The organism is Streptomyces sp. ID05-39B, assembly GCF_033794725.1.
GTDB classification, from domain to species: Bacteria; Actinomycetota; Actinomycetes; order Streptomycetales; family Streptomycetaceae; genus Streptomyces; species Streptomyces bobili.
This window is the reverse complement of the sequence record NZ_JARGEF010000001.1, coordinates 112,309-167,472: the sequence shown is the minus strand read 5'-3', so window position 1 is coordinate 167,472 and position 55,164 is coordinate 112,309. Positions and strand designations below refer to the sequence as shown.

Annotated in this window: 42 protein-coding genes and 5 pseudogenes (1 of these 47 only partly in view); 22 read left to right on the top strand and 25 right to left on the bottom strand. The window is 69.3% G+C overall.

Annotation, left to right across the window (positions count from 1 at the left end; genetic code table 11):
- Positions 1-286: 286 nt before the first annotated feature.
- From P1P75_RS00745 to P1P75_RS00730, 4 genes are all read right to left on the bottom strand, one after another.
- Positions 287-2,248: a beta-L-arabinofuranosidase domain-containing protein gene (locus P1P75_RS00745; RefSeq protein ID WP_319250865.1), complete on the bottom strand. Its 1,962-nt coding sequence runs from the start codon at positions 2,246-2,248 to the stop codon at positions 287-289.
- An 88-nt stretch (positions 2,249-2,336) separates the two neighbouring features.
- A complete protein-coding gene (locus P1P75_RS00740) occupies positions 2,337-3,158 on the bottom strand; it encodes a carbohydrate ABC transporter permease (protein ID WP_319250863.1) in 822 nt (273 codons plus the stop codon).
- A 28-nt stretch (positions 3,159-3,186) separates the two neighbouring features.
- A complete protein-coding gene (locus P1P75_RS00735) occupies positions 3,187-4,149 on the bottom strand; it encodes a sugar ABC transporter permease (RefSeq protein ID WP_319250861.1) in 963 nt (320 codons plus the stop codon).
- Between the two features lie 52 nt (positions 4,150-4,201).
- Positions 4,202-5,518 (bottom strand): sugar ABC transporter substrate-binding protein, encoded by a 1,317-nt coding sequence (locus tag P1P75_RS00730; protein WP_319250859.1) that lies wholly within the window; start codon positions 5,516-5,518, stop codon positions 4,202-4,204.
- A 282-nt stretch (positions 5,519-5,800) separates the two neighbouring features.
- Here P1P75_RS00730 and P1P75_RS00725 point away from each other — a divergent pair, with 282 nt between their 5' ends.
- The 6 genes and pseudogenes from P1P75_RS00725 to P1P75_RS00700 form a co-directional block, all read left to right on the top strand.
- On the top strand, positions 5,801-6,829 hold the full coding sequence (locus tag P1P75_RS00725; protein WP_190047131.1) for a LacI family DNA-binding transcriptional regulator: 1,029 nt from the start codon (positions 5,801-5,803) through the stop codon (positions 6,827-6,829).
- Positions 6,830-7,307: 478 nt separating this feature from the next.
- Entirely contained in the window at positions 7,308-10,577 is a 3,270-nt protein-coding gene (locus tag P1P75_RS00720) for a discoidin domain-containing protein (protein ID WP_319250857.1), read from the top strand.
- A 12-nt stretch (positions 10,578-10,589) separates the two neighbouring features.
- Entirely contained in the window at positions 10,590-12,089 is a 1,500-nt protein-coding gene (locus P1P75_RS00715; protein WP_319250855.1) for a family 43 glycosylhydrolase, read from the top strand.
- A 4-nt stretch (positions 12,090-12,093) separates the two neighbouring features.
- Positions 12,094-13,248: an RICIN domain-containing protein gene (locus P1P75_RS00710; protein WP_319250852.1), complete on the top strand. Its 1,155-nt coding sequence runs from the start codon at positions 12,094-12,096 to the stop codon at positions 13,246-13,248.
- 219 nt (positions 13,249-13,467) lie between these two features.
- A pseudogene (locus P1P75_RS00705) lies at positions 13,468-13,749 on the top strand (transposase family protein); the annotation flags it as partial.
- A 157-nt stretch (positions 13,750-13,906) separates the two neighbouring features.
- Positions 13,907-14,449 (top strand): annotated as a pseudogene (locus P1P75_RS00700) (FAD-dependent monooxygenase); the annotation flags it as partial.
- 92 nt (positions 14,450-14,541) lie between these two features.
- On the opposite strand, the gene P1P75_RS00695 reads toward P1P75_RS00700, so the two are convergent.
- On the bottom strand, positions 14,542-15,414 hold the full coding sequence (locus tag P1P75_RS00695) for a helix-turn-helix transcriptional regulator (protein WP_319250851.1): 873 nt from the start codon (positions 15,412-15,414) through the stop codon (positions 14,542-14,544).
- 333 nt (positions 15,415-15,747) lie between these two features.
- Between P1P75_RS00695 and P1P75_RS00690 the strand changes: the two are divergent.
- From P1P75_RS00690 to P1P75_RS00675, 4 genes and pseudogenes are all read left to right on the top strand, one after another.
- Positions 15,748-15,864: pseudogene (locus P1P75_RS00690) on the top strand (aldo/keto reductase); the annotation flags it as partial.
- Between the two features lie 245 nt (positions 15,865-16,109).
- Positions 16,110-17,465 (top strand): ice-binding family protein, encoded by a 1,356-nt coding sequence (locus P1P75_RS00685; RefSeq protein ID WP_319250849.1) that lies wholly within the window; start codon positions 16,110-16,112, stop codon positions 17,463-17,465.
- A gap of 302 nt (positions 17,466-17,767) precedes the next feature.
- The gene (locus P1P75_RS00680) at positions 17,768-18,313 is read left to right on the top strand and encodes a DUF5819 family protein (protein WP_319250847.1); all 546 of its coding nucleotides are present in this window, start codon (positions 17,768-17,770) and stop codon (positions 18,311-18,313) included.
- Positions 18,303-19,496: an HTTM domain-containing protein gene (locus tag P1P75_RS00675; RefSeq protein ID WP_319250845.1), complete on the top strand. Its 1,194-nt coding sequence runs from the start codon at positions 18,303-18,305 to the stop codon at positions 19,494-19,496. Before P1P75_RS00680 ends, P1P75_RS00675 begins: the two co-directional genes overlap by 11 nt.
- A 462-nt stretch (positions 19,497-19,958) precedes the next feature.
- Here P1P75_RS00675 and P1P75_RS00670 read toward each other — a convergent pair whose 3' ends face one another.
- The 3 genes from P1P75_RS00670 to P1P75_RS00660 all read right to left on the bottom strand — a co-directional run bounded on the left by P1P75_RS00670 (position 19,959) and on the right by P1P75_RS00660 (position 21,085).
- Positions 19,959-20,225, bottom strand: coding sequence for a hypothetical protein (locus tag P1P75_RS00670; protein WP_319250843.1), 267 nt, complete (start codon positions 20,223-20,225; stop codon positions 19,959-19,961).
- A gap of 90 nt (positions 20,226-20,315) precedes the next feature.
- Positions 20,316-20,504 carry a hypothetical protein gene (locus P1P75_RS00665; protein ID WP_190047119.1) on the bottom strand — a complete coding sequence of 63 codons (189 nt, stop codon included), beginning with the start codon at positions 20,502-20,504 and terminating at the stop codon, positions 20,316-20,318.
- A 5-nt stretch (positions 20,505-20,509) separates the two neighbouring features.
- On the bottom strand, positions 20,510-21,085 hold the full coding sequence (locus tag P1P75_RS00660) for a DUF5994 family protein (protein ID WP_319250840.1): 576 nt from the start codon (positions 21,083-21,085) through the stop codon (positions 20,510-20,512).
- 290 nt (positions 21,086-21,375) lie between these two features.
- Between P1P75_RS00660 and P1P75_RS00655 the strand changes: the two genes are divergently transcribed.
- The 3 genes and pseudogenes from P1P75_RS00655 (at position 21,376) to P1P75_RS00645 (ending at position 25,562) form a co-directional block, all read left to right on the top strand.
- Positions 21,376-21,882, top strand: a complete 507-nt coding sequence (locus P1P75_RS00655; RefSeq protein ID WP_319250838.1) for a DUF5994 family protein — start codon at positions 21,376-21,378, stop codon at positions 21,880-21,882.
- Between the two features lie 546 nt (positions 21,883-22,428).
- Positions 22,429-22,596: pseudogene (locus tag P1P75_RS00650) on the top strand (ISL3 family transposase); the annotation flags it as partial.
- Positions 22,597-23,432: 836 nt separating this feature from the next.
- Positions 23,433-25,562, top strand: a complete 2,130-nt coding sequence (locus P1P75_RS00645; RefSeq protein ID WP_319250836.1) for a cellulose binding domain-containing protein — start codon at positions 23,433-23,435, stop codon at positions 25,560-25,562.
- 333 nt (positions 25,563-25,895) lie between these two features.
- On the opposite strand, the gene P1P75_RS00640 is transcribed toward P1P75_RS00645, so the two are convergent.
- The 3 genes from P1P75_RS00640 to P1P75_RS00630 all read right to left on the bottom strand — a co-directional run bounded on the left by P1P75_RS00640 (position 25,896) and on the right by P1P75_RS00630 (position 29,818).
- Entirely contained in the window at positions 25,896-27,362 is a 1,467-nt protein-coding gene (locus tag P1P75_RS00640) for a WGR domain-containing protein (RefSeq protein WP_319250834.1), read from the bottom strand.
- Between the two features lie 191 nt (positions 27,363-27,553).
- Positions 27,554-28,834, bottom strand: coding sequence for a PQQ-binding-like beta-propeller repeat protein (locus P1P75_RS00635; RefSeq protein ID WP_319250832.1), 1,281 nt, complete (start codon positions 28,832-28,834; stop codon positions 27,554-27,556).
- A 408-nt stretch (positions 28,835-29,242) separates the two neighbouring features.
- Positions 29,243-29,818: a TetR family transcriptional regulator gene (locus P1P75_RS00630; RefSeq protein ID WP_319250830.1), complete on the bottom strand. Its 576-nt coding sequence runs from the start codon at positions 29,816-29,818 to the stop codon at positions 29,243-29,245.
- A gap of 105 nt (positions 29,819-29,923) precedes the next feature.
- Between P1P75_RS00630 and P1P75_RS00625 the strand changes: the two genes are divergently transcribed.
- Together P1P75_RS00625 and P1P75_RS00620 are read left to right on the top strand one after the other, a co-directional pair.
- Positions 29,924-30,889, top strand: coding sequence for an SDR family NAD(P)-dependent oxidoreductase (locus P1P75_RS00625; protein ID WP_319250828.1), 966 nt, complete (start codon positions 29,924-29,926; stop codon positions 30,887-30,889).
- 106 nt (positions 30,890-30,995) lie between these two features.
- Positions 30,996-31,943, top strand: coding sequence for a nuclear transport factor 2 family protein (locus P1P75_RS00620; RefSeq protein WP_319250827.1), 948 nt, complete (start codon positions 30,996-30,998; stop codon positions 31,941-31,943).
- Between the two features lie 225 nt (positions 31,944-32,168).
- Here the strand turns inward: P1P75_RS00620 and P1P75_RS00615 are convergent, their stop codons facing one another.
- Positions 32,169-33,398 (bottom strand): epoxide hydrolase, encoded by a 1,230-nt coding sequence (locus P1P75_RS00615; RefSeq protein WP_319250826.1) that lies wholly within the window; start codon positions 33,396-33,398, stop codon positions 32,169-32,171.
- Positions 33,399-33,460: 62 nt separating this feature from the next.
- Between P1P75_RS00615 and P1P75_RS00610 the strand changes: the two genes are divergently transcribed.
- The 3 genes and pseudogenes from P1P75_RS00610 to P1P75_RS00600 all read left to right on the top strand — a co-directional run bounded on the left by P1P75_RS00610 (position 33,461) and on the right by P1P75_RS00600 (position 35,514).
- On the top strand, positions 33,461-34,423 hold the full coding sequence (locus tag P1P75_RS00610) for a WYL domain-containing protein (RefSeq protein ID WP_319250825.1): 963 nt from the start codon (positions 33,461-33,463) through the stop codon (positions 34,421-34,423).
- 50 nt (positions 34,424-34,473) lie between these two features.
- Positions 34,474-34,614 (top strand): annotated as a pseudogene (locus P1P75_RS00605) (transposase); the annotation flags it as partial.
- A 168-nt stretch (positions 34,615-34,782) separates the two neighbouring features.
- Entirely contained in the window at positions 34,783-35,514 is a 732-nt protein-coding gene (locus P1P75_RS00600) for a hypothetical protein (RefSeq protein ID WP_319250823.1), read from the top strand.
- Between the two features lie 585 nt (positions 35,515-36,099).
- On the opposite strand, the gene P1P75_RS00595 is transcribed toward P1P75_RS00600, so the two are convergent.
- Positions 36,100-36,537: a hypothetical protein gene (locus P1P75_RS00595; RefSeq protein ID WP_319250821.1), complete on the bottom strand. Its 438-nt coding sequence runs from the start codon at positions 36,535-36,537 to the stop codon at positions 36,100-36,102.
- Positions 36,538-36,620: 83 nt separating this feature from the next.
- Here P1P75_RS00595 and P1P75_RS00590 point away from each other — a divergent pair, with 83 nt between their 5' ends.
- Both P1P75_RS00590 and P1P75_RS00585 read left to right on the top strand, forming a co-directional pair.
- Entirely contained in the window at positions 36,621-37,298 is a 678-nt protein-coding gene (locus tag P1P75_RS00590; protein WP_319250877.1) for a helix-turn-helix domain-containing protein, read from the top strand.
- A 491-nt stretch (positions 37,299-37,789) separates the two neighbouring features.
- Positions 37,790-40,456 carry a SpoIIE family protein phosphatase gene (locus tag P1P75_RS00585; RefSeq protein ID WP_319250875.1) on the top strand — a complete coding sequence of 889 codons (2,667 nt, stop codon included), beginning with the start codon at positions 37,790-37,792 and terminating at the stop codon, positions 40,454-40,456.
- 49 nt (positions 40,457-40,505) lie between these two features.
- Here P1P75_RS00585 and P1P75_RS00580 read toward each other — a convergent pair whose 3' ends face one another.
- The 4 genes from P1P75_RS00580 to P1P75_RS00565 form a co-directional block, all read right to left on the bottom strand.
- Complete coding sequence (locus P1P75_RS00580) at positions 40,506-41,387, bottom strand: ABC transporter substrate-binding protein (protein WP_319250819.1); 882 nt, start codon at positions 41,385-41,387, stop codon at positions 40,506-40,508.
- Between the two features lie 396 nt (positions 41,388-41,783).
- Positions 41,784-42,578 (bottom strand): SDR family NAD(P)-dependent oxidoreductase, encoded by a 795-nt coding sequence (locus P1P75_RS00575; protein WP_319250817.1) that lies wholly within the window; start codon positions 42,576-42,578, stop codon positions 41,784-41,786.
- The gene (locus tag P1P75_RS00570) at positions 42,575-43,582 is read right to left on the bottom strand and encodes an NADP-dependent oxidoreductase (protein WP_319250815.1); all 1,008 of its coding nucleotides are present in this window, start codon (positions 43,580-43,582) and stop codon (positions 42,575-42,577) included. Before P1P75_RS00570 ends, P1P75_RS00575 begins: the two co-directional genes overlap by 4 nt.
- Before the next feature lie 228 nt (positions 43,583-43,810).
- Positions 43,811-43,957, bottom strand: a complete 147-nt coding sequence (locus tag P1P75_RS00565; protein WP_319250813.1) for a hypothetical protein — start codon at positions 43,955-43,957, stop codon at positions 43,811-43,813.
- A gap of 351 nt (positions 43,958-44,308) precedes the next feature.
- Between P1P75_RS00565 and P1P75_RS00560 the strand changes: the two genes are divergently transcribed.
- Positions 44,309-45,334, top strand: a complete 1,026-nt coding sequence (locus tag P1P75_RS00560) for an LD-carboxypeptidase (RefSeq protein WP_319250811.1) — start codon at positions 44,309-44,311, stop codon at positions 45,332-45,334.
- A gap of 477 nt (positions 45,335-45,811) precedes the next feature.
- Here P1P75_RS00560 and P1P75_RS00555 read toward each other — a convergent pair whose 3' ends face one another.
- From P1P75_RS00555 to P1P75_RS00520, 8 genes are all read right to left on the bottom strand, one after another.
- A complete protein-coding gene (locus tag P1P75_RS00555; RefSeq protein ID WP_319250809.1) occupies positions 45,812-47,281 on the bottom strand; it encodes an oxygenase MpaB family protein in 1,470 nt (489 codons plus the stop codon).
- On the bottom strand, positions 47,278-47,997 hold the full coding sequence (uppS, locus tag P1P75_RS00550; protein ID WP_319250873.1) for a polyprenyl diphosphate synthase: 720 nt from the start codon (positions 47,995-47,997) through the stop codon (positions 47,278-47,280). Before uppS ends, P1P75_RS00555 begins: the two co-directional genes overlap by 4 nt.
- 393 nt (positions 47,998-48,390) lie before the next feature.
- The gene (locus P1P75_RS00545; RefSeq protein WP_319250807.1) at positions 48,391-48,552 is read right to left on the bottom strand and encodes a hypothetical protein; all 162 of its coding nucleotides are present in this window, start codon (positions 48,550-48,552) and stop codon (positions 48,391-48,393) included.
- Positions 48,553-49,105: 553 nt separating this feature from the next.
- On the bottom strand, positions 49,106-49,846 hold the full coding sequence (locus P1P75_RS00540) for a DUF624 domain-containing protein (protein WP_319250805.1): 741 nt from the start codon (positions 49,844-49,846) through the stop codon (positions 49,106-49,108).
- A 64-nt stretch (positions 49,847-49,910) separates the two neighbouring features.
- Positions 49,911-50,822 (bottom strand): carbohydrate ABC transporter permease, encoded by a 912-nt coding sequence (locus P1P75_RS00535; RefSeq protein ID WP_319250803.1) that lies wholly within the window; start codon positions 50,820-50,822, stop codon positions 49,911-49,913.
- Positions 50,819-51,763, bottom strand: a complete 945-nt coding sequence (locus P1P75_RS00530) for a sugar ABC transporter permease (RefSeq protein ID WP_319250801.1) — start codon at positions 51,761-51,763, stop codon at positions 50,819-50,821. Before P1P75_RS00530 ends, P1P75_RS00535 begins: the two co-directional genes overlap by 4 nt.
- A complete protein-coding gene (locus tag P1P75_RS00525; protein WP_319250799.1) occupies positions 51,760-53,028 on the bottom strand; it encodes an extracellular solute-binding protein in 1,269 nt (422 codons plus the stop codon). Before P1P75_RS00525 ends, P1P75_RS00530 begins: the two co-directional genes overlap by 4 nt.
- Before the next feature lie 52 nt (positions 53,029-53,080).
- Positions 53,081-54,100: a hydroxyacid dehydrogenase gene (locus P1P75_RS00520; protein ID WP_319250797.1), complete on the bottom strand. Its 1,020-nt coding sequence runs from the start codon at positions 54,098-54,100 to the stop codon at positions 53,081-53,083.
- A 203-nt stretch (positions 54,101-54,303) separates the two neighbouring features.
- On the opposite strand from P1P75_RS00520, the gene P1P75_RS00515 reads away from it, so the two are divergent.
- On the top strand, positions 54,304-55,164 hold the 5' portion of the coding sequence (locus P1P75_RS00515) for a substrate-binding domain-containing protein (protein ID WP_319250795.1). 321 nt of this gene lie beyond the right edge of the window; 861 of the gene's 1,182 nt are visible here — the first part of the coding sequence; it begins with the start codon at positions 54,304-54,306; its stop codon lies off the right edge, out of view.

Genomic DNA, 55,164 nt, shown 5'->3' with positions numbered 1-55,164 from the left:
GGCGTGGGGGGTGTTCTGCACGGGGATCCCTTCGGCGTGGGGTGGGAGCGCTCCCAGAAGCAGCCTTCCGAGGGAAGCAATGAAACGGTTCAGCGTCAAGGGGCCGCGTGAGGCGGGGCCGCTTGCGGTTCGTCAAGGGGCCCTGGCCGGGGGCACCGCAGCGTGCCGCCGGCCGCCGCCACACGCCGCTGTCCAGCAGACGGGACGGGACACTGACCGGGCCGCCGCGTCGCACCGTGCGAACCTCTCGTGACGGTGCCGTCCTCATGGTCCGTGCCGCGCCCGGCTACCTACCTGTGGGGGTGCTGTCCGGCGGGATCGCACGGGTCGGCTCCACGACCGGCAACCACACCCGCACCGTCGAAGGCCCGCGGTTCGCCCACGAGTGGTAAGGGACCAGGACGATCTCCGCGCGGTCGGTCGACGGCTCGGCGGCGGCCGCGTCGAGCGGCCGGTACGGCCAGGTACCGTCGCGCTGTACGTCGTAAGCGGTGATCTGCCCTGGGGTGACCACCGTGCCGTCCGGCCCGTCCTTTGGCGATGCTGCCGGGTCCACCCGGATCACCTCGACGTCGTGGCCGCCCGGCAGGTCCACGGACTCTGCGCAGTACACCAGCGGCCCGCGCTGGACGGCCACCGTGCCGCGGACCGCGTCGACGCGTGGGTCGGCCCGGATCCAGCGCGGCCGTACGGGCAGTTCGAGCCGGATCTCGTCACCGGGCCGGAAACGGCGGGTCACCTCGGCCATGCCGGGGGGCACCGTACGGCGGGCCCCGTCCGGGTCCACCAGCCATGCCGTCGCGCCCTGCGTCCACGCGGGGACGCGCAACGACACCGTCCAGGGGCGGCCCGACGACGACCGGTCGATGCGCACGCTCACGGTTCCGCCCGACGGATAGTCGGTCCGAACGCTCAGCGCGACGTCATGGCCGCCCGCGAGCGAGGTGGCGATCTCCGCGTCGGCGTACTGGTGCAGCTGCAGGCCGTGGTCGTCGGCCGTCGCGAGGTACGCGGGCAGCTGAGCCAGCGTCCGCGCCACATTGGTCGGGCAGCAGGACACCGCGAACCAGGGCGCGCGCAGGCTGGACTCGGCGCGCGCACTCACCGCGTCCGCCGCCGGCACGGCGCCCCGGTGGCGCCGGTGCAGGGTGTTGGCGTAGAAGAAGGCCCGGCCGTCCTCCGCCGGGGACGTCGCGACCACGTTGAAGAGTGTCCGCTCGGCGAGGTCGGCGTAGCGCGGATCGCCCGTGGCCAGGAGCAGCCGCCAGCTGAGCATCACGGAGGCGACGCCGGCGCAGGTCTCCGAGTAGGAGCGGTCCGGCGGGAGGACGAAGTCGTCGCCGAAGGACTCGTCGCGGTGGTGTGATCCCATGCCGCCGGTGAGATGGGTCCGTCGGGCGACCGTGGCCTCCCATTGCCGTACGACCGCGTCGAGGAGGTCGTCGTCGCCGGTCTCCACGGCCACGTCGACGGCGCCGGCCGCGAGGTAGAGGGCACGGACGGCGTGGCCGCGCAGCACTGTGGCCCGTCGTACGGGCACGTCGTCCTGGTAGTAGACGCGGCCGAACTCGCCGTCGGCGAGCGTGCCGTGGCCACGGCGGTCGATGAAGATCGCGGCCTGGTCGAGGTAGCGCTGTTCCCCCGTCGCTCTGGCCAGTTCGACCAGGGCCGTCTCGATCTCGGGATGCCCGCAGACGCCCTCGATGCCGCCCCGCCCGAAGGTGGCGCAGACGTGGTCGGCAGTGCGTCGGGCGATCTTCGTCAGCTCGCCCTCGCCCCGGGCCCGGGCCTGGGCCACGCCCGCCTGGATCAAGAACCCGTTGCAGTAGAGCTCGTGGCCCCATTCGAGGTCGCTGTAGCGGGCGGGCTGCCCGGGGTGGCCGAAGGCGGTGTTCAGGTAGCCGTCCGGTTCCTGGGCGGACGCGACGACCTCGGTGAGTGCGGCGATGTCCGTGTCGAGCGGACTCCCTGGGCCGGCCTGCCAGGCCATGGCTTCGAGGAGCTTGTAGACCTCGGAGTCGGCGAACTCCCGGCCGCGCCGGTCCCGGTGGGCGCGCCCCTGGGCGGCGGCCCGGAAGTTGCCGGTCCAGCCGACGCGTTCCATCCAGTCGCGGCAGTGGCCGAGGGTGGCGCTCTCGTTGGTGTGCCGTCGACGGGCCCAGAATCCCCCGGTGATCCTGACCTCGTCGAGACCGAGCGGTCGCAGCCGGCCGCGGGTCGGTGCCACCGGCAGGACGGATGGCCCCACTGCGTTTCCCTTCACGACTTCATGCCTTCGATGCGTCCCTTCGGTTGTCCGGCCGGGTCCTGCGGTCACGTCGCTCGCGCCTCAGGCATCAGCCCTTGAGCGCACCCGACATGAAGCCCCTTATGTAGTGCCGTTGAAGCAGCAGGAACAGGAGGAGGCAGGGGACGGCGAGAACCACCACGCCTGCCTCGGTGGCGCCGTAGTCGACGGCGCCCATGCTCTGCTGCCGCAGATTCGCGACGGCCAGTGGCAGCGGCGCCTTCTCGCTGTCGGAGATGAGGATCAGCGGTGCGATGAAGTCGTTCCAGGCGGCGAGGAACGCGAAGAGACCGACGGTGATCAGTCCCGGTCGTACGGCCGGAAGGAGGACCCGCCGCAGTGCGCCCGCCGTGCCGCAGCCGTCGACCAGCGCGGACTCCTCCAGTTCGCGCGGCACCGCCTCGAAGGAGATGCGCATCATGAAGGTGGCGAACGGCAGTTGGAACATCGCCAGGACCAGGCTCAGCCCGATCAGCGAGTTCTGCAGGTGGAGTCTGCCGAGCAGTACGTAGAGAGGGATGAGGAGGGTGGCGTACGGGACCATGAGGATGGCCAGGGTCAGCAGGAACAGCAGGTTCTTGCCGGGGAAGTCGAAGCGGGCGAAGGCGTAGCCGCCCAGCAGTGACACCCCGAGGGTCACCACGACGGTCAGCGCCGAGACGACGGTGCTGTTGAGGAGGTACCGCCACAGGCCGGCGTCGTAGTCGAGCAGTGTGCGGTAGTTGCCGAACCCGTAGCCGGATTCCTGTGCGGTGCCCGGCTGTCCGCTGACGGATGCCCAGGCGTTCCACAGCAGCGGGAAGAGGAAGATGACGGCCAGGCCGCCGGCGACGACGAAGTAGGGCGTCCTGCCGAGGGTGCGGATCAGCACCGTGGTGTCCCTTCTCTCGAGGTACGCCTCATGACTCGTCGGCGCGACGCAGACCGCGGAACTGAAGGGCGTTGAACAGGAGCAGCACCGCCAGCACGAGGATCGACAGGGCGGCCGCGGTGCCGAGGTTCATCCGCTGGAAGGCCTCTCGGTAGATCAACTGGACGACGGTGACGGTGCTGTTGTCCGGTCCGCCCTTGGTGAGGATGAAGAACTGGTCGAAGGCGAGGAGCGATCCGGTCACGCACAGCAGCAGCGTCAGGGCGAGGGACGGCCGTAGCAGCGGCAGCGTGATGGAGCGGAAGATCTGACCGCGGCCGGCACCGTCCATGCGGGCAGCCTCGAACACGTCCTGCGGGATGCGCTGGAGACCCACGAGGAGGATCAGCATGTAGAAGCCGGCGAACTTCCAGACGATGAGGAAGACCGTCGACAGCAGGGCGGAGGTCGGTGTGCCGAGGAAGGACACCGGGTCGTCGACGAGGCCGAGTTCCTCGAGGATGCGGCTGAGCGGGCCGGTGCTGGGGCTGTACAGGCCCCAGAACAGCAGGGACGCGGAGGCCAGTCCCAGGGCTCCGGGCAGGAAGTAGACCGTACGGAAGAAGCCCGTCCCTGGCCGGGACTCCTGTACCAGCAGGGCGAGGCCGAGGGCCAGACCGAGGAGCACGACCGTGACGATCACCGTGTAGAGCAGGGTGAAGCGGACCGCGGGCCAAAAGAGGGTGCTGTCGGTCACGTCGGTGTAGTTCTCCGGGGCGTTGAAGCCCCGGTCGCCCGCGAGGAGCGGCCAGTCGCTGAGCGACATCTGCCCCACGAGCAGCAGCGGCAGCAGGAAGAACACCGCGACGAAAACGGCCGTGGGGGCCGCGTAGGCAATACCCTTCGCCTGACGGGATCGCCATCGGGGCGGGGTGGTGCGGGAGGGACGGGCCCGGCGTTCCGGCCGGGTCCCGGGTTCGGCCGCCGCTGGGTCGGCTGCCTTCACCTGCATGGCTCTCCTCTGCCGTGTGACGTGGGAAGGCTCTGGCCGAGCCGGGTGACGTTCAGTCGGCGAGTGAGGCGCTGACCGCGTCGTTGTCCTTGTCGAGGGACGACCCGTCGCCGAAGACGGCGTCGCGCATCAGCTTGAGCCACGGCCCGTTGGGGTCGTTGAAGGTCTGGCCGAACTTCAGCGCGTACGGGGTACGGCCATCGGCCACCAGTGCGTTGATCGTCACCAGCCGCGGGTCCGCCTTGGAGTACTTGTTGGACGCGAGGTCGGTGCGCGCCACCACGTCCTTGTGCGCGGCGACCACTTCGACCTGCGCTTCGTCGCCCAGTGACCAGGCGAGGAAGTTCCAGGCCTGGTCGGCCGACCTGCTGGTGGCGGAGATGCCGATGGCGTCACCGCCGACGAAGGTGGACCTGCCGCCGTCCGGTCCGGGGATGGGGGCGACGCCGAGGTCGAGGTTCTCGGGCATCAGCCCGAGGGTGGTCGACGGCATCGGCATGACGCCGACCTTCCCCTTGGGGAAGACCCCGGTCCAGGTCGTGCCCGTCTCCTCGCGTGCGCCGGGCGCCACGATGTCGTCCTTCACCCACCCGCGGTAGGTGTCGTAGACCTTCCGCGCGGTGTCGGAGGAGAGCTCGGCCTCGGTTCCTTCCTTGTTCAGCACATCGTCGCCCGCCGCCCAGATCGACGGCCACCAGGTGAAGACGCCGCAGCCGCCGCAGTTGCCGCCGAAGAAGGTGCCGTTGACGTCCCCGCCCAGCGCGTCCACGGCCCGTGCCTGCCGGTCCCACTCGCTCAGGCTGGTGGGCGGCTTGTCGGGGTCGAGCTTGGCCTTGCGGTAGAGGTCCTTGTTGTAGAAGAGGACCGAGAGGTCGAGGGTGTGCGGTACGACGTACTTCTTGTCCTCGTACGTGCCGGCCTTGATGTGCGACTGCGCGAGTTTCCCGGCGAAGGGCAGGGCGTCGACGCGGTCGGTGAGGTCGGCGAAGAGTCCGTTGGAGGTGTAGTTCGGGACGAACACCACGTCGGAGGCGAACAGGTCGGGCAGGTCCTTGGACCCGGCGGCCGCTCCGACCTTGGCCTGGTAGTCGTCGGTGGGGACGACGGTCAGCTCGATCTTGTTCTTGTGGCCCGCGTTGTACGCCTTGACCAGCGCCTCGCTCTGCGGCCGGGTCGCCGCACGCGTCCACATCGTCAGCGTCGCACCGTCGTCGACGCCGTTGGCGTCCGCCGCCCCGCCTCCTCCCCCACCGCCCGAGCCGCCGTCCCCCGACCCGCACGCCGTGACCAGACTCGCCGCGGCGAGCAGGGCGACGGCGCCGGTGACGAGACGGCGTACACGTCCACGTGATCCGGCCGTGCTCCCCATGTTCGCTCCCCCTCTTGGCGCGGCAGGCCGTGCCCGGCCGGCCGTCGGGACGATGGATACCGATGGCTGTGGTGGCGCTGGACCGTGCGAGAGAAACGAGCCGAAAAGGTTTTCTGGAACGCTAGAACTCGGCTCGGCGCTCGTCAATCCCCTTGCAGAGGGCGACTACCGGAAGGCATCACAAGGCAGGGCTGATCCACGTCCGAAACCTTTCGCGTACTGTTTTGGGCCTGACGTGCCGGTGTCGACGGCCTCGGCACGCGAGACGAGGCAGGAGCACCCATGGCACAGGCCACCGACCCCTCTCGTTCGCAGCCCACCACACTCACCGACGTCGCCCGGCTGGCAGGCGTGTCCGTCGCCACCGCGTCCAAGGCCCTCAACGGCCGCAGCCAGGTGCGCGCCGAGACCCGGCAGCGGGTGATCGACGCGGCCGAGCGGCTGTCCTTCCGGCCCAACCTGCTGGCCCGCGGTCTGCTCGCCGGGCGCACGGGCACCGTCGGCCTGCTCACCAGTGACCTGGAGGGCCGGTTCAGCATCCCGATCCTCATGGGCGCCGAGGACGCCTTCGGAGCGGGGGAGGTCGCGGTGTTCCTCTGCGACGCCCGTGGCGACGCGATCCGCGAGCAGCACCACGTCCGCGCGCTGCTGGGCCGCCGGGTCGACGGCCTCATCGTGGTGGGCAGCCGCACCGATCCGCGCCCGTCCCTGGGCCGCGAGCTGCCCGTCCCCGTCGTCTACGCGTACGCGCCGTCGGAGGATCCGGCGGATCTGTCCATCGTCCCCGACAGCGTGGGCGCCGGCCGGATCGCCGTGGAGCATCTGCTCGCCTGCGGCCGCAGCCGGATCGCGCACATCACCGGCGATCCCCGGTATCTCGCGGCGCAGGAGCGGGCCTTGGGCGCCCGGTCCGCACTGGCCGATGCCGGACTCGCCCTGGTCGGCGAACCACGGTTCGGGGTGTGGTCGGAGGGCTGGGGACGGGCGGCCGCCGCGATGCTGCTCGACCAGCACCCGGACATCGACGCCGTCCTGTGCGGCAGCGACCAGATCGCTCGCGGTGTCATGGACGTGCTGCGCGAGCGGGGCCACCGGGTGCCGGAGGACGTGGCGGTCATGGGCTTCGACAACTGGAGGATTCTCACCTCCGCCTCCCGCCCACCGCTGACCAGCGTCGACATGAACCTCGAACAGGTTGGACGGGCGGCCGCGCACGCCCTGTTCAGCGCGATCGCCGGGGCGCGGCACTCCGGCGTGGAGACCCTGCCCTGCCGGGTGGCGATCAGGGGGTCCACCGCGCCGTTGGCCTGAGCCCCGCAGCCGGCACCCTGGGGCCTCTCACGGACCTCTTGACAGTTGCGGGGACCGCACCTACGTTGCGAAAACCTTTTAGGTTCCGTTTCAGCGTGTCTCTGGGGGGCCAGGGAGCCACTCCCCACGACGGTCTCCTGCTTCGCCCTCCAGCGCTTTCTCCTGCACCACGTCATGTCGCACGTCATGCCACATCGTTATGTCATGAGCACCACATGAGCGACGGCAGTCGATGCCCCGTCACCATGCGCGCCCGGGTGCGGACACGTGCCGTCGACAGGACAGGTCGACCGGACAGGGAGCACCCGATGAGAAGACGACCTACGGCGGTCCCCGCAGTGACCGACAGCGTGTCCCACCGGCACCACGCCGGCGCACGAGGCAACGGCGGCACGACCAGGCTCCGGCGGAAGGCAGCCTCGACAGCGGACTCGAACGCCGCGCGTCTGCCGGGTGCCCAGGAACGGCAGGCCCTGTGATGAAACGCCTCCTCCTCGCACTGGCGCTCATCGTCTGTTCCGTCCTCACCGTGGCACCGGCCCACGCGGCGCAGACCATCGGGTTCCCCTCCTTCGGCGGACCCGCGATCCCGTCCCCGCCCGTCGCCTACACCCCGGGCGACATGATGAAGAGCATCTACGACGCGGAGAGTTCGGGGACCGATTTCTGGATGGACCGCCTGCTGGCCCGTTCCGGCGACGACCCGTCGGGACCCTGGCTGATGAGCCGTGGCCGCGCCGTCTTCATGAAGGAACACGACCCTTCCAAGCTGGGGTTCGGCGGCAAGGTCGCCTACTGGGAGAGCATCAACGACAACAGCGCCTACACCGTCGCGATCACCCCGGGCACCTTCACAGAGCAGGTCTCCCAGCGCCGTCAGGTCCCCAGCCACTGGAAGAGTGTGCACACCAACGGCTCGGTCACCGTCGACCAGACGAAGTTCGTCACCGACAACAACGTCGCCGTGACCAACCTGTCCATCAAGAACAACGGCACGAGTTCCACCACGCTGCAGCTGCGGGCGACCTCCCCCTACGCCACCACGGGCACCGGCAGTGAACTGACCGGTCAGGTGAACGCCTACAACAACCTCACGACCATCCGCCCGCGTCTCACCGGCGACGGCTTCGCCGTCTCCAGCGGCGGCCTCAACCGGTCGGTGACGGTCGCGGCCGGAGCCACGGTGACCGCGAAGGTGGTCATGGGCTTCGTCACCGACGAGATCCCCGAGTCCCTCACGGAGTACAACGCCTACGCGGGACACTCCCCCGCGACCGCGTTCGCGACCCACGTCAAGGCGTACAACCTGTGGTGGGCACAGAACGTGCCCTACATCGACGTGCCCGAGGCCGCGATCAAGAAGAGCGTCTACTACCGCTGGTGGCTGATGCGCTTCAACAACCTCGACGCCGACATCCCCGGGCAGACCTTCCAGTTCCCGACCTCCACCGAGGGCGTCCTCGGCTACAACAACGCGATCGCGCTCACCCAGCCCATGCACATCGACGACCTCAAGTACCTGCGCAACCCGGCTTACGCGTACGGGGACTGGCTGAGCGTCGGGCAGACCTCCAAGGGCGGCCGCTTCCTCGACAACCCGGGTGACCCGGAGAACTGGTCCAACAGCTACACCCAGTACATCGCCGAGGCCGCGTGGAAGAGCTACCAGATCCACGGCGGCCAGCCGGCGATCGCCGGCAACCTCGCCCACTACGCGGAGGGCGACGTCAAGGGCCAACTCGCCCATTACGACCACGACAACAACAAGCTGATCGAGTACGACTGGGGCGCCCTGACCGGCAACGACGCCGACGCCGTCTCCTTCCACTGGAAGCCCGGGAACATGGACCGCGCCGAGTCCGCCTACCAGTACAGCGGCGCCCTCGCCGCCGCGCAGGCCTACGAGGCGACCGGCAACACGGCCAAGGCCACCGAGATGCGCACGCTCGCGACGCAGATCAAGGACGCGATCGTCAACGTGCTGTGGAACCCCAACCGGCAACTGTTCGAGCACCGGCTGAAGTCGACCAACGAGTGGGTGCCCTGGAAGGAGATCAACAACTACTATCCGTTCTCGGTCGGAGCCGTTCCCAACACCGCGACCTACAAGCAGGCGCTGCGTCTGTTCGACGATCCGGCCCAGTACCCCGTCTTCCCCTTCTACACGGCCAACCAGGTCGACAAGAAGGCGGCGGCCGACGCCGGGGAGCCGGGCTCCAACAACTTCTCCACCATCAACTCCACCGTCCAGTTCCGGCTCTACTCCTCGGTGCTGCGCAACTACCCCAACTCCTGGATGAACGCGACCGACTACAAGAAGCTGCTCTACTGGAACGCCTGGGCGCAGTACGTCGGCGGCAACACCCAGTGGCCGGACGCCAACGAGTTCTGGGCCGACTGGAACGGCAGCTCGATCAACTACCGGTCCTGGATCCACCACAACATCCTCGGCAGCAGCAACTGGACGGTGATCGAGGACGTCGCCGGCCTGCGGCCCCGTAACGACGCCAAGGTCGAACTCTCCCCGATCGACATCGGCTGGAGTCACTTCACGGTCAACAACCTCCGCTACCGGGGCGCCGACCTGTCCGTCGTCTGGGACGACCCGGCCGACGGCGTGGTGCGCTACCCGGGCGTCCCGCAGGGGTACTCGATCTACGTCAACGGCAACCGGACCGCCACCGTCAACGCGCTGGTGCCCTTCACCTGGGATCCGGCCACCGGTGACGTCACCACGACCGGCACGGTCACCCACCACACGGCCGCCCCGGGCCTCAAAGCCCCCAACCAGGTCGTCCAGGACAGCCCTCGGCTGGTCGACATGTTCGCCAAGGCCGGCGTCGACCTGACCGCCGGTCCGACCAACCTCGCCGCCGGGGCGACGCCGTCCGCCTCGCACACCGGCTCCGGCAGCACCCTCTCCGGCGCGGTCGACGGCTACCCCACCAACGAGCCGTTCTGGGGCGCCGGTGGCTCCCCCAACAGCCAGGACTGGTACGAGCTGAACCTCGGCACCGCCCGTACGTTCAACGAGGTGCGCCTCCACTTCAAGGACAGCCGTCCCGCGAGCACCACCTACCGGGCCCCGTCCGCGTACACCGTGCAGTTCTACAACGGCAGTGCGTGGGTGGACGCGCCCGGCCAGACCAAGAGCCCGGCGGCACCACGGGCCAACTACAACCTGGTGCGGTTCCCGGCGGTCAGCGCCCAACGCGTACGGGTCCTCGCCACCAACGCCTCCGGGGCCAGGACGGGGCTCACCGAGGTGAGGATCTTCAACCGTGGTGGCGTCCAGCCACCGGCCAACCTGGCGACGTCCGCGACGGCGTCCGCGTCGTACACCTCCTCCTGGGAGAGCGTCACCGCCGTCAACGACGGCATCGACCCGCCCTCGTCCAACGACACCGTGAACCCGCGGTGGGGCACCTGGCCGGAGACCGGACAGCAGTGGGCCGAACTGACCTGGCCGTCGGCGAAGACCGTCAACAAGGCCGAGGTCTACTTCTTCGACGACGACCAGGGCATCGACATGCCCGCCTCGTGGAAGCTCCAGTACTGGAACGGCAGCGCCTACGTCGACCTACCCGGGGCGAGCGGCTACCCCCTGGTCAAGAACCAGTACAACACCGTCACGTTCACCGCGACGAACACCACGCGCCTGCGGGTGCTGCTCACCGGCAACGGCACCAACTCCGTCGGACTCCTGGAGACGAAGGTGTACGGCCCCACCACAACCTCCACGCGATGAAGGGTGTGCCCAGTGACTCGTTCCAGATGCCTGTCCGTGCTCACCGCCGTGCTCGCCACGGTGGTCGCCTTCCTGGTGGCGCCTCCACGAGCCGCCGCCGCAGCCGTCACGTTCACCTCGACCGGGGTGAATCAGAACGGCGGCAACTGCCTCGACCTGCCGGGCGGTTCGCCGGCCAACGGGACCCAGCTGCGCGCGTTCACCTGCGGTTCCGGGGCGAACCAGAACCTCGGCTTCGCTCCCGTCGCGGGGCCGAGCGACACCTACACGGTCACCACCCAGTCCGGTCAGTGCGTCGACGTCCACGGCGCGTCCACGGCGGACGACGCCGCGATCATCCAGTGGCCCTGCCACGGCGGGTCGAACCAGCAGTGGCGGCTCACGCCGGTGTCGGTGAGCGGCACCGACAAGACGTTCAACCTGGTCTCCGTCAGCTCCGGCAAGTGCGTGACGCCGAGCGGCGGATCGTCCGCTTCGAACACCAGCCTGGTGCAGCTGCCATGCGCCGCCGCGAACGGCAGGGTGTGGCGGCTGCCCGGCTTCACCGGCGGCTCCACGAGCCCGCGCACCTTCACCAACCCGCTCTCCCAGCACGGACCCGACCCCTGGCTGACGTACTACGACGGGTACTACTACCTCGCCACCACCACCTGGAACTCGACGGTCACCATGCGTAGGGCCGGAACCCTCGCGGGGCTCGCCACCGCCACCGACCAGGTGATCTTCAACCTCACCAGGCCCAACGGCGCCGGCACGATGTGGGCCCCGGAGTTCCACCTCCTCGACGGCCCCAACGGAAAGCGGTGGTACTTCTACTACACGGCCGGCCGGGAGCCGTACGACCTGGGCACCCAGCGGATCCACGTACTCGAGAGCGCGGGCCTGGACCCGATGGGCCCCTACAGCTTCAAGGCGGACCTGCTCGACCCGACGCAGGACAACACCTGGGAGCTGGACCCGGGCATCCTGCAGCTGAACGGCAAGCTGTACCTCCTGGGCACCTTCTACAACGGCTCGCAGCCCATGTTCATCCGGCCGCTGTCCAACCCGTGGACCGCGAGCGGCACCCGACGGGTACTGTCCACCCCCACCTACAGCTGGGAGACGGTGGGCGGCGCGGTCAACGAGGGCGCCGAAGTCCTCCAGCGTGGCGGCAAGACGTTCATCGTCTACTCCGCCAGCCACTGCTCCACACCCGACTACAAACTGGGGATGCTCACCCACAACGGCGGCGACCCTCTCAACGCCTCCTCGTGGGTCAAGTCGCCGAACCCGGTCTTCCAGAGGTCCAACGCCAACAATGTGTACGGTCCTGGCCACAACGGCTTCTTCAAGTCACCCGACGGGACCGAGGACTGGATGGTCTACCACGCCAACAGCTCCACTTCCGGCGGCTGCGACATGAACCGCAGCACCAGGGCGCAGAAGTTCACCTGGAACGCCGACGGCACACCGAACTTCGGCACCCCGGCGGCCCTCGGCGTCCAACTGCCCGCACCGTCAGGGGAGTAACCCGATGACACGACGATCTCGCTTCCTGTCCCTGTGGGCGGTCGTGCTCACCGTGCTGATCGGTACGGTCCTGGGCACCGTCGCGATCGCACCACCCGTCCACGCCGCGACGGCGTTCACCTCCACCGCGGTCAACCAGAACGGCGGCAACTGCCTGGATCTGCCGGGCGGCTCCGCCGCCGACGGCGTCCAGCTCATCCAATGGGCCTGCCATGGCGCCGGCAACCAGACCTTCACCTTCACTCCGGTCAGCGGGAGCACCGACCAGTACGGCATCCGCACATCGAGCGCCGGAAAGTGCGTGGACGTCAACGGAGCGTCCAGCGCCGACAACGCAACAATCGTCCAGCGGAACTGCGGCACCGTTGCCAGCCAGAGGTTCCGCCTGGTGCCCGTGACGATCAACGGAACGAACAACGTCTTCAACCTCCAGGCGGTCCACTCCGGCAAATGCGTCGCCCCGTCGGGCGACTCGTCCAGCGGCAACACAGGCATCGTTCAGCTGCCCTGCGGCAATGCGACGTCGCGGGCATGGCGGCTGCCCGGCTTCGCCGGCAGCCCGACCACGCCGCCGGCCAGGACCGTCCGGGTCTACTGGCTCAAACCCTTTGACGTTCCGTTCGACCAGCGATACCCCGACGGTATCGCCAACGTGATGCGCGAGGCACAGCGCTACTACAAGCAGGAGCTCGGCAAGACCTTCACGCTGAACAACCCCGTGGTCGAGGTCGTGAACGGCGACCAGCCTCGCAGCTGGTACGAGAACACGCCCAACGGCGGCGACCGCTACTGGTGGGCCGTGACGAACATGCAGAACGAACTCGCCAGGAAGTTCGGCCTGAACAACCCGGACAGCCGGTGGCTCAACGTGGGCGAGATCAGTGCCGAGGGAGAAGGCGCGGGCGGAGGCGCCAGCCCCGGATGGGTCGTACTGAGCGGGCACGACGCCGACGGCGCCGCAGGCACCGGCGGACAGTCGATGAACCGCTGGTACGGCGGGATGGTGCACGAACTCGGACACGCCTTCGGCCTTCCGGACTCGGCCTCGACGGACGGCACACCCATGTCGGCGTCCTTCTACGACTACCCGAACACCCACTTCAACCAGAGCCAGAAGAACCAGATCCTGAACGGGCCCTACGGGAGCTTCCTCTCCTGACGCCTCACCGGCAGCGCGGCATCGGTGCGATGCCCGCTGCCGGTGCCGTGAGCCGAGCGCTCTGTCCGTTGACGGTTGAGGCATTGTGGCGAGGACGAGCAATGAGCCTTTTCAGCGTGGCCACCGATCGGGTGATGACCTCGGTGCCCACAACGGACAGGGCTCCCGTGCCGTTGGGTAAGGTGTTCGAAGTCTCAACCTGCCGGCCCAGAAGCCCTGTTGGTTCCCTGTCCTGCCGCACTCGACCTGCCTCATACCCTGGTCGAGCGGGTCACGATGCTTATCGTCACCCGTGAGGGTGACCGCCGCTGCAAGCTCCCGCCGCACAAGCACGCCCTCGTCGCTCTCGCCTACCTGCGCAAGCACGACACTCTCGCGCAGATCGCCGCCGGGTTCGGCATATCCGTAGGCACCGCCCACGCCTACACCACCGCCGTCGTGCGGCTCCTCGTCGACCGGGCGCCAGGCCTGCTCAAGACCCTGCGCGAGCACGATCCGGACGCCTGTCGCGTCTGTTCGCGGCCGTCGGCACCAGCGTGCCCGGACACATCCTGTCGCGCCGGCTGGATGCGGCGTACAGCATGCTGACCTCCGAGCCGACCAGAGGTCTGCGCACGTCGGACGTGGCGGCACGGTGCGGCTTCACGTCGGTCGCGTACTACGGTTCTCCACGGAGTACGTCTCGCACGTGCAGGACGCAGACGACGTCGACGTCCTGGCCCGGGACCGGCTGACCGGGGCGGAGTACACCATCCGGGCCAAGTACCTGATCGGCGCCGACGGTGCCCGCTCCAAGGTCGCCGCGGACATCGGCCTGCCCTACGAAGGCGAGATGGACATCGCCGGGTCGATGAACATCACCTTCAAGGCCGACATCGAGGCCGACGTCGGTCACCGGCCCTCGGTCCTCTACTGGGTGATCCAGCCGGGGGCGAACGTCGGAGGCATCGGAGCCGGCCTGGTGCGCATGGTGCGTCCGTGGAACGAGTGGCTGATCGTCTGGTGCTACGACATCAAGGACGAGCCGCCTGGCGTCGACGAGGCGTCCGCGACCCAGATCGTGCGCGATCTCCTCGGTATGCCCGACATCGACGTCGAGATCACCGGCACCAGCCTGTGGGGCAACAACGAGATGTACGCCAAGCACCTCCAGAAAGGCCGCGTCTTCTGTGCCGGGGACGCTGTCCACCGACACCCGCCGCGCGGTGCCCGCCGGGCCAGGGATCCGATCACGGCAGCGTTTCCGCAGGGCGTGTGTCATGGCGTCAGGCACAGGCATGGGCAGCTGCCGGTTCAGGAACGGCTGGCCGCCTCGATGTGCATCTTGGTGACGTCGGTGATGAGGTCGCGGGTGCTGTCGGGGCCGAGGGCCTGAGTGCGGAGGTGGTCGTACAGCACGCCGTAGTGCCGCACGTCGGACGGCTTGTCCAGGTAGAGGTCGTTGGCGAACCGGTCCAGGTGCACCACCCCTGCCGTCGGGCTGTCGGCCGAACGCAGGATGGAGAACTGTCCTGACAGGCCCGGGTGAGCGCCCGCGGCATAGGGCAGGACCTCTACCGTGACATGCGGCTCGGTGCTCAGTGCGTTCAGGTGCTCCAGTTGTTCGCGCATGATCTCGGGGCTGCCGACGACACGGTGCAGTGCCGATTCGTCCAGGACGGCCCACAGGCGCAGCGGGCGGGCCGGATCGTAGATCCGGTGCTGGCGGCGCAGCCGCACTGAGAGGCGCGTGGCGGCCTGTTGGGTGGTGAGCCGGGGGATCGATCTCCCGATGAGGGCGTGGGCGTAGGCGGGTGTCTGCAGCAGTCCGGGGATCCACAGGGGCTCGTAGGTGTGCAGGGAGGTGGCGTCCGTCTCCAGGGCGATGTAGACGCTCTGGGGAATGCCTTTGTAGGTGTGCCACCAGCCCTGCTGTCCGGATTCCCTGGCCATCTGCATCAGTGAGTCGACGACCTGCTGGTCCGTCACTTCGTAGAGGGTGCACAGCTCGCGCACGTCGCGAGGGCTGACGGCGCGGTTGCCGTTCTCCATGTGGCTGATCTTGGGCTGGGAGACCATGAGCCGATCCGCCACCTCGGAGCCTTTCAGCCCGCTGGCCTGGCGCAGCCGGCGCAGTTCGGCCCCCAGACGGCGTCTTTGGACGGTGGGGTTGATGTTCGCCGCCACGAGCGGTGTACCTCCGGCCTCAAGTCATCGCACTGGGCTGCACGTTCCCATGGAACGAGACGTGTTGATCGTGCGCCGTGCCGCCGTGTCAGGGGGCAACTGAAACGGTACCTGCCGTTGTAATTTGCCCCAGGTCAGGAGCCGTCAGGGGGACGGCTCCTGTACGCGGGCACCGCTGCTGCCGCCGTGCTGCGCACCTGCCGGTCGGGCGGCAGGTCTGCCGGACGTGTTCCGTCACTCACCGACGCCCCGCGCTTTCCACGTCGCCCGCGTGCCAGGCCACCGATGCAGTGCTGCGCATCCCGGTCCGCCGCGCCGGCGGGAGCGGCCACCGTGCAGCGCGTGAAGCTTGGTTCGACGGGTCTGTACGTGCCGCGGATCTGTCCGGGCTGCACGACCTACGGAGTCCCCGGCCGGGGCACTCATGAGTGGAGCCTTGATAAGGCCGCGCCGGCAGGACTCTCCCCCGGCTGCCGATTGCCGCCTATTCCGAGGCACGCGCATAGTCGGAAATGGTGAATCAAATTATTTACCCAGCACTGTGCGCTGTTTGAATGAGCGGCAATTTGACACAGTCCCGTCCATGCCGGAGAAGAGATATTTCTGCGTAATATGCGACGGCAGCAACGCATTAGGTTTTCCGGGCGATCGGTAGGGCCCGGTATCCCATGGCCCCCACAGAAAATGGCCTTTCGATGAAGCTGAAAATCCCGCAAGCAGCCCGCCGCCGTGCTCTCTCCGGCTTGCTGGCCTCGGCCCTCGCCGCGACAGTTTCCGCTGCGACGGTCTTCCTGACTCCGACGGCGGCGTCGGCCATCGCCTTGCCCGTACCTCTGGGCACCACCGCCAGTTACTCCGTGCTGGCTGGTGCGGGAGTCACCAACACCGGCAACTCGGTGCTCGCCCACGACCTCGGGACGCACCCGACCCCGTCCATCACCGGGTTCCCGCCCGGCCTGGTGGGAGGTGCCATCCACGCTGCGGACGCAGCGGCGCTCCAGGCCAAGGCCGACCTCCTCGTGGCGTACAACAACGCCGCCGGCCAAGCTCAGGACTTCGCCCTTCCGGCGGGGATCGGCGGGGGACCGGCGCTGATTCCCGGTGTCTACCGCGCCACGGCCGGTGTCGGTATCACCGGCGACCTGGTCCTGGACGGCCAGGGAAGCTCCGACGCGGTGTGGGTCTTCCAGATTCCCGAGTCCCTGACGACGGCAACCTCCAGCCGGATCCTCCTCACCAACGGCGCCTCGCCCTGCAACGTGTTCTGGCAGATCGGCGAAGATGCGTCGCTCGGCGTCACCACCAGTTTCGTGGGCACCCTGCTGGCCGAGAACTCCATCACCGTGAACCAGGGAACCAACGTCGAGGGCCGGCTTCTGGCCCAGGTAGGTTCTGTGACCCTCAACAACAACAGGGTCTTCCTCGGCGGGTGCGCGGCCTCCACCACGGGTGGGACCACCGCCGGCACGACGACCGGCACCACCACCGGCACCACCGCCGGCACCACCGCCGGCACCACCGCCGGCACCACCGCCGGCACGACCACGAGCGGCGGTCTTCTCGGCGGAGGCCTCGTCAGTGGCGGCCTCCTGGGCGGACCCATCGTCGGGACCGGCGGCACGTCGGGCAACACCGCCGGCAACACGTCGGGGAACACCTCGGGCACCACGTCCGGGAACACCGCCGGGAACACCGCCGGGAACACCACGGGCGGCAACACCGCGGGCAACAACGCGGGGAACACCACCGGCGGGCCCGGCGGACACGACCACGCACCGGGCCGCCCGGACCACGACGACAAGCCCGCAAAGGGCCACGGCGGCAAGCTCGACCTCGGGCAGTACGTCCGTCCCGGTGAGCTCGACCACGGCGGGTACGACCACGGCAAGCAGCCCGACGACAGCTTCGGCTACGACGACGTGCCCAGGGGCCACGAGGGCGACGAGGGCGACGAGGGCCACGGCCACCCCAATGGCCACGAGGGCGAAGAGGGCGACGAGCACACCAAGGGCCACCACGGCGAAGAGCACGCCAAGGGCCACGAGGGCTAGGCAGCGCACCCCGGCCGGCCCGCTCACCGGGCAAGGGCGCGCGGCGGAATTCCCCTCGGATCCGCCGCGCGCCGCCGGTGGGCGGCCGGCGCAGAACACAGGTGCGAGCAGAGGAAACGAGAAGGACAGTGTGCGCGATGTCGAGCGGAACTGACTCAACTGGCGTGAAGGAAGTTCAGCACTTTGCATCGGGCCCGGCCCTGCGGGAATGTCCCGACACCACGGCCGCGCCGCCCAGGTTCTCCAGACGTGCCCGCGCACTCCAAGCCGGGGTGTGCACCACGGTCATCCTGTGTCTGACGGTGAGTATCGTCCACGTGTTTCTGGTGTTCCTTCACGTGGCGCCGGCCAACCCGGTATCCCAGCAATACAGCCCGGTGATCAATTCCTGGGTGTACCCCTACTTCGAACAGAACTGGCGGCTTTTCGCCCCGGACCCCGAATCCGTCAACCGGCAGATCCTCGCGAGAACCGCACACACCGGCCCCGACGGATCGGTGCACGCCAGTCCCTGGTTCGACCTGAGCGCCGTGGACACGTCCGCAGTCGCACACCAGCCGTTTCCCAGCCACACGGCACAGAACATGCTGCGCCGCGCCTGGGCCGGCTACGTCGACTCACACGGAGGGGACGACAAGGCACGCACCGAGCGTGCCCGGATGATGCAGAAGTACCTGGGCAACATCGCCGCGGACCGTGCCGCCGCCCACGGCAGCACAGCCTTCGGCTTCATCCAGCTCCGCGTCGTCACCCGGCCCATCGTCGCGCCCGGCACCGCCGGCCGTCCCCCGACGCCGGTCGAGAACCGGCTCCTGCCCTGGTGGAAGGTGACCGGCCATGGAGAATGAGGCCCCAGGGACCACATCCCCCGTCGGCAACCGGCAGCTCGCCGGCCGGATCGGCGCCGCCTGGGATCTTCTCACCGGCCGGCCGGTGTCCCTGTACGCCGCGTCCGTGCTGCGTATCGGCTACGGACTGCTCTACCTGATCTTCCTGCTGCGCGAGTTCCCCCACCGTGACCAGATCTGGGGCCCCCACTCTCCCTGGACGCCCGCACTCGCACACCAGCTGTACGAGCAGACGGGGTGGAAGAGCGTTCTGGCCCTGTCCGAGGACCGCGCCTACTTCGAGTGCTGCTACCTGCTGGCCCTTGTCGCGTCCGCGCTCTTCATGCTCGGCTGGCACACCCGCGTCACGTCCGTCCTCTTCGCCGTCCTGGTGACCTCCTTCCACGGCCGGGCGATCTTCATGACGGACGGCGGCGACAACCTGGTCCTGCTGATGGCCCTCTACCTCGTCCTCACCGCGTGCGGCCGGCGCTGGTCCCTGGACGCGCGCAGAAACAGACTGCAAGCGGCCCGTGCCGGCAGTCCGCCGAAACCGGCGCTGAGCCCTTTCGAACGGCAACTCCACGACGCACGAACCACCCTGACCGCGGTGGTGCACAACTGCGGCATGTTCGTCATCGCGGCACAGGTCTGTTTCCTCTACGGATCCGCCGGCCTGTACAAGGTGCAGGGAGCCACCTGGGGCGGCGGCACCGCCCTCCACTACGCCCTCAACCTCGAACTCTTCCGGCCCTGGCCCGCTCTCTCCCACTTCGTGGCCGAGCACACCCTCCTGGTCACGCTCGCGGGCTACGCGACCGTGCTCCTGCAGGTGGCCTTCCCGTTCGTGCTGTTCGGCAGGCTCAAGTACCCGGTCCTGGCCATGCTGCTGGGCATGCACCTCGGCATCGCCGTCCTCATGGGACTCCCGCTCTTCTCCGGCGCGATGATCGTCGCGGACGCCGTGTTCCTCCCTGACCGCTTCTACACCTTCCTCCCCCGCCTCTGCCGACGCGCGGTCCGGCGTACGCACGGGCGGCGCCCCGCACCCGGACAGACGCCCGGCAGGAAGGCCGTACCCGCCCAGGGCCGCACCGGCGGCGCAGCCGGCGCACACCATCGGGCCGTCCCTGCGGCAAGCCGCAAAAGCACCCCACCGGCCGCCGGGCCTGCATCCCCCCAAACCCCCAACGACAACAGCTGAGTTCCGGCGGTACGGTCCAGGCCCCCGGCGGCCGGGCACCTTGTGAGTGGGACGTCCACGCAAGACAACTCCCGGGCACGGCCGGGCCACACTCCACGGCTCCCGCAGCCCCCGGCGTGACGTCATGACAGCGTGAGCCACCGCCCCGCCGGCACCCGTAGACGCGCCGAAACACCCGCCGAGGCCGGCCGGCAGCGGATCCCGGCGTCTACGCCGGACATCGACTGATCGCGTCCGGACGAGATCACACCTGCAAGCAGGTCAGACGTCGCGCGTCCGCCCACTCCTTTTCGACGCCGCCGGGTCGGAACGGCACTTCGCCTCGGCGGCTTCGCCCATGGACCAGCCTCGACGGCGTCGTACGGGACCCGGAGCACCTGATCGCGGTGGGACCTGCGTTCGCGCAGCGGGGCCATGGCCGCGTCCTCTCGTGAGCGGGGGTGGGCTCCGGGCCCGGGGCGTTCAGATCTCGTCGGAGTGGGCGCCCGCGCCGGCGGGGCTCCGGCTGGCGGCCAGCCGGGAACTGGCGGGGCCGGCGGAAACTGCCGTGTCCACGGTGAGGTGGAGGCGCGTGTCACCGTCGAGGCCGGGATAGCTGCGCTCTGCCGTTCCGGCGAAGCAGCCGCGGAGGGCTTCCGCGACCGCTCGGGCGGCTTCGGGCGTGCGCGCGATGATCCGTACCTCGGCGTGCCCGAGCGACGGCAGTATCTGGGGCTCGATGTACTTCACGTGGTGTTCCCTTCAGGGTGGCGAGAAGCTGGCAGGTCGGGACGCCATGGCGCCCCGACCGCTGCTCCCGGTCGGAGGAAGATCTCTTCCTCACCGGTCGGCATCCGTGCGGTGGGCTCGACGACCGGTGTCGTCCGGCAGACCGGGAGGTCTCGGCAGGGGGTCGCTGAAGTGGTAGGCCGCGATCCGCGCGTCGTGCTGGGCGTTCAGCAGGTGGATCCAGCGCATTCCGATGGCGATCGCAAGGATGATCACCGCGATGAGGACGAAGGTCTCCACGGAGCTCACCTCCAGCCGTTTGTGGGCAGCGGCAGGCTGCTTCGGTCAAGCGGGTTCCCGAAGGGGGACATACAGGCCCCGCCTTCGCCCTCCCAGGTGGCTTCCCGGCGGCGGGCGTCGCGGATGCCGCGCCCGATGGCAGTCTCGTTGCCCATGAGGACGCCTGCCGTCAGGGCGCTGCCCGGGATCGCGGCGGCGGCCATCAGCCGGGCCGCGGCCGCGGGCTCGGTATCGGGCGGAACCACCAGCAGGTCCCAGCGGCCGACGGTATAGGAGAGCAGAATGAGCTTGTCGGGGTCCTGTTCGGTGAACCAGCCCACGTGCACGGTGTTCCCGGCCACGGGAACCGTGTGCGGGATGGCGGGCCAGCGGGTGGGGTTCACGGTGACGCGGGTGACGCGCCCCCAGGGTTCTTCCAGGGCGGCGGCGAGCGCCGGAATCTCGGCTGCAAGGTCGCGGGAGTAGGGCCACCAGGCGCCGTCCAACTGGCCGGCGAGGGTGGTCTTCGGGGTGAGGAACAGGCGTGCCGGGAGCTCCGGGGCTAGGCCGCGGGGCGCGGTCCGGTCGAGGGTGGTGGTCATGATGCGGACCTGCCTCCGGACCAGCCCGTCGGCAGTCCGGCTTTTGGCGATCGCCGGAAATGACACCTGCGTGAAAGCGGGTGTGCGAAATACTTCCGGTGCTTTCACTGTACTCCTGCTCGATGGACGATCTTCGGTGTGACCAGGTATTTTCCGGCGGAGGCGCTGTGGAGAGCGGCGGTGCGGGCGGCGGGAGTACCGTGAAACGACGGGCTCGCGTACGTAGCAGGCCGCCATCGCTGCTGCCCTGCGACGAGGCGGAGCCGCACCCCGTTGACGGGCGGATTGATATGGCTGACTCCGACATCCACGGCAAGCCACCACTGCTCCTGCCAGATGCGATCCACCAGGCGGTCAAACCCGGCACGGCGCTGCTGCGGCTGGAGACCACACGGTCCCGGGAAGGGCTCCTGGACGGCGCATGGTGGCCCCACACCTACGACATCGAGACGGAGCTGCCCGCACTGATCAGCGTGTTGACCGGGCATCTCGGGCCGATCACCCGCGTGGGCGTGGACGCGGCCGCCTGGAACGGCCTCCCGACCCGCCTGGTCATCGACGACCAGGTCGTGCACCTCGACTCCGACCCGGTCGGCGACAACACCGTCCTCATCACCCGCGGCAACAACGACCACTTCGCCCTGCTGGTCGTTCCCCCGGACACCACCGCCGACGCCGCCCGCGAAGCGATGGCCCACGCCGTCCGCGCCGACAACATCACCGACGCCGCTCAGATCCTCATCGCCACCACCCCCAAACCTGAACAGGACCAGGACGTTGACCGGAAAGTTCGCTGAAGAGCGGCTGGCGACAACCGCCAGGCACCACTTACGCCCTGGCCTACGTACGCCACGACCCCGACCACAGCCAGTAGCACGCAGGAGAAGGGCCTTACAGCATCTCGGCGTTCGGGTGGTGGGCCTGCAGCCCCTCCCACAGGTCGATCTCCTCAGGGGTGGGGGATCCTCGGGCCGGCTGATGTGCACGCGCTTGGGCCGCAGCGGCAGGCCGCCGTCGATCACTGCTTCCGCGGCTTCGGCCCAGCCCCCCGGTAAAGGGAGGCAACCGAGGGGTGCCCGCGTTCTTCCCAGTCAGGTTGGTGAGCGGCTACGGAGCCGTCCGCGCCCACCTCCAGCCGTTCCGGACATCCCCGACCGCGCCTGCAGCCCGTCCGCCGTCCCCACGCACGGTCACCGGCTGGATCCTGACTCACCCCGACCGACACCCTGCCGGAGAGCGAGCGTCTGAAGCTCAAATGGAAGATGCTTACCCAGCTCCAGGGCGACCAGCTCCCGCAATGGATCAAGGCGGTCCGCGCCGACGACCTGCCCACCCTCCACACCTTCGTCAACGGCCTCGAACGCGATCTCGCCGCTGTCACCGCCGGCCTGACACCGCCGTGGAGCTCCGGCATCGTCGAAGGCCACGTCAACCGGATCAAAATGATCAAACGCCAGATGTACGGCCGGGCCGGTTTCAGCCTGCTGCGGAAGCGAGTCCTCCTTGCCTGACTGCAGCTCTGTCACTCGACGAGCGGGTCCGCTCCGGTGATCGAAAACGGCACGGGATCCAGGGCAGCTTTGTCCGGCATGAGTCGACGGCCCGCGTGACCCAGGCGGTCACTGCGTCGCGATCTGCCGCGATCGCGTGAAGCTCACGCGCCTTCCCCTGGGCATCGACCTCACACGGGACCGGGGCGTCCTCTCGAAGGACTCGTTCGAAGTAATCGCGGGCCGTGTCGGGATCCCCCACCAGGGCGGCTGCGATCCCAGAGTCGAAGCTGTCCCAAAGAAGTCCCCGCCGCACCGGCCTGGATGTCAGGTATCGAGCGGCATCCGGCAGACGCGCAAACTTCTCCCTCAGCGCGGTCACGTTCGCAGCCGCCTGCCGACTTGAGTTCAGGCGCCAGCGACGTGAACTGGTCCTCGTCGCGAACCAGCTCGGAGCCGACCCGGGCTGCATCCACGTGGAAGGCCAGGTGGCCCACGTCGTGCCACAGCCACATCGCACCGACGTACAGACCACTGCCGGCAATCCGCGACGGCGTGAACTCGACAACCCCGAGCCACCAACCGTAATCATCAGTCCATAGCCGCGACCGCCCGCCGCCCGGGGCTTACCTTCACGCGCCGACCCGCCCCGTGCCGGATCCGTCCGGTGCGGGGCGTTGTCGTTCAGTCCGTTGACAGGGCATCACCTCCCTCCCATCATGGGAGCGCTCCCACAGGCCGCCTCACCCGGGCGGTCTGAGATCCGGCACCGCTCCGACACCCGCCCGTCTGTCCGGTCGTACGGCCCGGCGCCGCCCGGTCCGCCCGCGCCGCCGGACCCCCGAGGGAGGACCCCCATGGCCTTGCTCCACAGACCCGGCAAACCGGCCCCCACCGGCAGCCCCCGTCGACTCGCCCGCACCGCGGCCGCCCTGGCCGCCACGCTCGCCCTGCTGCCCCCACTCATCGCCGCCGGTGTCGCGTCCGCGCAGGAGGTGCCCGCCGCGGACGTCGACGTACACGTCAACACGCAAGCGGCGCTTGGCCGGTTGTCCGACACCGCCCGTGGTGTCAACGCCGCCGTCTGGGACTCGCACATGAACGACCCCGAGGTCGGCGCCCTCATGAAGACGGCCGATGTCGGCGCGATGCGCTATCCCGGCGGCTCGTACGCCGACATCTACCACTGGGAGACGCACACCGCGCCCGGCGGATACGTCGCCCCCGGCACCGGCTTCGACGCCTTCATGGGCACCGTCCGCGCCACCGGGGCGCAGCCGATCCTGATCGCCAACTACGGCTCGGGCACGCCCGAGGAGGCGGCCGGCTGGGTCCGGTACGCGAACGTCACCAAGAACTACGGCGCCAAGTACTGGGAGATCGGCAACGAGATCTACGGCAACGGCCACTACGGCAGCGGCTGGGAACACGACGATCACGCCGACAAGAGCCCGCGGGAGTACGCCCGCCAGGTCCGCGCCTACGCCGCCGCCATGAAGGCCGTCGACCCGACCGTCAAGATCGGCGCGGTCCTCACGGCGCCGGGCAACTGGCCGGACGGCATCACCGGCGAGGGCGATCCGGGCGACTGGAACCACACCGTGCTGTCCCAGGTCACCGACGTCATCGACTTCGTGACCGTCCACTGGTACGCGGGCGGCTCCGACACCAGCGCCGACACGGCCATGAGCCGCCTGACCCGGCTGCCCGGCGAACTGCGCGAGGTGCGCGCACAGATCGACCGGTACGCGGGCGCCGACTCCCCGCGCATCGGCATCGCCCTCACCGAGGTCAACACCAACACCGGCGGCGCCCAGCTCACCGCCCGCCCCAACGGCCTGTTCGCCGCCGACGCCTTCATGACGGCCCTGGAGAACGGCGTGTTCAACGTCGACTGGTGGAACACGCACAACGGCCCCGGAGCGATCACCACCGTCGACGGCGAGACCGACTACGGCGACATGGGCATGCTGGCCAGCGGTTCCTGCACCGGCGACGTCTGCCAGCCGGCGCCGAACACGCCGTTCCACCCCTACTACGGCATGAAGATGACCAGCGAACTGGGCACCTCCGGGGACACCATGGTCGCCGCCGCGTCCTCCACGCAGGACCTCTCCGCACACGCCGTACACCGTCGCGACGGGCGGCTGAGCGTCCTGCTCATCAACAAGAACCCGGACACCGCACGGACCGTGGACCTCGCCTACGCGGGCTTCTCCCCGTCCGCCGCCGCACCAGAGGTCAGCCGCTACGCCCGCGGCGACAGCGACATCACCGACGTGACCGACGGCGAGGCGTCCGCCTCCCGCGTGACCGTGCCGCCGTACGGGATGCTCACCGTCACCCTGACTCCGAAGTCCGGTACCGGGCCCGGCGCCTCGGCCGCCGGCACCCCGGGCACCCCGAGGCTGGAGGCGGTGACCGACACCACCGCGCGCCTGTCCTGGACGGGTACGACCGGTGCCGCCCGCTACCTGGTCCAGGAGCGCGACGGCGCGCACACCTACCTCGTGGGCGAGACCACCGGCACGTCCGTGACCCTGCGGAACCTGCCGCCGGGCAGCACCCACACGGTCAACGTGCTCGCGGCCGACGCCGCGGGACGGCTCGCCGCCCCGTCCGATCCGCTGACGTTCACCACCGGCACACCGGCGGACGCCGCCTGCACGGTGGCCTACCACCGCGACACGAGCTGGGGCAACGGTTTCGTGGCCACGGTGAGCGTCCGGAACCTCTCGGACACCCCGATCACCGGGTGGACCGTGGACTGGGACTGGTCCACCGACGGCCAGTCGGTATCCTCCGGTTGGAACGCCACGTTCCACCAGAGCGGCCGGCACGTACGGGTCACCGCGCCCGAGAACGCCGGGCCGCTGGCCCCGGACGGCACGTCGACGGCCTCCTTCGGCTTCGTCGGCGCCAATGACGGCCCCAACCCCGGCCCGACGGTCTTCCGCCTCAACGGCACCATCTGCGCCGGGAGTTGACCGCTGTCTGTCCGCCCGGGAGTGACAACGGGACGGCCTGCTCCTCCCGGGCGGACGGCGGATCAACGGTCCGCGCCGGCCGCGGGCTGTGCGGCGACCAGCCCGGTGACAACCCGCGTGGAGAACGTCAGATCCGCGGCGCACACAGAGGCGACGCCGGTACGTGAGTGTGAGGTAGGCACACGGCGGAACTCTCGTGACGCGATCTCGAAACGGCGTGTACTCCGCCTGGACACCACCTGCGGCCCACGGCAACGTCAGGTCCGCCGTCGGCATCATGGACACCGTCACCGGTACCAGCCACTGGCAGCGCCGTCGCCACCGCTCCACTCGTCAGACCAGACGCCTGATCTCCCCGCGAACCCGGTAGAAGCCCCCCTCCGAGGAGTGCAACGCGTCCACCACATAGCGTTCGCCCGGCTGGCGTATGGCGCGCGGGAACTGGACGTTCCAACTCGGCTCGTAGCCCTCGGAGACCACCCGCACCCGCACGCGGCCTCCTTGCTCGAAGCACTCCACGACGACTCCGCCGCCCGCCGCGGGAACAGCGCTGACCGTGGCGACGGAGGCGGCCGTGGTCAACGGCGCGTACGTCGGCAGGGCCGCCGCCAACTTGATGTCCGCGGCAACCGGAACGGTGCCCGACTGAGCGGCCTTGATCGCGGCCTCGCTCGCGTCGACGCAGGCGAGTGAACCGTCGGTGGAGACGAGGTACAGCCTGTCGTCGAGGTACTGCATGGAGAGCGCCGAGCCGCCACCCGTACCCAGCTTCCACAGCCGGGTGCCGTCGGCGGTGAAGCAGTAGACGGAGGAGGCGGAGTCGCCCGCGAAGACGTACCGCCCGCCGGGGGACGTGGCGCACGAGTACACCGCGGCGTCGCACCGGTAGGAAGCCTCGACGACCCCGGTGGACTTGGCGAGCCGCTGGACGACCTGCCGCGCCGTCCCGGCATAGACCGCGTCCTCCTCCTGCCATCCGAAGAGCACATCGCCGCTGGTCCGGGTGTGCCAGAGCTGACGGGCTCCGTCCGCCGCGTAGGCCGTCACACCGTCGCCATGCCCGTGGTAGACGGCGCGGCCGTCGGCCCGCACCATCCATCCGTGCTGCCCCGACGAGTTGCGCGACCACTGGAGCTCGTCCTCGTGGTCGATGACCGTCAGACCGCCACTCCGGTCGGAGACGTTCAGCACGCCCGCGTGGATGTCCAGCCAGAAGATGTCCACCTCGGAGGCGATGTCGTAGGCGGCGAACGGCACCTTCGCCGAGAGGTCGTACACCCGGCCGTCGTCACAGCCCGCGTAGATCCAGAAGTCGTCCGCCACCAGGCACTTCACACCGTCGGGCAGGGAGTAGTGGGCCAGCACCTCACCGTCGTGGCTCAGGTTGTAGACGTCGCCGTGCTGGTTGCCGACCCAGCAGCGGTCCTCGTCCACATGGATGCCGAACGCCGAGGCGCCCGTGCGGAACCGCCACAGCACGGGGGCGGTCGCCCGCGCCGTGGACGGGGCGGACGTCACCTGGCGGCGCGTCACGGACCGGGCCGCTCGCTGCCCCCGAACGGCCGGCGCGTAGCCCTTGCGCACCTTCTCGGTGATCTTCTTCGCCGCCGCGGCCTGCGCCTTCTCGACCGTCGGGAAGGAAGAGGTCTGACGCTGCCCGTCCACACCGATCCGCCCGTACCGCACGGAGACACTGGTCCCCTCGACGGTCACCTCGTAGAACTTGTGGGCGGTGCCGTTCTCCTGAGACAGCTCCAGATACGTCGTGTTCCCCGACTGTCGTGCCTGCGCAGCGGACACAGCGCACCCCTCCCCGAAAGACCCGGGCCGGCCGGAACGGCCGACCTCCATCGACTCCAAACTAATGGTCACCACTGACAACGCCCCCAGTCGGCCTGCCGGCCAGCCGGCCTGCCGCCCGCGCAGCGTGCGCCGCGCGCGCGGGCGGGAGCGTGTGGCACCCGTACGGGAGGGGCCGGTGCGAGTGGGTGTCAGACGGGCAGCGCGTGCAGCTTCGTGCCGTGCAGGGCGAACACGTGCTTGCCGTCCGTGGCCACCAACCAGGCGTGATAGTCACCGGACTTGTCGTTGAACGTCCAGCGCACGGCGCCGGTCTTCGGGTCTATGGCGATCACGCCACCCTGCTCGTCGAGGTCCGTGGCCGCGTACAGGAGACCGCCCGCCTTCACGTACTGCCGCGGCACCGTGAGCTTGGCGTCGGCGAGCGACTCCGACTGCCAGATCTTCTTGCCGGTACGAGGGTCGAGAGCCCGCAGCGTACGGTCGCTGTCGGCGATGTAGAGCACGTCGTCCAGGACGGCCGGCTCCTTGAAGGCGACGTAGCTCTCGGCCGTCTCCACCGACCACTTCGCCGAGCCGTCGGCCAGGCTGAAAGCCTGCAGCTTCGGCCCCTGCGGAACGATCACCAGGTCCTTGTACACGGCGAAGAAGCCGTAGTTGGTCTTGGTGGTCCGGTGGGTCCACACCTGCTTGCCGGTGGCGGTGTCGCGCACCGTGAGGTTCTTCTTGAAGTCGGTGTAGACGAGGTGGCGGCCCTCGACCTGGGCGTGGATGCCGTTCTCCTCGGTGCCGAGGTCGCGCTGTTCCTTCCACGCCAGTCGGCCCGTGGTGCTGTTCAGCGCGGCGATCACATTGGTCTTGGACGAGCCGTCGGCCTCCAGGATCTCCGCGACGACGTACAACTGCTCGTCGTCCACCGCGATCGGCCTCGGCTGCCGGTACTCCTTGCCGAGGTGGCTGCGCCAGGTCTCCTTGCCCGAGGCCGGGTCGTAGCCGGCGACGGTGCCGTCGTAGCCGGCGCTGGCCAGGTACAGCGTGCCCTTTCCGAGCAGCATCGGTGCCCCGGGGACCGCGCCGCCCTTCAACGACCACTGTTCCTTGCCCGACGAGGCGTTCAGCGCGGCCAGTGGTTCCCCGCTGGCGATCACCACGCCGCCCGCGGCCACGAGTTCGTCGTTGTCGCCGTACGTCAGCGCGGACGTCGTCTTCGTCCACAGCGGCTCGGGAGCCTGCCCGTCCTTTCCGGCACCGTCCTTGCCGGCACCGTCCTTGCCGGCCCCACCCGTGGTCGCCTTGTCGCCACCGGATGCCCCGTCGCCCGATCCTCCTGAGCCGCCGGCCTCGGAGTCGTCCTCGCGGCAGCCTGCCGCGCCCACCGCCAGCACCGATAGCGTGAGACCACCGCCGGCCAGCCGCAGTGCGCGCCGCCGAGAGAACCTGTCACCCGGCACGCTGTCTCGTCCCATGGCCATGTCGCCGTACCCCCGTGGATTCGTCTGGATTCATCTGGATCCGTCGGATCACAAATGCGCACGGCCCGATGCCACACCGACACCCACCCCCGCGACCAGGAACGTTAACCGCCGCCACACCCCCCACACCGTGCCGCATTCCAACCGGGACAACTTCGTGAACCAATCGGGACGCCGCACGGGGTCGCCACCACGACCGTCGCCCACCACTCCTCGGCGGGGATCACGGCGCGGACGGGATGGTCACCCGAGACCCTCCGTGACGGGCCTGAACGGCCGGTTCGGCCTGCCGCTTGCGCGCCTCCACGAGGAGGTGCCCGTCCGACGCCGGCCACTCCGGCCACTCCGGCTCCTCTGCTGCGACGCTGCGCAGCACGTCGAGCGGCGTTGGAGAGGGTCTCTGGGGGATCAGCCGGCGCGGTGGCGGAGTCCGTCGAGGAGTAGATCGAGCATGCGGCCCGCGCGGTCGCGCAGCCCCTTGTCGGTGGTGATCAGCAGGATGCCGCCGAGGCTGAAGCCGACGTCGAGAGGGTCGACGTCGGAGCGCAGGACGCCCGCCTCGGCCCCGGCCTTCAGCAGCGTGCTGATGGCCGTGCTGATCCGGTCCAGGCTCTCGGCGAACGGGTCCGAGTCACCGGAGGCGATGACGGCCTTCAACGCGTCCGCCATGCCCTGCTTGGTGGCCAGATAGTCGATGAACCGGTCCATCCACACCCGCAGCGCCTGGTCGGGCGGGTATTGCGCCAGCAGTTCCTCGGCGCTGTCGCAGACCCGCGCGACCTCGTTGCGGTATGCGGCCTCAAGCAGGGCCTCCCGGGTGGGGAAGTGCCGGTACAGCGTGCCGATGCCCACACCGGCCTCTTTGGCGATGGCCTCGAGCGACGCGTCCGTGCCCCGCTCGGAGAAGGCACGTACGGCCACGTCGAGCAGGCGTTGCCGATTGCGGCGCGCGTCGGCACGCAGTCCGCGTGTGTTGCCGGTCACAGCATCCCTTCCTCCTGGACAACCGGAGGCGCCTCCGTTTAAAGTTCAAGCAAAGCGGAGGAGCCTCCGATTTTTGATCGTAGCAAACCGGGAGCACGTGCCGACATGACCACGAGCACACGCATCACCACCCCCTTCCACGCCGGATCCACGGCTGCCGACGTCATCGCGGGCACGGATCTCACCGGCCGCCGCGCCGTCGTCACCGGAGCCGCCTCCGGCATCGGTGTAAAGACCGCCCGGGCACTCGCCGGGGCCGGCGCGCAGGTCGTCCTCGCCGTGCGGGACACGGCCGCCGGCCGCCGCACCGCGGAGGACATCAAGGTCACCACCGGCTCCGAGGGCGTGACGGTCGCCTCCCTGGATCTGACCGATCCGACGTCCGTCGAGGCATTCGTGACCGCATGGCACGGGCCGCTGCACATCCTCGTCAACAACGCGGGCGTGATGGCGACTCCGCAGACCCGGACGCCACGGGGCTGGGAGCTGCAGTTCGCCACCAACCACCTGGGGCACTTCGCCCTCGCCACCGGGCTGCACGGCGCGCTCGCGGCGGCCGGCGGCGCCCGGGTGGTGTCGGTGAGCTCCAGCGGACACCTCTTCTCGCCGATCCTCTTCGACGACCCGCACTTCACTGAGCGGCCGTACGACCCGTGGCTGGCGTACGGACAGGCCAAGACGGCCAACGTATTGTTCGCCGTCGAGGCCGCCCGGCGCTGGTCCGACGACGGGATCGCGGTCAACGCGCCCATGCCCGGCGCGATACAGACCAACCTGATGCGCCACATCGGGGACGCCGAGATGGCGCAGTTCACCGCCCACCTCCAGGTCCTCATCGGCGAGGGAACGCGGCCACCCGAGCTGACTCTCAAGACGGTGGAGCAGGGGGCCGCGAACTCGGTGCTGCTGGCCGCGTCACCCGTGGTCGACGGTGTCACCGGCCGGTACTTCGAGGACTGCGACGAGGCCGAACCGCACCGGCCAGGTACCAACACCGGGGTCGCGGCGTACGCACTGGACCCTGAGGCGGCCGCGCGCCTGTGGCAGGTATCCGAGCAGTTCCTGGCCTGATCCGCCATTCCGTCAACTCCCTTTTCCCACTGAGGGCTGCTCGTGTCCAGGACCTGGTTCTCCACCTGACGCAGCGCTCACCACCCCCGTATTGGAGAACACCGTCATGCGCAATACGCACCTGTCCAGGAGGACCGTCGCCGCTCTGCTGGCCACGGCGACCATCGGATCCATGGCCGGATTCGTGCCCGCCGCCTCGGCGTCCACCCCCGCCTCCTCCCTGACCGTCGCCGACTCCCGGCAAGCGAACCCCCACGCCGAGGAGCGCAACAAGCGTGTCGCCGTCCGCGTACTCAGGCAGCTCTTCGAAGAGGGCAACCTCAAGGTCGCCGACCAGTACATCCGTGCGGACTACATCCAGCACAACCCGATGGCCCCCGACGGCCGGGAGGCCATCAAGAACTTCATCCGCGACTGGACCGCGCGGTTCCCGGACCACGTGTACAACGTCAAGCGGGTCATCGCTCAGGACGACCTGGTCATGGTCCACTCCAACCCGGTCTACGAGCCCGGCACCCGCGGTTCGTCCGTGGTCGACATCTTCCGCTTCGACCGGGACGGCATGATCGCCGAGCACTGGGACGTGGTCCAGGACGTACCGGCGACCACCGTCAACGGCAACGACATGTTTGGCACCGTCAGCCGGCCACGCACCAACCAGCCCGGCCCTCGCTGGATGACCCCCTTCAGCCAGAAGGTGGCCACCGCCTACTTCGACACCCTCCTCGTCGACAAGAACCCCGACGCGGTCAGGTACCTGACACCGGAGTACTACCAGCACAACCCGACCATCCCCAACGGCTCGGCCGGCCTGCGCGAGCAGTTCACCAACTTCTTCCAGCAGTTCCCGAACCTGATCGTGGAACGCAAGCGCGTCATCGCCCAAGGCGACCTCGTGGCGATCCACGCCCACTACCGCCTCAACCCCGAGGACCGCGGCCAGGCCGTCGTGGACATCTTCCGCGTCGGCAAGCACGGCAAGATCCTCGAACACTGGGACTCCGTCCAGGACGTGCCGTCGGCCCCTCCCCTCAATGACAACACCATGTTCTGATCCCGTTCCGCCACGAGGGCTTGCTAGAGGCATCTCAGGAACAGGAAGCCACTCGTGGCACGGTTCGGTGGGATCCCACTCCAGCGGCAGCGGTCGGCGGAAGTCGCCGACCGCTTGCCGGTCCGGCCTCTGGAAACCCCCACCTCTGCTCCTGTCCCCACTTGGTTGCATGCTCATTGGGCGGGACTGTTTCGCCCGGCCTTTGAGGGTTCGGGGCGCTTCCTGTCAGCGCACCTTGTCGAAGAACTCGCGGACGTCGCTGACGAGCAGTTCCGGGGCTTCCATGGCGAGGAAGTGGCCGCCACGGTCGAGTTCGGTCCACCGCACGACGTTGTGGTCGCGTTCGGCCCAGCGGCGGATGGTCACATCGCGGGCGGAGAGCAGCACGGCGGTGGGCACGGTCCCCCGTGGACCGGCTGCCCCGTCGCCCTGACCGTCGCTCCACCCGGTGTCGTGCGCCGCCTCGGGGGCAGTCCGGTCGTCCGCTGCGGCTTCGCTCCAGGTGCTCGCTGAGATCTCCTCGTAGTAGACCTGAGCGGCCGAGGCAGCTGTGGCGGTCAGCCAGTACAGCGAGACCTCGGTCAGGATGCGGTCCCGGTGGATGCTGTCCTCGGGCAGTGCGTCTTCCGGGTCGGTGAACTCCTTGAATTTCTCCACGATCCAAGCCAGCTGGCCGACAGGGGAGTCGGTGAGGGCGTAGGCCACGGTCTGCGGACGTTTGGAATTGCACTGCAGGTAACCGTCGTTGAAGTTCTGCATCCGATGCCAGCGTCGCTGCTCGGCCTCCGTCAGGCCGTCCATCTCGCCCTCCGCCCCAATGGGAAATGTCATCATGGCGTTGACGTGGACGCCGATCACATGGTCCGGTGCCTGCTTTCCCATCTCCGGGGCGACCCATGAGCCGGTGTCGTAGCCCTGAACGCCGTAGCGCGTGTAGCCGAGGCGGGCCATCAGCTGGGTGAACGCCCCGGCCATCCTGGCCGGGTCCATGCCCGGCCCGGCCAGCGGGGTGGAGAAGGCGAACCCCGGCAGCGAGGGAAAGACCAGGTGGAACGCATCGGCCGGATCACCGCCGTGCGCGTCGGGATCGGACAGCGGCCCGATGACATCGAGGAAGTCCGCCACCGAGCCCGGCCAGCCGTGCAGCAGCATCAGCGGCGTGGCATCGGCCCTGGGGGAGCGCACGTGCAGGAAGTGGATGTTCTGCCCGTCGATGGTGGTCATGTACTGGGGGAACGTGTTGAGTTCCGCCTCGTGCGCCCGCCAGTCGTAGGCGGCGCGCCAGTACTCGGCCAGGTCCTTCAGGTAGGCCACCGGCACGCCGCGGCTCCAGCCGACACCGGGCAGCTCATCCGGCCAGCGGGTGGCGGCCAGGCGGGCTTGCAGATCATCGAGCTGGGCCTGCGGTATGTCGATGCGGAAGGAGCGGATACCGCTGGGTGTCGTGTTCGCCATGGCTGCGACGCTAGGACTCGCTTAGGTCAGTTTCGGTCCTCACCTTCCGGCAGTCTTACGGCATGCTGGAGACTTCCGGGCGGCTGCTGAAGCTGCTCTCCCTGCTGCAGACCCACCACGACTGGTCCGGGGCCGAACTCGCCGAACGCCTCGGCGTCAGCCGACGCACCCTGCGCCGCGACGTGGAGCGGCTGCGCGCGCTCGGCTACCCGGTGAACGCCACCCAGGGCACTGCCGGCTACCGGCTCGGGGCCGGGACCACGCTGCCGCCGCTGCTGCTCGACGACGACGAGGCTGTCGCCGTCGTCGTCGGCCTGCGCACGGCGGCCGGTGGCTCGGTCGCCGGCATCGAAGGGTCCTCGATGCGCGCGCTCACCAAGCTCGAGCAGATGCTCCCACCCCGGCTGCGGTACCGAGTGAACACCCTGCACACCGCTACCGTCCGGGCTGGCGCAGCCCCTGCTCCCAAGGTCTCCGCGGACACCCTCATCGCCATCGCAGAGGCGTGCCGCCGACGCGAGCGGCTGCGTTTCGACTACGCCGGCCCTCGCCGCAGCCGCAGCACGCGCTTGGTCGAACCGCACAGCCTCGTCAGCTTCGACCGCCACTGGTACCTGGTCGCCTGGGACACCGACCGCGCGGACTGGCGCACCTTCCGCGTCGACAGACTTACTCCGCGCACGCCGACCGGACCGCGGTTCACCCCCCAAGAACTCCCCGACACCGACGTGGCCACCTATCTGGCTCACCAGCTGTCGTCGCGGACCTGGCCGTTCCAGGCCACCATCACCCTGCACGAGCCCGCCGCAGCGGTCACCGACCGCATCTGGCCCGGCATGGGTGTCATCGAACCCGTCGACGATGACAGCTGCCTACTGCACCTGGGCGCCGACAGCCCCCGTGACCTCGCCTGGATGATCACCTCGGTCGACGCCGACTTCACTCTCACCGACGCGCCACCCGAACTCGCCGACGCCCTGCACGCCCACGCCGCCCGCTGTCTGAACGCCGTACGCAAGGCATAGGCACCCCTGGCGCGCAGGCGTCCAGGCCCACCGGCTTCGACCGCGACCGCTACAAGCGACGCAACGAGGTCGAACGGACCATCAACCGGCTCAAGAACTCCCGTGCCGTCGCAACCCGTTACGACAAGAGGGCCTACGTCTTCCACGGCACCGTCACCGCAGCAGCGATCCGCTTATGGCTCCGATCATGATCCGCCGGACAGTCCCTGGCCGGTGGCGTAGTGGGGGGCGGTGTCGATCCACTTCACGCCGGAGGCCGCCGCGCGGACGGCCGTCTCCGGGATCGCACGGCACGGGTAGGTGCCCAGAGCGTTTTTTAATCGGATGTGCGTACGGCGCAGGGTTGTTAGGTTCACTGTGTGCCGAAGTTGAATCAGATCATCGCAGTCGAAAAGGGCGTCAAGTCCAAGGCTCTCCAGGAGCTCACCCAGGCTCACCAGGACGTGCAGAAGCCCGCCCTGCTGGCCGGCATCTCCCGCACCTACCAGCCCAAGGACGAGGAGGGCGAGCAGCTGCCGCCCGAGTCCACGCGGGTGCAGATCAAGGCCGAGGACGCTCTGCGGTCGACCGCCGGGACGCTGACGCGGCTCTTCGACGTGACCGCGACGAAGGACTGGGCGAACCGGTCCGCGGTCGCGGACGTGGTGGTCGACGGTGCGGTGCTGTTGCCCCAGGTGCCCGTCCCGTACCTGTTGTTCCTGGAGAAGCAACTCACCGACCTGCACACCTTCGTGCGCAAGCTGCCAGTGCTCGACGCCTCGGAATCGTGGAACCTGGACCCCTCGACGGACTCGTGGAAGACGGACCCGGTGCGGACCATCCGCACGAAGAAGGTTCCGCGCAACCACGTGAAGGCTGAGGCCACGGAGAAGCACCCGGCACAGGTCGAGGTGTACTACGAGGACGTCCCGGTCGGTTACTGGACCACGGTGAAGTTCTCCGGCGCGCTGCCCGCCCGGCGGGTCAACGAGCTCCTCGACCGCGTCGAGAAGCTCCAGCAGTCCGTGAAGTTCGCTCGCGAGGAGGCGAACAGCACAGAAGTCACCGATCAGCGGGTCGGCGACGCGGTATTCGGCTACCTCTTCCGGTAGCCCCCACACACGCCCTCCGTCGCGAGCGGAGGGTGCGCGATGAGCGCAAGCTGAAACTGATGTTGAAGCTGATGAAGGGGTGTCAGTTGGGGGTTCGAATCCCTCTCCCCGCACCACGGGCGGGGGTGGCCCAAGCCTGGCAGAGGCGGCCCCGTGAAACTCAGATTCTCGCTCCAGTCTCAGTATTCGCCGCCGAACACCGGATCGACCGAGCGTGGGCGAACATCGACGGATGGGGGTTCAAGTCCCCTCGGCGCCTCTCTCGTGGCGCTGTAGTTCAAAGGCAGAACACGTCGATCTCAACGTGACCCGCGGCTCTTAAACGCCGCCGGTGTGCGCAAATGGGTGGCAAGCTGGAGCCCGGGAGCTGGACATGCTTCCGGGCTCCGTCACGTTCCGGCCCGCGGCTTGTGCTGTGGCCGGGAAGGTTCACCGGGTTGAGTGGTCAGGGGCCCCGGGGGCAGGGGCCTGCCGCCCCGGCGGATGCTTCTTTCGGTAGCCCCCGTCAGGGTCTGCAAGGGCCGGACGTCCCAGCCCTGTCGGACATCGGCGCTGTCGCACTCCTTCAGGCTGCCGGGCGTCCGGTCACGGCCGCTGCCGCTTCGCGTGGTAGCGCTGGGCGAGCCGTGCGAGGGCGACGGCGCCGAGGAGCAGTCCGAAATCGCGGAGCGCGACGTCGTAGTGGCCCGGGATGGTCAGCAGGTTGACGATGATGCCGGCCAGCCAGCCCGCGACCAGCCAGCCCCCGAAGCGGGGAGCCAACGCCACGGCGAGGCCGGCCACGATCTCGATCACGCCGACCGCATACATGGCCGTCTGGGCGCTGCCGGGAACCACGTCATCGATCCACGGAGCGAGGTATGCCGGCCAGTCAACGAGCAGGTTGGCGAACTTGTCCAGGCCGAACAGGATCGGCGCCACCGTGAACCCGGTACGCAGGATCACGAACGCCTGATAGCCGGGGTCGGTGAACAGCGGCCGCCGCGGGGCAGCGGAGGTGGTGGTTGTGGTTACGGAGGACATGACCCGCTCCTTCTATCGACAAGATTCATTAACAATAGAAGCTCCCCATCGCTCTTTAGTCAATGACTGTGGGTTTTACACTGGTGTTCGTGGACACCCCGAAGGAAGTACGCGACCCCGACGTCTCCGCCATCGCCGCTCTCGACGAGCCAACCCGCAGGAGGCTGTACGACCATGTGGCGCGCCAGCCCAGCCCCGTCAGCCGGGACGAGGCCGCCGCGGCCCTCGGACTGGCCCGCCAGACCGCCGCCTTCCATCTGGACCGGCTGACCGACGAATCCCTGCTCGACGCCATCTACGAGCGCCGCAGCGGACGCTCCGGACCGGGCGCGGGCAGGCCGGCCAAGCTCTACCGCCGCTCGGCGAAACAGGTCGCCGTCAGTCTGCCGGACCGCCGCTACGAACTGGCCGGGCGGCTGCTCGCCCAAGCCGTGGAGGAATCCGACGCCACCGGTGAGCCGGTGCGCGAGGTCCTGCACCGCAAGGCCGAAGAACTCGGCACACAACTGGGCGAGCAGAACACGACGAACGTCTTCGACCTGCTGGAGCGGTACGGCTTCGAGCCGCGTCGCGAGGACGACGCCATCGTGCTGGCCAACTGCCCCTTCCACGTGCTGGCCCGCGAGCACACCCAGACGGTGTGCGGCATGAACCTCCACCTGATGCGCGGCGTACTCAGCGGCCTCGACGAGGCAGGACTCCAGGCATGCCTGGCACCCCGCCCCGGACAATGCTGCGTCCGACTGCAACCGACCGCCTGATCAGACGGGATCCGCTCGATCGCCGACCGCGGCTACGAGACATACCGGCGCCTCCTTCGCGAGCGCGGCATCCGCCCGGCGATCGCCGAACGTGCGCGGGGCGGAGCTGGTCCATGGCCAGTCTTCACGCAGCGCAGAGGAGCAGTCCGGGAGCCCTCCGTGCCACAGCCAGGGATTCCGCGAATCCGGGGGTCGATTCGCTCTACTTCGGCCACGACGGTCCGCGGGCGCCGCCGAGCGCGGGGCCGGGGTGGCAAGTCGTGTCCGCCGCCGGGTCCTGCGCGGACGACTCCCCGCCTGCTGCGGCAGCGGCCCGACCTTACCGGCCGGGCCCGTCCTGAGCCGCGCCCGCCGGGCCGGTCATTGATACTGGGAAAATGGGCAAACTCGGGCGCTATGTCCCAGCGAGCCGACGGTCCGACCGCGTGCCACCGAAGGCCGGGCCGCCGGACGCCGGCCCGAAGGCTCGTCACCATGCGGCCGGCCGACGTCTGCTGTCCTTGCGGAAACCGCGCAGCGTCGCCAGTCAGGTCTTCCTGCTGCAATTGGTGGTCGTCCTCCTGCTCATCACCACGGCCGTGGTCGTGCTCGTGATACAGGACCGCAACCGCGCCATCCAGGAAGCCGGCGACCGGTCACTGGTGGCGGCCGAGTCGTTCGCGAACGCCCCGGGCACCGCGGAGGCGATGGAGAGCGACGACCCGACGGCGGCACTCCAGCCGCATGCCGAAACGGTGCGCATGGAGACCGGCGTCGACTACGTCGTGGCGCTGAGCCCCTACGGCTTCCGGTGGACCCACCCGGATCCGGACCAGATCGGGAAGCACGTCTCCACCTCCTACGGCCAGGCACTCGAAGGCGAGCCCCATCAGAACACGTTCGACAGCAGCCTCGGGAAGGCGGTCGACTCGACGGTGGCCGTCTTCGACGACAAGGGGACCGCCGTCGGCCTCGTCACCGTCGGGGTCACGGTGGACAAGGTGACGAGCGTCGTGCAGCACCAGATACCGGTGATCTTCACAGCGGGCGGTGTCGCGCTGCTGCTGGCCGCGGGTGGGTCGGCACTGGTCAGCGGGCGTTTGCGACGTCAGACCCAGGGTCTGGGGCCGGTGGAGATGACCCGCATGTACGAGCACCACGACGCGGTGCTGCACGCGGTGCGTGAAGGCGTCATCATCCTGGACGGTTCCGGAAGGTTGCTGCTGGTCAACGACGAGGCGCGTCGGCTGCTCGCTCTGCCGCCGGAGGCCGAAGGCAGGCCGGTCACCGAACTCGGGCTGAGCCCCGCACTGGCCGGGCTGCTGGGATCGGGCCGGACGGCCACGGACAAGGTCTTCCTGGCCGGAGACATCCTGCTCGCGGTCAGCGTGCGACCGGTGGGCCCACAGGCCGGCAGCGTGGCCACCCTGCGGGACACCACGGAGCTGCGTGCCCTCGCGGGCCGGGCGGAAGTGGCGGGCGGGCGCCTGCAACTGCTCTACGAGGCCAGCACGCGGATCGGCACCACCCTCGACATGAAACGCACCGCCGAGGAACTGACCGAGGTGGCGGTCCCGCGCTTCGCCGACTTCGCCACCGTCGAGCTGGTGCAGTCCGTGCTGCAAGGTGACGAGCCAACGGGTGCGGGTAGGGAAATGCGTCGTATCGCAACCGCGGGTATCCGGGAGGACACGCCCCTTCACCCTGCCGGGAAGCTGATGCGCTACGTACCCGACACCCCCTTGGCGATCGGTATGACCAACGGCCGCCCGATCCTGGTGGCGCACCTCGCCACCGCCGACGAATGGCGGGCCCAGGACCCGGAGCGGGCCCAGAAGGTCATCCAGTCCGGTATCCACTCCATGATCTCAGTGCCGCTCCAGGCCCGGGGCCAACTGCTGGGGGTCGTGGCGTTCTGGCGTTCGGAGCAGGACCCCTTCGAGCCGGACGACCTGTCCCCCGCCGAGGAACTCACCGCCCGGGCGGCGGTGTGCATCGACAACGCGCGTCGCTACACCCGCGAGCACACCACCGCTGTCACTCTCCAGCGCAGCCTGCTGCCCGGCGCCCTCCCCGAACTGTCCGCCCTGGAGGTCGGGCACCGATACCTGCCCGCCCAGGCGGGGGTGGGCGGCGACTGGTACGACGTCATACCGCTGCCGGGTGCCAGGGTGGCCCTGGTGGTCGGCGACGTCGTCGGACACGGTCTGCACGCCGCCGCGACGATGGGCCGGCTGAGGACCGCGGTGCACAACTTCGCCGCATTGGACCTGCCCCCGGACGAGTTGCTCGCGCACCTGGACGACCTGATCACCCGGATCGACCAGGACGCAGCGGCCGAGGGCGACACCGAAGCCGTCACCGGTGCCACATGCCTGTACGCGGTCTACGATCCGGTCTCCGGGCGGTGTGTTCTCGCCCGGGCCGGTCATCCCGGTCCCGCGCTGGTCTCGCCCGACGGCTCCGTGACCTTCCCCGAAATCCCCGTCGCCCCGCCACTCGGCGTGGGAGGAGGTCTGCCGGTCGAGACGGCCGTACTCCGGCTGGCCGCCGACAGCCGGCTGGTCCTCTACACCGACGGCCTGGTCGAGGCCCGCGGCCGTGACATCGACACCGGGCTCGGCATGCTGAGGGAGGCGCTCGCCCATACGGACGGCGCCACCCCCGACGACACCTGCCGGGTGGTGCTCGACGCGATGCTGCGCACCCGATCGAGTGACGATGTCGCCTTGCTCGTCGCACGCACCCGGCTCCTCGACCCGGAGCAGGTCGAGGAGTGGAAGGTGCCCGACGACCCCGCGGCCGTCTCCCGGATCCGCGCCGAGGCCACCCGAAGGCTGGAATCCTGGGGGCTCGGCGGGGCCGCCTTCGCGACCGAGCTGATCCTCAGCGAACTCGTGACGAACGCCATCCGGTACGGAGCGAACCCCATCAGCCTGCGGCTGCTGCGCGACCGCGACAGCCTGATCTGCGAGGTCGCCGACGGCACGAGCACCTCCCCGCACCTGCGCCGTGCGGCCTCCACCGACGAGGGCGGCCGTGGTCTGTTTCTCGTCGCGCAACTGTCCCGCCGCTGGGGGACCCGGTACACCGACCGAGGCAAGATCATCTGGGCTGAGCAGGCGCTCGACGGCGGAGCCGGCGGGGACCTGGGCGCTCTGTTGATGGCGGACCTGTGACGGGACGGAAGTCAGACCGCCCGGGGGTGTGCGCACGTGCCCGGAGCGTTCAGGAGCCGTCGTCGGCCGTGAAGTACGGAATCTTGGCCGGGTCCTGGCCGAAAGCGGCCCCGAGATAGACGGCCGACAGTTTGGTGAGCGTTCCGTCGTCGATCAGTTGCCTGATGATCCGGTCCAGCTCGTCCTTGTTGAGCGACCCCTTCGGGTACAGGGCCCCGTAACCCTGGTCGGTCCTGTACTGGCCCACGAGGCGCACCCTGCTCTCCCGCTTCTGGGGATACGCCAGCAGAATCGTCGTGTCGTGGACCACCGCGTCGATTCGTCCCGCCTCCAGCGCCGTGACCAGCGCCGGGTCGTTGGCGAAGGCGGTGACGGGCTTGGCCGGCTTGAGGCGCTTCTCGACGAACTCCTCGCCCGTGGTGCCCTCGGCCACTCCGATGCGGGCGTCGCGGATGTTGTCTTCGCCGATCTTCTCACCGTCCCGGATCAGCACTCCCAGGGTCGAGGAGAGGTAGGGCGGGGAGAACTCGGCGACCTCGCTCCGTTCCGGGGTGATCGTGATCTGCGCCAGGGCCAGGTCGAAGTTTGCGGTGCGGCCGGACACCACCTCCGGAAAGGGGGCGTTCTCCACCTTCAACCGGTCGAGTCCGGACCGGTAGGCGATGTTGGCGGCCATGCAGTACTCGTAGCCGCTCTTGACGGAGTCCGGGGTGTCGCCGTTCCACCAGCCGGGTGCGGGCAAGGTCGTTTTGACCGTGAGGGCGCCCGCCGTCTCGGGTGACAGGTCGAACTCACCGTAGCGTCCAGAGACCGGGCAGTCGCCGTACTGACGGCTCGACGACTCCGACCCGTCCTGGTCACAAGCCGATGTGGCGACGATGAGCGCCACGCTGACAGCCAGGGAGACGATCGCTGCCGCGGCGCGCGTCATTGCACCTCCGGTGGGGGCATACTCCTTGATTCACCATAAATCACTCCAAACCATACGACCGCCGGAGTCACCTGAGAGGTCCCCCGGAGCGCGCGTCGGGTCACCCGTCTTGTGGCGGGGTGGAACTGGCCGGCCGACAGCGCCAGCCCTGTCCCCTCCGCACCGCGTCCCCTCTGCACCGCGTCCAGGTCGTGCCCCGTCCCGGTCGTGCCGCACCCACCAGGGAACAGCGACGACCATCGGACCTCGACCCCCGACCGAAAACCCGAAGGTGCTGATGGCCCGGCCGACCGACCGCAGCCGGCGCGGTATCCCTGTCCGCTTCGGCGTGCGCGGCCTCGGCGGACGAGGCCGAGGCCGCGCCGGTCCGGTCCGGTCCGAAAGGTCTCGTCCGCGTCAGACGGTGGCCGGCTTGACCGGCCCAGGGACGGTGCGGAAGCGGAACGGTTCCGGTTCGCGGCCCGCCTGGACGAACCAGCACTCCCCCGTACCGTCGCCGGTGACGATCCGCAGCACCGTGTCCGCCACCAACTCGGCCGGGATGACGGGCATGCCCTGCTCGGACAGCATGTCGCGGAGCGGGTCGATGATCCGCGATTCCGCGAAGCCCGGGCAGACCGCGTTGAAACGCACATGGTCCGGCGCGAGGGCCGGCCCGAGCGAGCGGGCCAGCCCGACGACCGCGTGCTTGTTGGCGGCGTACAACGGGTCGAGCGGTACCGCCGCCAGACCCGCGAGGGAGGAGGTCGCCACGATCACTCCACCGCCACGGGCGCGCAGCGCCGGCAGCACCGCGTGGGTGCCGTAGACCACGCCGTCGAGGTTGGCGCCCATCGCCCCGCGGTAGCGCGCCTGGTCGAAGTCGTCCCCGACGCCGCATCCGGTCGTCACGCCCGCGTTGAGCAGCGCGATGTCGAGACCGCCGTACACCTCCTGGGCGAAGCCCACCAGCGCCCGGTTGGCGTCGAGGTCGGAGACGTCACAGGCGCGGAAGGTGCCGCCGGCCAGGTCGGCCACCTCACGGCCGGCCCGTGCGTCGATGTCCGCGACCACCACCCGCGCCCCGGCCTGCGCCAGGGCGAGTGCCATGGCCCGGCCGAGTCCGCCGGCACCTCCGGTGACGAGCGCCACCTTGCCCGCGAGGGCGGTGCCGTCCGTCTTCGCGTCCCGAAGGACGTCGGCGGCGGTCACGCCAGTTCCAGCACGAGCTTGCCGACGTTCTCGCCGCGGAAGAGCATCTGCAGCGTCTCGGGGAAGTCGTCGACAGTGCCTCGCACCACGTGTTCCTTGACCTTGATGCGGCCGTCTTCGATCCAGGCGGCGATCTCCTGGGCGGCCTTGGCGTACTGCTTGGCGTAGTCGAAGACGACGAAGCCCTCCATGCGGGCGCGGCGCACCAGCAGCGTCAGGTAGTTGGACGGGCCCTTGACCGGGGTCTCGTTGTTGTACTGGCTGATCGCGCCGCATACCACGACGCGCGCGTGCATCGCCAGCCTGGTCAGGGCGGCGTCGAGGATGTCCCCTCCGACGTTGTCGAAGTACACGTCGATGCCGTCGGGGGCCTCGCGGCGCAGCGCCTTCCTGACGTCCTCGGCGCGGTAGTCGATCGCCGCGTCGAAGCCGAGCTCGTCGGTGAGCAGTGCGCACTTGTCCGGTCCGCCGGCGATGCCCACGACCCGGCAGCCCTTGGCCTTCGCGATCTGCCCGACCATGGTGCCCACCGCGCCGGCCGCCCCGGACACCACGACGGTCTCGCCGTCCTTCAGCGCGCCGACGTCGAGGAGACCGAAGTACGCGGTCATGCCGGGCATGCCCAGCGCGCCGAGGTAGGTGGAGGGCGGGGCGAGAGAAGTGTCGATCTTGACGGCGCCCTTGCCGTCGGAGACCACGTACTCCTGGACGCCGAAGGTGCCGACCACATGGTCGCCCGGCCGGTACTCGGGGTGCTGCGAGGCGGTGACCTCGATGACCGAACCGGCGCGCATCACCTCATTGATCCCGACCGGAGGCAGGTAGGAGGGGCGGTCGTCCAGCCAGCCGCGCATGGCCGGGTCCAGGGAGATCACACGCGTACGGCCCACGAAGCAGCCCGGACCCGGCTCCTCCACGGGCTCCGAACGATGCTCCCAGTCGTCGGCCTTCACTTCGCCGACGGGGCGGGCTGCCAGGCGGATCTGGCGGTTGGTCGCAGACATCACGTCTCCTGTCGTTCGCACTCCCGAGGAGGGTACCGACTGGTAGGTATGTCGTCGGTAGTGATGTGCGCCACACATCGCCGCCGCCAGACAGCGGCCCAGGGCTCGACAGGTCCAGGACCTGCGTCACCGCCGGCTACTCGACCGACCTCGTCATGGGCGCGCCACGCCCATTCCAGGCGCGGGCACCGCCTTGTGATCCGATGTCCACCGGCGTCGGCGATCGGTTCAGGCAGCGGTGCGTCCGCCGATCCTCCCGGCCAGTTGCCCGGCCTGCTCGCCCGGCTGAACGAGGGAGGCCTCGTACGGCGGGACGACCAGGGCCATCGCCGGGTTGTGCGGGGCCAGGGTCAGCTCGGGGGTCGCCATGGTCACGTCGAGTCGGAGAGTGTGCGAGTGCGCGAGTGGCCCAAGATCGTCTCCAGAGCGGGCACGACGTGGTCCGGGCCGTCTTTGCTCCCCGGACCCCGAATCCCGTTGACAGATCGTGGCCCTGCTGGTCGAGTCCTCGCCGTTGACACGCAAGCTCATGGGATGTCTGTCAAGTTCTTCTGTTCAGACCTGCTCAATGTCCGGGAACAGGCCGGGGCCCTCCCGGTTCGAGCCCCGGAGCGCAGCTTGCTCTGGGCCCAGGACCCGGGGCATGCAGGCAAGGCATGCTGGCCCGTCGGTCGGTCGGTCGGTAAATGCGTCGCGTGGGGCTGAGGGAGTCGGGATACTCCCTCGGTGACCCTTACTGCACTGCCTCAACCGCTTCGACCTCGCGCCCTGAGGCCCGGAGATCTCGTCGTTGTCGCATCGCTGTCCGGGCCACTCCATGCCGTCAACGAGCCCGACCTCGAGCAGGCGGTGGTCGTGCTCGAGCGGATGGGCTTCCGTGTGCGTCGGGCACCGCTCCTCGAAGGAGGGCGGCACCGTTGGTGGAGCGCGGCCCGGCCGGCGGAGATCGCCGAAGAGCTCAACGCTCTCCTGCGGGATCCCGAGGTGCGCGCGATCATCGCGCATGACGGCGGCCAGACGGCGCTCGGATACCTCGATCTGATCGACTTCGAGGCGATCACTGCCGACCCCAAGCCGATCCTCGGCTTCAGCGACATCTCGCTGCTGCATCTGGTGCTCTACGCGCGCACGGGTCTGGTCGGCTTCCATACCGACCTGGCCACCCCCGGACTCGGCGGACACTGGCAGCGCGCGACTGCGGCACGCAGGACGGAACTCGAGAAGCTCTACTCCACGCTGCTGACCGGTACCGAGCCGATCGGCGCGCTGCCGGCCACCCCGACGTGGGAGTGCTGGCGTGCCGGTCGCACCGAAGGCCGGCTGATCGGTGGAGTGATCAACCGCATCGTGCTGAACCAGGCGACGCCCTACGCGCTGCCGCTCGAATGGTTCGACGGCGCGGTGCTGTTCTGGGAGGAGGCGGGAGGCCTGGCAGCGTATGTGTGGAGCTATCTGCAGGTACTGCGGCACGCCGGCATCCTCGATCGGATCTCCGGCATGGTTGTGGGCATCCCGGACGGGATCGACGGACTCGGCTCACCCGACGCGTCCCCGACCCTGCGCGAGATCGTCCTCGATGTCCTCGGCGACCGTGACATCCCGGTCCTGGGCAACGTCGAGTTCGGACACGCCGGCCCGAATCTGCCGATGCCCGTCGGGATCCAAGTTGCTCTCGACGCGCAGCAGCGGACGTTGTCACTGCTCGAACCGGCGGTACGCCCGCTCACGTTGACCGGACAACCGGGCGCCTGAACAACGCGGAGCAGCGAGCCGACAGCCTCGGCAGCACCCAACCTCGGAGCACCACATCTACCGTCCCACCGCAAGACCCAGGGTGGGGCCACTTCACCTCGCCACCACCCCCCGAGTACGCGCCGTCCTAGCCGTGTCAGGGGGTGGGAGGGCGGAGGGGGACGACGTTGTTGGGTGCCAGAGAAGGTTCTGTTGCTGCGTACCGCTTTGAGTGAGAACCGCGTCGGCAAGAATCGAGTTTCACGACCGTGGTGCTGCCCTCGAAACAACAAGGATCCCGACCGATCAAGAAGATCGGCGGGATCTCGTCAACCGCTACCGCGTGAGCGTGACAGACCTCGTCGTGACCCATGGAGGAGGACAGCCGGCCATCGGCCGACCCGGGCACGGTTGGCCCATTCGTGACCGAGCCGTGCTTTGCACCATGGACCGCGGGTGGAATGCCGGTACCCGGTGGCGGCATGCCCCACGGGTTTGTCAGGCGTCCGCGAGGAGGGGGTCGTACGGGGTGTTCGTGCGGCGGCCCGACATGAAGGAAAGGAAGTCGCCCACGAAGGCGCTGCGGCCGTAGGTGCCGTGGGTGGTGGTGAGGTCGCGTCGGAATGCGGTGCGGAAGAGCGTCCTGTGCTCGGCCGCGTCAATGGTCCCGCTGCCGTCCTTGTCGGTGGCGTCGAAGAGCACCTCGGCGACGCGGATGAGCGCGGGACCGGCGAGGGTGGGGACGGCGGCAGCGTACTCGGCGGCGCTGACGCGGCCGTCGCCGTCCGTGTCGAGGGTGGCCTGGAGTTCGCGCCACCATGCGGCGAAGGCGTCGTAGAGGCGGGTCTCCTCGGGTTCGTCCAGGTCGAGGCGGGTGGCCAGTTCGCGTGCCATGGCGGCGAGGTCGGGCCAGTCGAGGTGGCCGTCGCCGGTCTGGTCGAGGACCTGACGGAAGAACTCCTCCGCCGAGCGCCGGCCCTCTCCCGTGGCCCGCGAGGCGGCCGGGACCGGGTCGGGACCGGTCTCCTCGCCCAGTGGCGTGAGGAGGCGGAGCAGGGCGGAGGCCCGCTTCATGCGGGCGCGCAGCGCGGCCACCGTCCGGGCGCGGGGGTCGTCGCTGTCGGGTGAGAGGGAGAGGGCCTCGATGATGGTTTCGGCGTTGATCCAGCCGTCGGGCAGGAATCGGGTGAGCCCTGCGGCCAGGTAGGCGCCCTGCATGAGGGTCGGGGCACCAGGCATCTCGGGCAGGCCGGCCCTGCGCCGGTACGGCTCGGGCAGCGATGCGACGGTGATCGCGCCGAGAAGCGGACCGACGACGGCCCGGCCGGCGGCCCACAGTGTCGGTGCGCCGGCGAGCAGCGCGGGGGCGGGCAGGTGGTCGAAGAGCCGGTAGAGGATGACGCGGGCTGCCTCGGTGTTCTCCAGCTCGTCCTCGACGACCCGGTCGAAGTACCGCCAGAAGTCGTTCAGGTCTTCGGGGAGTTCTCCGGCGTCGCCGTCGAGGGCGGCGAGGAACACGCGGTACTCGGCGTACATGCGCTCCATGGTTTCCTGGTCGAGCGGCTGGCCGCTCAGCCGGCACATGCTGACGGCGCTTTCGAAGAGGGTGGCGACCACCCAGGCGCGGGCCGCGCGGTCCATGGCGTCGTAGGCGCGGCCGCGGGAGTCGGAGCCGCTCATGCGGGCGTGCAGCCTGTTGAGCCGGGCGGCCTCCCGTTCGCGTACCGCCGGATCGGCGTCGAACATGCGCCGCATGCTGAGGAAGGTGTTGCGCAGCCTGCGCCAGGGGTGGGCGACGAAGGTGGAGTTGTCGACGAGTGCGGCACCGATCTGCGGGTGGGCGGCCTCCAACACGGTGGCGCGGATCATGGCCAGTGCCCAGCGCGGGTCGTCGAAGAAGGCGCTGAACTGCGACTCCGGCCCGAGCAGGGGTGTTTCGTCGGCCGTTGTGGTCGTTCCAGTCGTCATGACGGGTCTCCGTTCGTCTGGGGCGGCACGCCGCCGAAGCGGCGGTCACGGCGCCGGTAGGTGTGCAGGCAGGTGAGGAAGTCCGGGGCCCGGAAGTCCGGCCAGAGCGCCTCGGGGAAGACCCATTCGGCGTAGGCGACCTGCCAGAGCATGAAGTTGGAGATGCGCTGCTCGCCGGAGGTGCGGATGACGAGGTCCACGTCGGGGGTGTCGGAAAACGGCAGGTGGTCCGCGAAGAGCCGCTCGGTCACCTCCTCGGCAGGCGTTCCGCTCCGGATCAGCGACCTGGCGGCCTCCACGATGTCCCGGCGTCCGCCGTGGTCGAAGGCGACGGTCAGCGTCATCCCCCGGCTGTCGGCGGTCAGCGTCGCCAGGTCCTCGAAATCCTGAGCCAGTTCACGGGGGATGCGCGGGTCCGCAGCCCCGAGGAAGCGGCAGCGGATGCCGCGGGCGAGCAGCAGCGGCGCGTGCTTGCGCACCACCCGGCGGACCAGGCGCATCAGGTAGTCGACCTCGGAACCAGGACGGTTCCAGTTCTCGGTGGAGAAGGCGTACAGGCTGAGCCACTCGACGCCGGCCGACCGGGCGGCCTCGATGATGTCGATGACGGTGGTCTCCGCAGCCCGATGGCCCGCCGTCCGGGGAAGCGAGCGCCGCTGAGCCCAACGGCCGTTGCCGTCCATCACGCAGGCCACGTGCCGCGGCACCGCACGCAGCGGCCCGTCGACTCGCCACCGCTCGTCGTGGTCCTGTCGCCCACCCGGCCGGTCCCCCGTCGCCGCGCGTACGCGCTGGACGCCCTGCTCCCTCACGCCCTGCCCCGCCTCACCCGCAGCGGCACGGCCGGCCCTACCGCGCTCGGTCACGCCCACCCCGTATCGCCCATGCGCACGCCCCACCGGAGCGTCCCTGTCCAGGAGTCTGGCCGAACGGAAGGGTCCTGACCGGCCGAACGGGTGGCCCGTCACCCCTGGCTCATCTGCACGATTCCCTCCTGGGGCACACGCGCGTCGGCACAGAGAGCCTTCCGGGGGCAGGTCACGCCAGTCCATGGAGACGGCTGGCGAGACGGAACGGGCGGCCCCGTCCGCCCGTCCCGCCGGTGTGCGTCACCGCCAGGCCCTGTGCCGGATGTCGATGACGTCCATGCCGGCGGTCCTGGCCGCGGTGATGCCGTCGTCGGTGTCGTCCTCGTGGACGAGGCAGGAACCCGGATCGGTGTCGAGGAGACGCGTGCAGGTGGACGTCCGGCGCTGGTTTGGTCCCCCCACGTCCAGGCCCAACGTCGCGGCCGTCCTGGCGGAGCCCGGACATCGCAGGGGGCCGACATGTATGGCCGTGGAGTGCAGGGCAGAAGCCGTGCGGGCCGCACCATTGCAGGGCGCCCTTGTCCGGCCCCTCCCGACGAGCCGTCCTTCGTCCCCGGTCGCCGGTCGCCGGTCCAGGACGTCAGGGGTGAGTTGTTGGTGTCCGATGACGGGGGTCTCGCTCCTTCGGTACGGCGGGCCGGTGAGCGCCCGGCCCGCCGCACCGACCGTAGGAGCGCCCGCACGGGGGCGGGAGAAGGAGGTCTGTCCATGGATCGCCGGTCTCTGCCTCGTGAAGAGAACGCCGGCCGTCGGGCTGGGTCTCCTGCGACCGGGTCGCCGCCGAAGACGCTGCCGTCCCACACCGCGTCACGCCGGTGCCGCAGGCGCAGGTCCTCGTACGCCAGATGTTCCCCGTCGCCGTCGAAGCGGCGTAACGGAGAACACGGGTGCGGCTTGGGCGTGCCGCGCGCTGAGTCCGCCGCCACGGATCCGGTCACGCGGACCGCCCAACGCGTCAGTTCCGTGAGGTTGTTGCCCGGACAGCTCGTGACCGGGAGCTGCCTCTGAGGCCGCCGCCCACCTTTCGTGCGCCCTCTCGTGCGCCCTCCCGCACGACAGGGTCGGCCACCGCGTCGCGGCCGTGAAGGACCATCATGACCCGGCAGTTGCGCCACACCACGAACAGCACACACCCGGGCAGCACCGCGAGCCCCAGCAGTGGCGCCTGATTGACGAGGACGAGGGCCGCGACCCCCAGCGCCAGGTTCATCAGGGCCAGCACCCCATGCCGGATCACCGCGTACGGAGCCAGCAGGAACAGTTGCCGCTCCACGGCCCCTCCCCCGGCCACATGGGCGAGCGCGACAGGCCATGCCGAGGCGGCGACCAGCGCGACCACCACCGCCACGGGAGCGACTACCGTGCCCAGCACAGCGATTCGCATGGTCACGACGTCCGCGACCGCCGCGATCACGAGCAGCACGAACGGTGCCGAGACCAGCACCGCCCGCCGAAACAGCTGCCGATAGGCCCGGAAGAAGAGTCGCACCGGAGCCTGCTCGTCCCCCGTCGTCGTATCCAGATAGGCGAACGCCGCGGCGATCGACGGTCCGGGCAGCACCAGCAGCAACAGTCCGAAGAACACGGGGTGGTGCCACGGCTGATGGCTCACTTGCAGCGCGAGCAGCAGCGGAAGATGCGTCACGGCGATCCCGAGGTTGACGACCAGGACGCGGTGGACGTGCGCCCAGATCAACTCCCATGAGCCGTATGCGACGTTGAGTCGCGGCCGTCGGGCGGCTTCCCTCATCGCCATCCCCTCAGCCCTTCACGCCCGTGGTCGCGATGCCCTGGACGAAGTAGCGCTGGCCGAGCAGGAACACGGCCAGGACCGGCACCACGGAGAGCACCGAACCCGTCATGATCATCGCGGACTCGGCGTCGTACTGGCCGATGAAGGCACGCAGACCCAACTGCACCGTCCACAGGCGGTTGTCCGTCAGGTAGATGAACGGGCCCATGTAGTCGTTCCAGGTGTTCACGAACGTCAGCAGCGCGAGGCTCGCGAGGGCCGGCTTGGACAGCGGGAGCACGATCCGGGCCCAGATCCCGTACTCGGTGAGGCCGTCGAGGCGGGCCGCCTCGCTGACCTCGTCCGGGATGGTCAGATAGAACTGCCGCATCAGGAAGACGCCGAACGCGCCGAACGCCTGCAGCAGGATCAGCGACGTGTAGGAGTTCACCAGGCCGAGCTTCTGCATCATCACGTACTGCGGCACCATGTACGCCTGCCAGGGCACGGCGATCGTCGCGATGTACCCCGTGAAGAGGAGGTCCCGGCCGGGGAAGCGCATCTTGGCGAACCCGTATGCCGCGAAGCTGCCGGTGAGCACCTGGAGGAACGTGATCACGACGCTCAGGAAGAAGGAGTTGCCGAGGTAGGCGGCGAACGGCACCCGCGTCCAGATGCTGGAGAAGTTCTCCCACTTGAAATCCTCGGGGATCCACTGGATCGGCACCGTGAACACGTCGCGGTCGTCCTTGACCGACGAGATCAGCATCCAGATGAACGGCAGCAGGACCGCGAGCGCCACCACGGCGAGCAGCAGGTACAGGGCGATCTGCCCGGTCACCGCCACCGCGCCGCCGCGGGCGCGGTGCTCCACCGCGGGCCCGCCGGGATCCGGCTCCGCCGGCGCGCTGCTGTCCTTGCGCAGCACGGTGGTGTTCATCGCTCGCTCCTTCGCTGCATCTGGAACTGGATCACCGTGATCACCAGGCAGATCAGGAAGAGCGCGAGGGAGACCGCCGAGGCGTAGCCGAAGCGGCCCTGCGTGATGCCCTCACGGAAGATCAGCTGGGACAGGACGAGGGTGGAACGCCCTGGACCGCCCTCGGTCATCACCTGTACCAGGTCGAAGACCTTGAAGCTGGAGACCGTGATCATGACGGTGACGAAGAAGGTCGTGGGCCGCAGCCCCGGCAGGGTGACGTGCCAGAACCGCTGCCAGGGACCGGCGCCGTCCACGCGGGCCGCCTCGTACAGCTCGGCCGGGACGGTCTGGAGTCCGGCGAGGAAGAGCACCATGTAGTAGCCCATGTCGCGCCACACGCTCGCGATGATCAGTGCGGGCATGGCCCAGTCCTGGGAGCTGGTCCAGCCCGGCGGATGGTCGACGCCGAGGAAGGTCAGGAACTGGTTGACGGGCCCCGTCTCAGGGCTCAGCAGCATGTTCCACACCACGGCGACGGCGACGAGCGAGGTGATGTACGGGAAGAAGAAGGCGGTGCGCAGGACGTGCACGCCGCGCAGCTTCTGGTTGAGCAGCACGGCGAGGCCGAGGGAGGCCACGAGGGTGAGTGGGATGTGTCCGGCCGCGTAGTAGAAGGTGTTCTGGAGCGCGGCCCAGAAGTTGGAGTCGTTCCACAGCCGCTGGAAGTTGTCCAGGCCCACCCACTTCGGGGTGGCGTAGGAGTTCCAGTCGGTGAAGGAGATCGCGAGCGCGCCGATCACCGGGACGAGCGTGAGGGTGGCGAACCCGAGGAAGTTGGGCAGGATGAACGACCAGCCGACCAGGAGGTTGCGGCGCCGCCGGCGCTTCGCGGCGGCCTGGTGGGCCGCGGAAGCGCCGGAGGACGTTGCCTTGGTGGCGGGAGGAGCGGCGACACTCACTGGACTTCGTTCCTCACGCGGTCGTCCATCTCCTTGATGCCCTCGTCGACGGACTTCTCGCCACTCATGATCAACTCGTGCTCCTCCTTGAGGATCTGGTCGATGTCGGAGGTCTTGTCGCTGACCGGCATCTCCAGGTGCACCGTGGTCGGCTGCATCGCCTTGCGGGACAGTTCGTCGTTCGGCATGCCGTCGACGGAGAAGAAGGTGTCGAGGATCTCACCGCTGGTGTACGCGGGGGTGACGCCGATCTTCGCGACGGCGGCTGCGCCCTCGGGGCCCGAGGCCCAGGTGACGAACTTCTTGGCCGCGTCCGCGTTCTTGGCCTTCTTGTTGACGGCGAACGCGGTCGGCGAGCCGAAGGTGACGGTCTTGCCGTCGTTCTTGATCTGCGGCATCGGCGCCATGCCCCAGTTGATGTCGTTCTTGCCCTGCTTCTTCTCGGCGAGCAGCGCGGCCGCCCACCAGGAGCCCATGGGGACCATGGCGGCCTTGCCGGTGGTCAGCTGCGAGTCGTAGGTGACCTGGTTGCTGGAGGCCGCGGAGAACGACAGGGCCGCCTTCGCCTTCTGCAGGCCGAGGGCCATCTCGTACTGGTCCTTGAAGAACGCGTAGTCGCCGCCGAGCTGGTCGCCGCCGGTCTGTGCGGCGGACATCGCCTGGACGACGGAGCGCCAGATGTGGTGGTAGGTGCCGTAGACCTTGTCGGATCCCGAGCCCTTGGTGAACCTCTGCGCGAGTTTGGCGTAGTCGTCCCAGGTCAGCTTGGACATGTCCGTCTTGCCGGCCATGTCCTTGTTGTAGAAGAGGACCCAGAAGTCGGAGCGGTACGGCAGTGCGTAGTACTTGCCGTCGAGGTCGTAGTCGTCGAGTCCGGAGTACGACGCCTTGTCGAGCTTGGTCGCCTCGTCGGTCAGCGGCAGGAGCTGGCCGCGGGTGGCGTAGCGGGCGTAGTCGGTGACGTTCTTCATGGTGAGGACGTCGGTGGTGTCACCGCCCGCCAGCATCGTGGTGACCTTGTCCGGGTAGTTGTCGGCGAGGATGTCGACCGGCTGGACGTCGATGTCGGGGTTCTTGGCCTCGAAGCCGTCTATCAGGGCCTTGAACTCGGGGGTGGTCTTGTAGTTCCACAGGGCGATCTTCACAACGGTCTTGCCGTCGGACGACGAGCTGCTGTCCGCACCGCTGGCGTTGCAGGCGGTGGCGGTGAGGGCCGTGGCGACGACCAGCGGCGCGATGCGGGCGAGCTTCTTCTTCAACTTCATGGCGGCGGCTCTCCTTTGAGCTCACGGATGGAGCGGTTGACAACAGGGGGAATCAGGCGCTCAGACCCAGCGCCCAGCTCTCCGCGGTGACCTCGGCCCGCAGGGGCTGGCGGTCGACCCAGCGGGCGAGTTCGTCGAGGACATGGTCGGTGAGCCGGCGGGTCTCGGTGCCCAGGGACCCGGCGATGTGCGGGGTGATCATCACGCGGCCGAGGTGGCGCAGCGGCGAGTCGGCGGGCAGCGGTTCGGGGTCGGTCACGTCGAGGATCGCGAACAGCCGTCGTGCCGCGCACTCGGCGGCCAGTGCTTCGGGGTCCACGAGCGAGCCGCGGGCGGTGTTGATGACCGTCGCGAAGTCGGGCAGCCTGCCCAGCTGTTGGGCGCCGATGAGGTGGCGGGTCTCGGCCGTCTCGGGGGCGTGCACGGACAGCACGTGGACCCGCGGCAGCATCTCCTCCAGCGGCACCAGGGTCGCGCCGGCGCGGGCCACCTCGTCCGGGTCCGCGTACGGGTCGGCGACCAGGACGGTGGTGCCGCGCAGCACCTTCAGGAGCTCGACGACCTGCCGGCCGATCCGCGAGAAGCCGACGATGCCGACCGTCCGCCGGAAGTTGGACAGGTCGCCGTACCCGGTGACCGAGCCCCAGCCCCCGTACGCGCGCTGTTCGTCGGCGGCGAGGAACGGGGCCTTCTTCCCGGCGAAGATGATCGAGGCGAGGGTGTACTCGGCGACCGGCACGGCATTGGCGTCCGCGGCGCTGGTCACCCGGATCCCGCGCCGCCACACCTCCTGGCCGACCAGGTCACGCACGCTGCCCGCGCCGTGCAGCACGGCCCGCAGGCGGGGTGCCGCCGCGAGCCGCTGCGGGGTGAGGGCGGGCGCGCCCCAGGAGGTGAGGAGCACCTCGGCGCGGGCCAGGCGTTCGCGTGACCGGGTGCTGTCGAGGTCGTCGGTCCAGCAGGGCTCGTCCAGGGTCACGAGGCCTGCGAGGCGGCGCAGCCGGTCCTGGTCGAAATGTGCCTCGAAGCTGGACCTGCTCATCACGACCAGAGCGCGGGCCTTGGTCTGCATGCGGTGCGGGCTCCTCTACGTTGGGGGCTCCCGCTCGAACAGCAGGTGCCATCTGTGTTTCCGGCGAGTTCCGGCCAGAAGACGCTGAGTCAGAGATAATGGGCAACCACACAAACCCGCCAGAGCTCGACCATAGACGAAATGATCTGAACAGACTCGAACATCGCGCCCGGGGCCCGGCACCGGACGGGAGGGGATGCGCCATGACGTCGCCACGGCACGAGGACCAGGAACGACCCGCGGGGGCCGACCGGCTGTTCGCACTGCAACGCCGCGAACGCCTGATGGGCCACCTGCGACTGCACGGTTCCGTTCGTGTGCGTGATCTCGCCCGCGACCTGTCGGTCAGCGAACTGACCATCCGCCGCGATATCGCGGCCCTGGCCGGCCGCGGCCTGCTGACCAGGGTGCACGGCGGGGCCACGCTGCCCTCGGCCCTCGAGCAGGAGCCGGTGCGCAGGCGCCGGCTCGCGACACCGACGTTCACGATCGGGATGGTCGTTCCCTCCCTGGACTTCTACTGGCCGCACATCGTCAGTGGCGTTCGCAACGCCGCGGCGGCACGCGGCGTCAACGTCCAGCTCAGGGGATCCAGTTACGACCAGGCCGAGGACCGCAGGCAGATCGTCCGGCTGACCGAATCCGGGCAGGTGCAAGGGTTGCTGCTCGCCCCGAACCTGGAGGGTCCCGGCAGGGACGAGATGATCGACTGGATCGGCAAGCTGCCGGTTCCGGTCGTCTTCGTGGAGCGCAAGACACCCGAGTGGACGCCGACGCCCCACCAGCTCGAATGGGTGTGCACGGACCACGCGACCGGCCTGGAGATGGCGGTCCGGCATCTGCACACGCTCGGCCACCGCAACATCGGGCTCGTCCTGTCCAAGGGCAGCCCCACCTCGGCGCACCTCGCCGTGGGCTGGCACCGTGCCTGCGCCGAACTCGGCCTCTCCGACGCCTTCCTGATACGCGAGAGCGTCGCCCTCGGCGTGCGGGGACACCGCCGGATCATCGGCGACATCCTGGAGGGCTGTCGCCGCTCACACATCACCGCGCTCATCGTGCAC

Bases quoted from the DNA above. Each gene is read 5' to 3' on its own strand.
- P1P75_RS00735 (WP_319250861.1), bottom strand. From the start codon at position 4,149: ATGCAGGTGAAGGCAGCCGACCCAGCGGCGGCCGAACCCGGGACCCGG.
- P1P75_RS00730 (WP_319250859.1), bottom strand. From the start codon at position 5,518: ATGGGGAGCACGGCCGGATCACGTGGACGTGTACGCCGTCTCGTCACC.
- P1P75_RS00725 (WP_190047131.1), top strand. From the start codon at position 5,801: ATGGCACAGGCCACCGACCCCTCTCGTTCGCAGCCCACCACACTCACC.
- P1P75_RS00720 (WP_319250857.1), top strand. From the start codon at position 7,308: ATGAAACGCCTCCTCCTCGCACTGGCGCTCATCGTCTGTTCCGTCCTC.
- P1P75_RS00710 (WP_319250852.1), top strand. From the start codon at position 12,094: ATGACACGACGATCTCGCTTCCTGTCCCTGTGGGCGGTCGTGCTCACC.
- P1P75_RS00685 (WP_319250849.1), top strand. From the start codon at position 16,110: ATGAAGCTGAAAATCCCGCAAGCAGCCCGCCGCCGTGCTCTCTCCGGC.
- P1P75_RS00675 (WP_319250845.1), top strand. From the start codon at position 18,303: ATGGAGAATGAGGCCCCAGGGACCACATCCCCCGTCGGCAACCGGCAG.
- P1P75_RS00660 (WP_319250840.1), bottom strand. From the start codon at position 21,085: ATGACCACCACCCTCGACCGGACCGCGCCCCGCGGCCTAGCCCCGGAG.
- P1P75_RS00655 (WP_319250838.1), top strand. From the start codon at position 21,376: ATGGCTGACTCCGACATCCACGGCAAGCCACCACTGCTCCTGCCAGAT.
- P1P75_RS00645 (WP_319250836.1), top strand. From the start codon at position 23,433: ATGGCCTTGCTCCACAGACCCGGCAAACCGGCCCCCACCGGCAGCCCC.
- P1P75_RS00635 (WP_319250832.1), bottom strand. From the start codon at position 28,834: ATGGCCATGGGACGAGACAGCGTGCCGGGTGACAGGTTCTCTCGGCGG.
- P1P75_RS00625 (WP_319250828.1), top strand. From the start codon at position 29,924: ATGACCACGAGCACACGCATCACCACCCCCTTCCACGCCGGATCCACG.
- P1P75_RS00620 (WP_319250827.1), top strand. From the start codon at position 30,996: ATGCGCAATACGCACCTGTCCAGGAGGACCGTCGCCGCTCTGCTGGCC.
- P1P75_RS00615 (WP_319250826.1), bottom strand. From the start codon at position 33,398: ATGGCGAACACGACACCCAGCGGTATCCGCTCCTTCCGCATCGACATA.
- P1P75_RS00610 (WP_319250825.1), top strand. From the start codon at position 33,461: ATGCTGGAGACTTCCGGGCGGCTGCTGAAGCTGCTCTCCCTGCTGCAG.
- P1P75_RS00595 (WP_319250821.1), bottom strand. From the start codon at position 36,537: ATGTCCTCCGTAACCACAACCACCACCTCCGCTGCCCCGCGGCGGCCG.
- P1P75_RS00580 (WP_319250819.1), bottom strand. From the start codon at position 41,387: ATGACGCGCGCCGCGGCAGCGATCGTCTCCCTGGCTGTCAGCGTGGCG.
- P1P75_RS00570 (WP_319250815.1), bottom strand. From the start codon at position 43,582: ATGTCTGCGACCAACCGCCAGATCCGCCTGGCAGCCCGCCCCGTCGGC.
- P1P75_RS00555 (WP_319250809.1), bottom strand. From the start codon at position 47,281: ATGACGACTGGAACGACCACAACGGCCGACGAAACACCCCTGCTCGGG.
- P1P75_RS00535 (WP_319250803.1), bottom strand. From the start codon at position 50,822: ATGAACACCACCGTGCTGCGCAAGGACAGCAGCGCGCCGGCGGAGCCG.
- P1P75_RS00525 (WP_319250799.1), bottom strand. From the start codon at position 53,028: ATGAAGTTGAAGAAGAAGCTCGCCCGCATCGCGCCGCTGGTCGTCGCC.
- P1P75_RS00520 (WP_319250797.1), bottom strand. From the start codon at position 54,100: ATGCAGACCAAGGCCCGCGCTCTGGTCGTGATGAGCAGGTCCAGCTTC.